Here is a 44,363-nt window from a genome sequence, read left to right on the forward strand (position 1 = left end):
GGACCACCTTCCACAGGTGCTCGAGCGTGGCATTAAGGTCGCCGTCGACGTCGAGTTCACCGGTGACGTACGCCTGGGCGGCCCCCAACTCCCCCGGCGCCCACAGCAGGCGGCGTATGGCGTCGGGCGAGTTCAGCCGGACCACCGGCGCGCCGGACGGGCCGGTCTCGCTGCCGTCCCAAACGACGAGCCGGACGGGCAGTTCCCCGCCGACGACGGGCCGCAGGACCTCGGCGATGGTGTCAGCGAGCGCCGCCGTCATGCGGCCGCGCCCTTGGAGGAGGCATGATCCAGCACGATCTGCTGCACGTCGAGGTAGCCCGTCTCGAAGCCGGCCCGGGAGTAGCACAGGTAGAACAGCCACATCCGCTGGAAGATGGCGTCGAAGCCCATGGCCCCGACCTCCTCGGCCCGGCCCATGAACCGCTCCTCCCAGAGCCGCAGGGTCTGGGCATAGTGCTCGCCCATGGCGAGGCGTTCGCGGACGCGCAGTCCGGTCTGCTTCTCGGTGATGTCCTCGATGGCCCGGACGGAGGGAATGACGCCGCCGGGGAAGATGTACTTGTGCACCCAGGTGTAGCTGGTGCGGGTGGCCATGAGGCGGTCGTGGGCGATCGTGATGGCCTGGATGGCCACCTTGCCGCCGGGGGCCAGGACGCGCTCGATCGTCTGGAAGTACGTGGCCCAGTATTCGAAGCCGACGGCCTCAATCATTTCGACCGAGACGACGGCGTCGTACTCGCCCTCCACGGCACGGTAGTCCTTAAGCTCGATCGTGACGGCATCAGCGTAGCCGGCGTCGGCGACGCGCTGGCGGGCCAGTTCCTGCTGCTCGCTGGAGAGCGTGACCGAGTAGACGGTGGCGCCGCGGGCGGCGGCCCGCAGGGCGAGTTCGCCCCAGCCGGTGCCGATTTCCAGGACTCGGGTGCCTTCCTTCACGCCCGCCTTGTCCAGCAGCCGGTCGATCTTGGCCTGCTGGGCGGCGGCGAGGCCGTCCCAGGCCACGGTCCGCAGGGCGTCGCCGCTTTCCGGGAACAGCGCGCTGGAGTACGTCATGGTGCGGTCCAGGAAGGAGGCGAAGAGCTCGTTGGAGAGATCGTAATGCCGCGAGATGTTGGAGCGGGTGTTCTTTTCGGTGTTGCGTTCCTTGCGCGGCTGCCGCGGCAGGTAGAGGCCGCGGAGCTTCTGCAGCGGTTCGGGAACCAGTGTGCCGACGCGGGCGGCGAAGACCTCCATGACGGCGGTGAGGTCGTCGGCGTCCCAGTCACCGGCCATGTAGGACTCGCCCAGGCCGATCAGGCCGCCGTCGCCCAGCCGGGCGGCGAACGCCTCGGGCCGGTTGATGGTCATCACGGGGTAAGCGGTGCCGCCGGGCGCCTGGCCGAGGGAGGCTTTGCCCAGCACGGTGCCGTCCGGGTAGCGGACGGCCAGCGGCAGCGAGCGCACGGCGGCCTTGAAGATGGCGTCCGCGGCGCGTCCGGCCACGCGGGCCTTGAGGCTTGTGGGCACGGTGGCGATGCTGGGCCAGATTGCCGCGTCGATGGTGACGGGCGCCTGGGGAACCGTGTACGGCACGGTGCCCGTCACCGCACTGGTCACCGCTCCCGCGGTGTTGGCGCTGGTGCGCGTGGTGCCCTCTGTCCGTCCCGTACCGGATCCGGTCGCTTCGGTCATTGTCACTGAACTGCCTCCTGTGAAGGGTGGTGTGGTCTTTTGATGATGGGCAGGCGGCGCGCCCACAGTTTGATGCCCTGCCAGCGGATCTGAGCGGTGACGCGCAGCGGGGCCACGGGTACAGCGAGCGCCGCGGACAGGATGTTCCGCAGGGTCGCTTCGTGGCGGACGCCGTCCATGGTGGCGATGAAGGGCTGGTGGCCTTCCCGCTCCAGGACGATCGAGACGGCGAGGCGGTCGCCGGGTTCGGGGAGCTTCATGCGGTACTGGCCGTCGACGTCGTTGAACGGCGAGACGTAAAAGGCTTTCGGCACGCTCGCCCGGCCGGTGCCGTCCGTTTCGAGGAGGTAGCAGTGCCGTTCGCCGTAGGTGTTGTGGACCTCGACGACGACGCAGCGCAGCGCCCCGGCCGCGTCATGGCACCAGAACACGCTCAGCGGGTTGAACACGTGCCCGAAGACCCGGGCGCTGGCGAGCATCGTGATGCGTCCGCCGTCGAGCCCGATACCCTGGGTGGCAAGGTAGCGTTCCACGTTGCCGCGCAGGGTGCCGTCCGGGTCGCCCAGGTGGTCCTCCACCCGGAAGCCGGCCAGCGGCCGGAGCGGCCGGGGCAGCTGCGGGAGGTGGTCGACGTCCACGTACCAGCTGTAGCTGCGGTAGGTGAAGGCGTTCTTTAGCGGCGAGCGCCGCACGTGTGAGATGGAGGTGCGGTAGATCGCTGCCCGTTCGCTCATGGCGCCTCCACTGTGGCCGGCTGAACAGCGGCGGGCCGGAGGTCCGGGTCCACGGCCGCCGTACCGGTATTGACAGCGCCGATGTTGACCGGGAGCTCGTCCCAGTCGCGGCCCAGCCGGGCGGCGGCCTTGAGGCCGGACAGGGCGCCGTCCTCGTGGAATCCCCACCCGTGGTAGGCGCCGGCGAAGGCCAGGCGTTCGTCGCCGAGCCCGAGGATCCGTTCCTGGGCCCTCAGCGAGTCCGGCGTGTACTGCGGGTGCTCGTAGACCATGCGGTCCAGGACCGTGGTGTGGTCGATCAGCTCCGATTCGCCGAGGCTGACGATGTACCGGCCGCCGTCCACGGGCTCCAGCCGCTGCAGCCGGGTCATGTCGTAACTGACCAGGACCTTGTCCGGGCGGGCGTCGCAGGACGGCAGGCGGTAGTTCCAGGAGGCCTGGGCGTTGGGGCTGGCCGGCAGCACGGCGGCGTCGCGGTGGAAGATTGTCTGGTTCACCGAGTACGGCATGCCGCCCAGGGCGTCCTTCTCGGCGGCCGAGGCATCGGACAGCATGCGCAGGGCCTGCGCCGGGTGGGTGGCGATCACGACGGCGTCAAAGGTTTCGGTGATGGTGTCGCCGCCGGTGCTGTCCGCGCTCTGTGCGTATGTGACGCCGACGCCGCCGGCGTGCCGCTGCACGGATGTGACGGGGCTGGAGAGCCGGATGTCCGGCAGGGTGCCGGCGACCTTGTCGACGTAGCTGCGCGAGCCGCCGGTGACGGTCCGCCACTGCGGCGAGCCTTTGACGCCGAGCAGGCCGTGGTGGCCGAGGAAGGTGAACAGGTAGCGGGCCGGGTAGGCCAGGGCGGTGGTGGGGTCGCAGGACCAGACGGCGCTGACCACGGGGGTCATGAAGTGCGAGATGAAGTAGCTGCTGAACTTCTCCCGGGCCAGGAACTCCCCCAGGGTCAGCTCGTGCCCCGTCCCGGCCGCACCCGGGCCGGCGGGGGTTGCCGGTTCCGCCAGCAGGGCGCGGGCCCGGCGGTGGCACCGGGTGACTTCCAGCAGCATGCGCAGGTAGCGGCCGCGCAGCAGCGTGGACGGCCGGGGAATGATGCCGCTCGCGTTGGGACGGGCGCCGGCGTATTCCAGGCCGCAGCCGTCGCAGCGGACGGACATGCTCATTTCCGAATCCTGGGTTTCGACGCCGAGCTCGGCGAACAGGCGCAGGAGAGTGGGATAGGTCCGCTCGTTGTGGACAATGAAGCCGGTGTCCACGCCCAGGGTGGGCCCGCCCTGCTGCGGAACATCATGGGTATGGGCGTGCCCGCCAAGCCGGGAGTCCGCCTCGAAGAGAGTCACCCGGTCCTGCCCGTTCAGCACATACGCGGCGGTCAGCCCCGCCACGCCGCTGCCGATGACGGCAACCCGCCGGCCTGCCGGAATCCCTGCTGCTTGTGCCACTGGTCTGCTCCTGTTGTCTCGCCAAAAAGGTCTTACGGGCAATTCGTCGCCGCCGGGGCGCCGGATGAGTATGAGTTCGGCATTTTTTTCGGCTCCTGTGACGGCGTCCTCCCGGGGCCCGCTAGCTGTGCCGTTGGTATCTGAAAACTTGGCCTGACCCCACGGATTCTCCTGCATCGGCACCCCCGGGCCGCGCAGACATTCCGGACGGGCCCCGCCGGGAAGCCGCGGACCGTGCGGGAGGGAACCGGCGCCCCCGGCAGGGCCCGGTGTGCCACAATGAAGCGGGATTTCCGGTCCCGCCATTCCGTTCCCGTTGCAGTGGACCCGCTACCAGGCGAAGGGCAGCCCTTGATCAACCCCGTTCATCTGCGGACCCTTGTGGAAGTGATCCGGTTGGGATCGTTTGCCGCCGCCGCGGCGCGTCTCGGCTACACCGCCTCGGCCGTCTCGCAGCAAATGTCGGCGCTGGAACGTGACACCGGCGTCACGCTCTTCCATCGCTCGGCCCGCAGCATCCAGCCGACGGAAGCCGCCGTCGTCATGACGCGGCACGCGGCCAAAGTGCTGACGGACATCGAGACGCTCATGGCCGCCGCGTCACGGGCACAGGACAGCACCAGCCAGGAGCTGCGGCTGGGCATCTTCCCCAGCCTGGCCACCTATGTGCTGCCGCCGATCCTGCGGAACCCGGCCTGGAAGAAGCTCGGCATCGACCTCCGGGTCTCGGTCGCGGAACCGGCCCAGACCATCCAAGGCCTGCGGACCGGGGGTGAACTCGACGTCGCCCTGGTGTACCAGGTGGGGCAGTCGGGCCTCGCCTGGCCGCACACGGTGGACCGGCAGTGGATCGGCGACGACGACTTCCGGGTGGTGCTGCCTGCGGCCTGGGGCATCGGCACGGATTCCAAGGTGGCCGCCCCGCACCTCTCGGACATGCCGTGGATCATGCACCACCCGGGCACCTCCGACGCCACGGTGATCGAACGCCTCTTCGCCAGCTGCAATCTGCACCCCCGGGTGGTGGCGTACAGCGATGACTTCCACGCGAGCCTGGAGATGGCGGCCGCGGGCCTCGGCGCCGCACTGGTCCCCGAGCTCGCCCTGCTGCACCGGCCGGCCGGCGTCGTGGTCCTCGACGTTCCGGAGATCCGGCTCGCCCGGAATGTCTTCGCACTGCTGCTCAACGAGAAGCGGACCGCCCAGGTCCAGCTGTTCGTGGAACTGCTGGGCGAGACGATGCACAAGCTGGAGACCGCGCGCAAGGACTGAGCGCGCCGCGGGGGTTCCCCTGCGGCCCCCGATCGATGAGGATGGGGTCCATGAGCCAAACCTATTCAGCCTCCCGTCCCGTTGCCTCCGACAACCCCGAGGAAGTCGCCGCGGCTGTCCGCGCGGCCACCGAGGAGCTCCGCGAAACCCTCCGCGGGCACGGGATCGAGGCCAGCTTTGACGACATTGCCCTGCTGGGGCACACCGAGTCCTGGGACGATGAAGGCCAGCGCTGGGTCAACGTCGACTGGGAGGGCGAGCCGGCCGGATAGCCCGGCGCCGCGACTCAGCGCTTAGGGGCCGGCTTTCGGACTTTCTTTCGGACCGGCGCCACCAGCGCGTTGATGATCCCCTGCTTGGCCCGGGTGTACGGCGGGTAGATAAGTTCCAGGGTGTCGGGCCTCAACGGCTTGTCCAGCGTGGGACGCTCATGCGAGAACGTCCGGACCGAATGTTCCCCGTGGTAGGCGCCCATGCCGCTGCCGCCGACGCCGCCGAACGGCAGCCCGGGGACGGACAGGTGGGCCGCCGGGACGTCGAAGCACAGAGCCCCGGACGAGGTCCGCTCGGCGAAGGCGCGGCGCGTCAGCGGGTCCTTGCTGAACACATAGAGCGCCAGCGGCTTGGCGCGTCCGTTGACCAGCCCGATGGCCTCGTCCACCCCGTGCACGCGAATCAGCGGCAGGAGCGGACCGAAGATTTCCTCCGCCATGACGGCGTCCCCCGGCGCCGGCCGGAGCAGGGTGGGCGCAAAGTAGCGGCTGGCGGCGTCGCGTTCTCCGCCGTGCACGACGGTGCTGCCGTCGGCCAGGGCAGCGAGGCGGGCGAAGTGACGGTCATCGACAATCCGGCCGTAGGACGGGCTCGCTGCCGGGTCAGTGCCGAAGAGCGCTGTGACGGCCTTGATCAGCTCGGCCTGCAGCGGCTCCAGGACCTCCTCCGCGGCCAGGACATAGTCCGGGGCCACACACGTCTGGCCGGCGTTCATGAACCGGCCCCAGGCGATCCGCTTCGCCGCCGTCGCCAGGTCCGTGGACGCATCCACGTAGGCCGGGGACTTGCCGCCGAGCTCCAGCGTCACTGGAGTCAGGTGTTCGGCCGCCGCGCGCATCACGACCTTGGCCGCGGTCTCTCCGCCGGTGAAGAAGATGTGGTCGAAGCGTTCGGCCAGCAGTGCCGTGGTTTCCGGGATACCGCCCTCGACCACCTCGGCGGCGCCGGCCAGGTACTCCGGAATCCACTGGGCGAGCACGGCCGAGGTGGCCGGGGCGTGTTCGCTCGGCTTGAGCACCGCGGTGTTGCCGGCGGCCAGGGCCCCGGCCAGCGGGGCGAGCAGCAACTGCAGGGGGTAGTTCCACGGCCCGATCACCAGCACCACGCCCAGCGGGGTGAGTTCGGTCCAGGCCCGGGCCGGCTGCACGGTGAGCGGCACCGGCACGGGGCGGGGCCGGAGCCAGTCTTCCAGGTGCCTCGCCAGGTGGGCGGCCTCTGCGGCAACGAAGCCGATCTCCGTCAGTTGCGCCTCGGTGTTGTGCTTGCCCAAATCCTTGGCGAGGGCAGCGGCGATGTCCGCGTGGCGGTCCGCGAGCATGCGCCGCAGGCTGCTTAGCTGCTCCAGCCGCCAGGCCAGCGGACGGGTGGTGCCGGCGTCGAACTGGGCCCGGGCGCGGGCAACGGAAGTGGCTACGGTCTGCATCCGATCAATGTACAGTCCCCAGGCCGCTCCACCGGTCCGGTAGCGGATAAAAGCCTGCCAATGCTGGAATGGTCCGGTTTTCAGGACTATGTTGAAGATATGAACAAGGTAGCGAGCAAGCACTTCGGCGAGGTCGAGCTCAACCACGGAAGGGACCATAATCTCACCGCCACGCATGAGCTGGCGGGCCAGACCGTGGAGCTTGACCTGAATGTCAACGCGCATGACCACTTCGATGAAGCCGCCATGCACAAAGTTGACTACCGCTTGCGCTTCCTGCCCGAACTCGTGGACCAGGTCCGCGAAATGATCGCCGAGGAACTATCGCAGGAGGGCACCAGCCCGCAGGAATACCGCCACTTCCACTGCAACGCGATCAAGGACGAGCACCTTAAGAAAGTCTTCGGCGTCGAGGACAAGAGCCAGCTCACCGACGAGGTCTTCCTCAAGGCACTCAAACTCGGCCACGTGGGCATCTACCCCGGCCAGCCGGAACGCTACTTCGTCCTTGACTTCACCCTGGGACAGCACTTCACCGACGAGGTCCTGGTGGCCTCCGCGGATGAGGACGGCGTAGTCGACGACGAAATCCTCTGGGAATCCTGAATCGTTCGGGAAATTCCGAATCGACTGCTCCGTAACGACCCTTTTGGGGGCTCAAAGCGGCGGTTGCTCAGCAGTCGATGAGCTGAAACGTACGACGCCGGCCGGTCACTTGCGAGGTGACCGGCCGGCGTCGTTAATTCAGCTGGTGTTCAGTTCAGCCGGCTGCTACTTGGCTGGTTCCAGCAGTTCGGCGCGGACCGTCTTGGTGGCCGTGACCAGGTTGCGCAGGGACTCTTCGGTCTCCGCGTAGCCGCGGGTCTTCAGGCCGCAGTCCGGGTTGACCCAGAGCTGGCGGGACGGGACGTGCTTGACGGCGGTGCTGAGCAGCTCGGTGACTTCCTGCTCGCCCGGGACGCGGGGCGAGTGGATGTCATAGACGCCCGGGCCCACGCCGCGGCCGAAGCCGTGGGATTCGAGGTCGTGCACAACCTCCATGCGGGAGCGGGCGGCCTCGATCGAGGTGACGTCGGCGTCGAGGCCATCGATCGCGTCGATGATGGCACCGAATTCGGAGTAGCACAGGTGCGTGTGGACCTGGGTGGCGTCCGCGGCACCGGCGGTGGAGAGGCGGAAGGACTTCACGGACCAGTCCAGGTACGAGGCCTGGTCTGCCTTGCGCAGCGGCAGGAGTTCGCGCAGGGCGGGCTCGTCCACCTGGATGACCTTGATGCCGGCGGCTTCGAGGTCGGCGATCTCGTCGCGGAGGGCCAGGGCCACCTGGTTGGCGGTCTCGCCGAGCGGCTGGTCGTCGCGGATGAAGGACCAGGCCAGGATGGTGACAGGACCGGTGAGCATGCCCTTCATCGGCTTGTTGGTCAGGGACTGCGCGTATTCGGCCCACTTCACCGTGATGGGGGCGCTGCGGGTGACGTCGCCCCACAGGATCGAGGGACGGGTGCAGCGCGAGCCGTAGGACTGGACCCAGCCGTGCACGGTGACGTCGAAGCCTTCAAGGTTCTCGGCGAAGTACTGGACCATGTCGTTGCGCTCGGGCTCGCCGTGGACCAGGACGTCAAAGCCGAGCTCCTCCTGCAGCTCCACGACGCGCTTGATCTCATCCTTCATGAGCTGCTCATACTGCTCCGTGGTGAGGTCACCGCGGTTGGCGCGGGCCCGGGCGGTGCGGATCTCGGCGGTCTGCGGGAAGGAGCCGATGGTGGTGGTGGGCAGCGGCGGCAGGTGTAGAGCCTTCTCCTGGGCGGCTTCGCGGACCGCGTAAGCGGAACGGTTGAAGTCTGCGTCGGTCAGGGCGGCGGTGCGGGCCCGGACGTCGGTGCGGCGGACGCCCTCTGCCTCGGCGCGGGAGGCGATGACGCGGGTGGCCTCTTCGATGGCCGGCTGGACGGCCGCGGGGTCGGTCAGCAGTCCGGCGAGGGTGACCACCTCGGCCGTCTTCTGGTCGGCGAAGGCGAGCCAGCTGCGCAGCTGCGCGGAGAGCTGGACCTCCTCTTCGACGTCGTGCGGGACGTGCTGGGTGGAGGTGGAGGTGCTGACGGCCAGCTTGGCGACGGACTGCTTCAGCTCGGCGATCTTCTTCGCGGAGGCCGCGAGGTCGTTGCGCCAGATGTTGTGGCCGTCCACGACGCCGGCGACGAGAGTCTTGGTGCCCAGCGCGGCGAGGGCCGCGGCGGAGGGAACCTCGCCCTTGAAGACGTCCAGGTGCAGGGCGTCGATGCCGGTGGCGGCGAGGGTGCCGAGCTGGCCGTTGAGCGCGCCGTACGGGGTGGAGACGAACAGCTGCGGGCGCTTGGCGGCGGAGGAGAGGACCTCGTAGGAGCGGGCGACGGCGGCGTGGATTGCCTCGGCCGGGGTGTCCTGGTCCACCACGAGGGCGGGCTCGTCGAGCTGGACCCAGCTGGCGCCGGCGGCGGCAAGCTTCTCCAGCAGCGCGGTGTAGACGGGGAGGACGTCCTCGAGGCGGGACAGCGGGCTGAAGCCGGCGGGGGCGTCGTCGGATGCCTTGCTCAGCAGCAGGAACGTGACCGGGCCGACGATGTACGGGCGGGTTTCCACACCGTTGGCGAGGGCGTACTCGAATTCTTCGACGATCCGGCTGGAGGTCAGCGCGAAGCTGGTCTCCGGGCCGATTTCCGGCACGAGGTAGTGGTAGTTGGTGTCGAACCACTTGGTCATTTCCAGCGGCTGCTGGTCCTTGTTGCCGCGGGCCAGGGTGAAGTAGCCGTCGATGTCCAGCTGGCCCTCGGCGTTGAGGAGGTTGCCGAAGCGGGCCGGCACGGCGCCGAGGTGGGCGGCGGCGTCGAGCACCTGGTCGTAGTAGGAGAAGGTGCCGGGGACGGCGGCGGCTTCGGTCAGGCCGAGGCCCTGGAGACGCTTGGCAGTGCCGAGCTGGATCTCCTTGGCGGCAGCGTCCAGGGCGGCGGCGTCGATCTTGCCGGCCCAGTAGGCCTCGATGGCCTTCTTGAGTTCGCGGCGGCGGCCGATGCGGGGGTAGCCGAGGATCGAGGCGGACGGGAAGGGGGTGGCGAGCTGTTCAGTCATGGAAAGTCCTTGAAGTGGTCGTTGAGATGACGAAGTAGGGGTGGTCAGCTGGCGAGCTGGCGGGCGGCGGCACGCCGGGACGCGTTGATGCGTCCGCCGCTGTGCCGGTTTCCCCCCTGGCGGTTGCCGCTTCGCGGCCGGGGCAATGCGAGTTTGTCCAGCACGTCCAGGGCGGCGGCGTGCTCGTTGAACGTGTAGAGGTGGATGCCGGGTGCTCCGGCGTCCAGGGCGGCATTGGCGAGGTCCACCGTGGCGCTGACGCCGATCCGGGTGCGTTCGGCGTCGGTATCGGCAGCGGCGAGGCGTTCGATGAGTTCCGGCGCCGGTTCCACTCCGGTCAGTTCGCCGAGGCGGGCGAGCCGGCGAAGGCTGATCAGCGGCATGACACCGGGAATGATCGGGATCGTCACCCCGGCCCGGCGTGCCCGGGTCAGGAGGTCCGCGTACTGCTCGGCGTGGAAGAAGACCTGGGTGATGGCGAAGTCGGCGCCGGAGCGCTGCTTGGCCAGTAGGACCTCGACGTCGTGCGCCTCACTCGGGGATTCCGGGTGCCGGGTCGGGTAGGCGGCGACGCCGACCGCGACTTTTCCGGCGCACAGCAGCGCCGACCGGCGCTGCTCCACGCGGCGGATGAGTTCGATCAGGTCCTGGGCGTACCGGAGCGATCCCGGCGGCGGGGTTGCCCCGTCCTTCGGCTGGTCGCCGCGCAGGGCAAGAATGCCGCGGACCCCGACGTCGAGCAGTTCGCCGATAATCTCCGCCAGTTCCTCCGGGGAGTTCCCCACGCAGGTCAGGTGGGCCAGGGGCCGCAGCGTGGTTTCCTGCACGAGCCGGTTGATGAGCTCGACGGCGGTGCTGCGGTTGGAGCCGCTGGCGCCGTACGTTACCGACACGTAGTCCGGGTCCGTGGCTTCGAGTTCCCCGATGGTGGTCCAGAGCGATTCGGCGGCCGCGGCCGACCGCGGCGGGAAGAGCTCATAGGACAGCGCGACGGGAGCCGGGCCGGCCAGATTCGGATGGGGGTCAATAAGGCTAGGTGGTGACATTTGCGTCCTTGGCTGTGAACACTGCCGGAAGTGCCCGGAAAAGGGTCCTGCCGCCAATGAATGAGTTTGGGGAACACGGAGGAAACTTCTGCAGGGCGCAGTCGCGACTGGTACGCCTGATACGAAGCTGTCCGTGAGCAAATGTCAGGCCCACATGGGGGCACCCACACCCTCCTGGGCTGCCCGTGAAATTTTTCCAAGGGCCGGCCTTCAGCGGAGGATCGCTGACACGTTACTGAGGTAACTTGTATAGAACTCTAAGGGCCCGGCACGGCCCGCTTCAAGTCGGCGTCCGAATTAAGACGCACCTTTACGGCTAATTTCCGGGCTGGGCAGAATAAAGTTCGCCGGAGAGGCTGATTCCGTTGCTGCGCGGCCCTGTCATGCGGCCCTCCCCATCGACCCTGCTCAGGACTATCCTTTTGCCATGATTCAGCTACCAGCCAGCTACCAGGAGTATCTCGCCGGCAAGAGCGAGAGCTTCATCAACACCGTCCGCCCCGTCCTCATGCAGTCGGCCGCGGAAAAGACGCACGGGGTGCGGGTGTCCTACAACCGCGGCCCGACCGGCCACCAGGCGCATCTGGACGAGACCATCCCGTTCGGGACAGTTATCGAGGATATCGACTGAATCCTGGCCGGCACGCCGGCGGTCAGCCCCCGAGGGCGTCAGCCCTCCAGGAGGAGCCGTTGCGAGCGGGGTGCCAGGGTGTGCTCCAGCACAAGGCAGGCTGCCCCGACGGCGCCGACGTCGTCCCCGACGCCCGTGCCCACGACCTCAATGCCGTGGATCTTCCGGGTGGCGCTGTTAGCCTCGACGAGTCCGGGAATCTGTTCCAGATAGGCCGCCGACAGGCACGCCCAGAACGGACCGCCGAACACCACGCGGTCCACGTCCAGGGCATTGGTGACGACCGAGACTGCCCGGGCCACGAGCACAGCGGAGCCGGCGATGATGTCCATGGCTTGTAGGTTTCCGCCGTAGGCGAGTTCGCACAACTGGGCGAACTGCTCCTGGACCGCCGGCGCACTCCGGTCCTCGCGCGAACCGTCCAGCACTCCGGCCGCCTCGGCCTGCGCCACGAGGACCTGCGGAATGGCGGAGACCTTCACGCAGCCACGCTGCCCGCAATCGCAGAGGGCGCCGTCCGAGTCCACGACGATGTGCCCGATTTCCCCGGCGTTGCCCGAGGTTCCGCGGACGACTTCGTCATTGAGGACGATCCCGCAGCCGATCCCGGTCCCCATGTACATGAAGATGAAGCTGCCCTCGCCGCTCGGGCCGCCGGCCCAGGTTTCTGCCACGGCTGCGCTGGTGACGTCCTTGTCCATCAGGGTGGACAGGCCGGTGGCTTCGGCGAGGGCGTCCCGGAGCCGGACGTTGTCCCAGCCGGGCAGCAGGGGCGGGTCCACCACCGCGCCGTCGTTGAGGTCGATGGGGCCCGGGGAGGCAATCCCCAGTCCGGCGATCCGGGCCGGGTCCACGCCGGATTCGGTGATGAGGCCGTTGATTTCGGCGGCGATGGTGTCAATGACCGCCCGGGGATCGCTGCCGGGCGGGGTGGCGATCCGGGAATGCCTGACGACGGCGCCGAGCAGGTCCAGCAGGACGAAGGTGACCACGGCCGGGTCCAGGTGGACGCCCACGGCGTACATCCCGGCGGGATTCAACCGGAGCATGGTCCGCGGCTTGCCCGGGCCGGTGCCTTCTTTGCCGGCCTCGACGATCAGGTGCTGGTCCAGCAGCCGCCGGGAAATATTGGAGATGGTCTGCGGCGACAGTCCGACGATCTGGGCCAGCTCCACACGGCTCATGCCGCCCGGCGCGCGCCGGATGGCGTCCAGGATAACCGTGAGGTTGAAATCACCCATCTTGGGGAGGTTGGTCCCTCGCCTCGACGAAGGTTGCCGGATCTCGGTCACTGATACCTCAAAACGTCATTGGCCCAATACAACAGTTATCTACAGCAGTTGTCAGAATCGTACGTTAAGTGCAGGCGTGCGCCCACACATCCGCCTTTCGGACACAATGTTTCACCTTCACGGCCGGCGGGTGCTGGCCGTCACGGTGAACTTTGGATTCCTGCCGACCTCGCGTGTCGGACCGATCAGCCGTTCGAGTGCCGGCCGGTAGTGCAGGTGGCTGTTGAACACGGTCCAGAGCTCCCCGCCGGGGGCGAGCACCGTGCCGGCCGCTTCGATCAGCTTGATCCCGGCGCCGGAGTGGACGGCCGCCTCCAGATGGAAGGGCGGGTTGAGCAGGATCATGTCCGCGCTGCCCGCCGGCAGGGAGCTCATCGCGTCGTCCTGGAGCACATCGATCCGGTCCTCCAGGCCGTTGGCGCGGGCCGTGGCGAGGGCGGAGTCGACGGCGGCCGCGGACCGGTCCGTGGCGGTGACGCGGGCGCCGGGGTTGGCGCGGGCGTACATCGCGGCGAGGATTCCGGTGCCGCAGCCCAGGTCCACCGCATGAGCGGCGTGCGGCATCCGGGGCAGGAAGTCCAGCAGGAACCGGGTTCCGATATCCAGCCCCGTGCCGGCGAAGACGGCGCCCCGGGCACAGACCGTCAGCCCGAGTTCCTCGTTCACCTCGGTGACCGGGAACGGCGGGGCGTCCGCGACCGGCTTGGGGCGCCGGGCCAGCAGGAGCCGTGACTTCTGCCGGGCCAGCTGGGGCTGGACGTCCTCGAAGTAGCGCGCCAGCACCGCGTTCATGCCCAGGCTCATGTGCTTGACGCGCCCGCCGGCCAGCAGCACGACGTCGGGCGCCGCGTAGCGGGCGACGGCGTCGGCGATTTCCTCCAGTTCCGCGAGGGACCGGGGCAACTGCAGCACGACGAGAGAGGCGCCCTCCAGGAGCCGTTCGCCCAGCGGGAGCTGTTCAAAACCGGTATCGAGGTCCAGCGCCCCGGCGTTGGCCCGCAGCGCCCGCTCACCGGTGATGAGGTCCTGATGGACGCGGACGGCTGGCGCCACCGTCCCCACGGAGTCCAGCGTCAGGGCACCCAGGGTCAGGGCACCGTACCGGTCCCCCACAACCGCAAGCCGTCCCCCGGGCTGCAGCAAACCGGCCGCCTGCATCTCACGGACAGTGTCCAGCAGGAGCCTGTCCGTGGCGTCCCAGGCCTGCAGGTTGGCGGCCTCGACATCCGGGAATCGTCTCAGCCGGGCAAAGAGGGAGTCGAAGTTGGTGTCCGCCACGCGCGTTGTGCCGCCGTTTCTTCTCGGTCTTGGGTCATGAGCTTCCACGTTATCCCGAACCGGCCAGCAGGGTGACGATCCCGGCGACGGCGGCCCGGCCGGCACGGTTGGCGCCGATGGTGGATGAGGACGGACCGTAGCCGACGAGATGGACCCGGGGCTCGGCCGCGACCCGGGTGCCGTCCATCGCGATGCCGCCGCCTGGTCCGCGCAGGTGCAGCGGGGCGAGGTGTTCAAGTTCGGCCCGGAATCCGGTGGCCCACAGGATGACGTCGGCGGCCAGGAAGCTGCCGTCGGCCATCCGGACGCCGTCGGGCTCGATTGCGGTGAACATGGGGTGCCGGTCTAGGACGCCGCGCGCCGCGGCCGCGCGCAGGGCCGGCGTCCAGATCAGGCCCGTCACGGAGACCACGCTCTGCGGCGGCAGGCCTTGGCGCACCCGCTCGTCCACGAGGGCGACGGCGTCGTGCCCGGCCTGCCGGTCGAACGCCGCCTCGCGCCACACCGGTTTCCGGCGGGTGAACCAGGTGGTGCCGGTGACCCGGGAGATTTCGTCGAGGAGACCGACGGCCGAAATCCCGCCGCCGACCACAATGACATGCCGGCCACGGAATTCGTCGGCGGAGACGTAGTCCGCGACGTGCAGTTGGCGGCCGCGGAAGCTGGCCTGGCCCGGGTAGATGGGCCAGAACGGCCGGGTCCAGGTGCCGGTGGCGTTGATGACGGCGCGGGCGGACCACGTGCCCCGGGAGGTGGTGATGGTCAGCCGCCCGGCGGGATCCGTGTCCTCCCGGCTCACCGACTGCACTTTCACGGGCCGCTCGATCGCGAGGCCGAGGTCGTGTTCGTACCCGCCGAAATAGCGGGTGAGGAAACTGGAACTGGCCTCGGCAGGATCGACGTCGGGCTGCGGGAGGCCTGGAAGGTCGCTGATGCCGTTGACCGTGGCCATGAGAAGGCTCTTCCAGCGGTGGCGCCAGGCCCCTCCCGGGCCGTCCTCGGCGTCGAGCACGATGTACGTCCCGGCGGGCCGGGCATCCGCCGCAGGCACGCCGGCTCCGCCGCGGGCAGAGCCCGGGCTGGAGGCAGCCGCGACAAAGCCGCGACGCTGCAGGTGGTACGCCGCCGACAGCCCGGCCTGGCCGGCGCCGATCACGACGACGTCGGCCGGGCGCACCGTCCCAGGGGTAATGGTCCCGCCCCCGGTCAGATCTTTTTGACGACGCTGGACTTGAGTTGCATGGGGCCCACACCGTCCACCTTGCAGTCGATGTCGTGGTCGCCGACGCCGTTCACGAGGCGGATGCCGCGGACCTTGGTGCCGACCTTGATGACCGTGGAGCTGCCCTTGATCTTGAGGTCCTTTACCACCGTGACGGTGTCGCCGTCGGCGAGGACGTTGCCGACGGCGTCCTTGATGACGGCCTCGGCCGGGGTTTCGGCGTCCGAGTCAGTCTCCGCGGACGCGGACCATTCGTGCGCGCACTCCGGGCAAACCAGGAGCGCCCCCATCTCGTAGGTGTATTCGCTGGAGCATTCGGGGCACGGGGGCAAGGAGTCGTTCACGTCCCTAAGTTTAGTCGGCTCTTTCGGTCCGCTCTTTCAGCCGGCTCTTCTTGTCCGCTCTTTGGTCTCCCCCGGGAGCGCTGCCTTAGAACGGGTTCAGCAGCCGGTCCACGAACTGCCGCGTGCGTTCCTCCCGCGGGTTGCGCAGCACGGTGTCCGGGTGGCCGCGTTCAACCACGACCCCGCCGTCCATGAAGATGACCTCGTCGGCCACCTGACGGGCGAACGCGAGCTCGTGGGTGACCACCACCATGGTCCAGCCTTCTTCCGCCAGTTCTTTGATGACGGCCAGGACTTCGCCGACCAGCTCCGGGTCCAGGGCCGACGTCGGCTCGTCGAAGAGCAACAGCTGCGGGCGCAGGGCGAGCGCACGCACAATGCCCACGCGCTGCTGCTGGCCGCCGGAGAGCTCAAACGGATAGCTGTTCTCCTTGCCGGCCAGTCCGACGCGGGCCAGGAGGTCGCGGGCTTCCTGAACCGCCTCGGCCTTGGGCCGCTTCTGCACCTGGACCGGGCCTTCGATCACGTTCTCGAGAACGGTCTTGTGCGGGAAGAGGTTGTAGTGCTGGAAGACCATGGCGCTGCGGTCCCTGAGCCCGTAGACCTGCTTTTTCGCCATCGGCGTGGAGAAGTCGACGGTCAGTTGTCCGGCGAACTCCGCGACACCGGCGTCGGGCACTTCAAGGCCGTTGAGGCAGCGCAGGACAGTCGTCTTGCCCGACCCGGACGGTCCGATCAACGTGACCACTTCGCCGCGGCGGACGTCCAGATCGATGGACTTCAGCACTTCGTGGTCGCCAAACGACTTCCGTAAACCTCTGACGGTCAGCAGGGCGGCGTCGGGGACGGCCTCGACCGGGAGCGGGGATTCAGTGGGCGACATAGCGGTCCAATCTCTTCTCCAGTGCGGATTGTCCGCTGGCGAGGACGAGGCAGATGATCCAGTAGATCACGGCCGCCTCCAGATAAAGCAGCATGAACTCCTGGCTGAAGGCCGCCACCTGCTGTGCGACGCGGAACAGTTCGGTGACGAGGATCAGCGACGCCAGCGAGGTGTCTTTGACCAGGCTGATGAAGGTGTTGGACAGCGGCGGGACCGAGACCCGCGCGGCCTGCGGCAGGATAATCCGCACGAGGGTCTGGCGGCGCGACATTCCGATGGTGTGGCCGGCCTCCCACTGTCCCTTGGGAACGGACAGGATGGCCGCCCGGATGACTTCCGCGGCATACCCGCCCACGTTCAGGGAGAACGCGATGATCGCACTCGGCCAGGGACTGATGGTAATTCCGACGGACGGGAGCCCGTAGAAAATGACAAACAGCTGGACCAGGAGCGGGGTTCCGCGGATGACGGAGATGTAGATCCTGGCGACCGCGGAGACTACGCGATTGCGGCTCAGCCGCATGAGGGCTACCAGCAGGGCCAACAGGAGGCCCAGGCTGAACGACGCCAGCGCCAGCGGAATGGTGCCGGCGATCGCACCCGTCAGGAGGGGGCCCAGCGATGACCACACGAGGTCCCAATTGATATTCATGCCGGGACGCGGCCTTCCTCAACGGCTGCCATTGCGTTACTTCGAGACGTCGGCGTCGAAGTACTTCTGGGAAATCTTCGCCAGCGTGCCATCGGCCGCGAGCTCGCCGAGGGCCTTGTTGATGGCGTCGGTCAGGCTGGTTGATCCCTTGCGCAGGGCGAAGGCGCTCAGCGACTTGTCCGTGGTTTCAGCGGCAATCTTGATGGTGTCGTCGTGGGACGTCTTCTGGGAGTCGAGGTACGTCAGTTTGTCATTGATGGTGGCATCGACACGGCCCTGCTTGAGCAGCGTGATCGCCTGCGCCCACCCCTCCACGGCCTCGACGTTCGCGCCGCTCTGCTGCGCCAGCTTGTACCAGTTGCTCGTCAGGGACTGCGCCGTCGTCTTGCCCTGCAGGCTGTCGAAGGACGTAATGCTGTTGTTGTCGGCCTTGGTGACAATGACGCCCGTGCTCACCGTGTAGGGAGTGGAGAAGTCGTACTTCGCCTTGCGTTCGTCCGTGATGGAAATCTGGTTCGCGACGACGTCGAACCGTTTGGCGTCGAGGCCGGCGAAGATGGCGTCGAACTGCGTTTCCTGGAAGGCCGGCTTGACGCCCAGCTTGTCGGCGACGGCGTTGATGATCTCCACGTCATAGCCGGTCAGTTCGCCGCTGCCGTTGGCGTGGAACGTGAACGGCTTGTAAGTGCCTTCCGTGCCGACCTTGAGCACGCCGGCGCTCTTGACGTCACTCAAGGAGGTGTCTGCGCCGGCCGCCGGCGCCGAGCTGGACGGGGCTGTGGACGCCGACCCGCACCCCGCCAGGGCGAGTCCTGCTGCGGCAATGAGGCCAATTACGGAAAGTCGTGTGCGCTTCATGATGGTCCTTCGTCGTGGAGCCGGAAAAGGCCTTCCAGCTAAGCTGCGGGGCGGCCGTCTCCTAGCGACGATAGCAAGGACCGGCCCGGGGTGGAGACCCTAAATGACGGTATGTGACGAGCGTTCATGAGACGGTCTTGACGGATACGGCCGCTACGGGCTTTGAAGCTATCGGGGGTAAAACGGGTACAAGAAAGGGAACCACCGTTTCCGGTGATTCCCTTAGTTGGTGGAGCTGAGGGGACTCGAACCCCTGACCCCCTGCATGCCATGCAGGTGCGCTACCAGCTGCGCCACAGCCCCTCATTTGCTTCGCAAGTTCCGTCCTCGCTGAAGCAACCTGAATAGACTAAACCACAATCGCCGTCCGCGCCAATTGGCGCGCTGAACCGTCATATTTCTGCCCGGAGGCATAAAAAAATCCGCCGGAATCTTTCGATTCCGGCGGATTCTCCGGTGGAGCTGAGGGGACTCGAACCCCTGACCCCCTGCATGCCATGCAGGTGCGCTACCAGCTGCGCCACAGCCCCGAATTTTCGCTGCTCCGACCACCTCTACCGAGGTGTAAAGTTCCGGTTTCTTTGTCCGGATCTCTCCGAAGCAACTCAAATATCTTAGAACAGCCCTTCCGAAAATTCCAAATCGGGCATATTCGGCTCTGTTGAGCTTCCGGCGGCCTGGCCGGTGCGCGGGGTTGCTACTCGGCGTCGGTGGCTGCGGTGGCCTTGGCGGACGCGTCGTCGCCGAGCTGGAGGTCGACGACGGGGCAGTCCTTCCAGAGGCGTTCGAGGGCGTAGAAGACGCGGTCTTCCTCGTGCTGGACGTGGATGACGACGTTCGAGTAGTCCAGCAGCACCCAGCGCCCGCCGGAGCGGCCTTCGCGGCGGACGGGCTTCTGGTCAAACTTGGCGAGCTCGTCCTCAATGCCGTCCACGATCGCGTTGACCTGGCGTTCGCTGGGTGCCGAGGCGATGAGGAAAACGTCGGCCAGGGCGAGCCGTTCGCTGACGTCCAGGGCCACGATGTCCTCGGCAAGCTTCTCCGAGGCAGCGCGGGCTGCGTGGCGGGCGGTGGTGATGGATGAATCGGTTGCAGTCACGGGACTCCTTGTAGTGATGAAAATTCTTGTGATGAAACTTTGTAGTCAAAAGCTGAACTGAAAAATCCGGGCCGAGGAAGCGCCGGTGGTGGAGGCTGCATTCGAACGCTGCCGCGGACAACGGGCCTCGTGGCTGGAACGCTCCCCTGCGCTGACGGCCTCGCGCGAACGGCACCGGCTCCTAGTGGGCCAGCCCGGTGACAATCAGCGTGATGCCGGCGATGAGCGCGACGATCCCCAGGGCCAGGACGCCAAGCTGGATCATGCGGAGGCGCCGGGCCCGGCCCAGTCCCGCGGTCGCCGCATCCAGGGGATCCAGGCCATAGGCGGCGTTCGCGGCCACGGGCTCCCCGCCCACCAGGCTCTCGTCGGTCTCCCCCGCAGCATTCGCAGCCGCGGCTGATGGCTTGACGGTTCCTGCCTTGGCGGCTGCTTCCGCCCGGGCCAGCACGCCTGCCCGGCCGGCGGCAGGACTGGCGGCCCGCTGGCGGGACAGTCCGGGGCGCCGGAGGCCGGGTTTCCGTGGTGCGTCCACCCGGGGACCCGGGTTGGTGACCACCGGAACATACGACGTGGCAGGGCGCTTCATGACGGGCCGCTCCACGCCGGGAACCTTCTCGAATTCCAAAGGTGTGACCATGGCCAGATTGTTGGCCGTGGTGGGATCGTTGCGAGGCGCCGCGGGCTGGCTGTTTTGTTCTGCGAGCTTCTGCTTGGCGGCGGCACGGCGGTTAAGGATCGCGACGCGTTCGGCCAAGGCGATCTGCTCGGCCAGAACGGCCGGATCGACGGCGTCGGGATCCGTGGCCGTGATGTGCTCCATCTTCGCCATCTGGTTCAGGGCCTGCGCCGCGAGGAGCTCGCGCGCGGCCAGCGCCTGCTCCACAGTCATGCCGTCGGGCGTCTTGCCGCCGGCGCCCTTAGGGGCGGCGTCTTTAGGGGCAGCGTCCTTCTGCTGGGCGGCGTCCTTCTGAGCAGCATCCTTGCCGGACGGGGAAACCACCGGGGTGGCCCGGGTCCGCGGTGAGGCCGGGACAATGGTGTTGGCCTGGGTGGCCGGGGCGGTTTCGGCGGCCAGCTGCAGGAGCCGCAGCTGGCGTCGCGTGGGCGGTCCGCCCCCGGCGAGGTGGCCTTCCTTTTCAGCGAGTTCCTTGATGGTGCGCAGCGCGGCACGGTCCCGGGCGCGGACCTGGGAGGACCGCTCCTCGCCGGCGCCCACAGAGTCCACGGGAGCGTCGGCTACCCGGCGGATGCGGCCGGTGGTTTCGGCCTCTGTCGGCTCGTCCGGTGCCGCGGTGTCCAGGCGTTCATCTCTGGCCTGCCGAAGTTCGCGGCGGCTGCGGATGGGAGGCTGTTCCTGACTCATGGCAAACTCATTCAGTGCTGGCTGGTTGGGTTATCTCGAGGGCTGAATCATGCTGTGCCGGGTCAAGCCCTGCCGCGTCGTTTCCGGCATTGTTAGTCCCGATGTTGTTGGTTCCGGCGTTGCTGGTCCCGGCGTGTCGGCTGTCGAGGCGGACCGCCTCGCGGGGAGCGTCATACAGGCCATACTTTGCGATGTATTGGACCACCCCGTCCGGCACGAGATACCAGACGGGATTTCCTTCGGCCACCCGGGTGCGGCAATCCGTGGAGGAAATGGCCATGGCCGGAACCTCGAGGAGGCTGACGTCCTTGCGGCCCATGCCGTCCAGGACGTGCCCGGGACGGGTTACGCCCACGAAATGCGCGAGGGACCAGAGTTCATCGATGTCTTTCCACGACAAAATCTGGGCCAGCGCGTCCGCACCGGTGATGAAGAAGAGATCGGCATCGGGGCGCAGCGTGCGGAGGTCGCGCAGGGTGTCGATCGTGTAGGTCGGGCCCGGCCGGTCCACGTCCACGCGGCTCACGGTGAAACGGGGGTTCGAGGCCGTGGCGATGACAGTCATGAGGTACCGGTGCTCGGCTTCGCTGACTTTCTTGGCCATCTTCTGCCAGGGCTGGCCGGTGGGAACAAACACGACTTCGTCGAGCTCGAACTTCGCCGCGACCTCGCTGGCCGCGACAAGGTGTCCGTGATGGATGGGATCGAACGTGCCGCCCATCACACCCAGACGCAGGCGGCGCTGGGCGCCGCGCTGCCTCATGGTGGCGGAAATATTAGTGACCCTGGCCGTGGTCGTGCTTGTTCGGGTGCTGGCGGTGCGGATCCGAGTGCTCTTCGACGGCCTCGTGGCGACGGCCCAGGTTGGAGTAGGACAGCGTGATCAGCAGCAGGACCACCAGGACGGCGAACATGGAGCCGCCAATGACGAACGGCGGTGCGATGAGCGGCGCGAGCTCCTCGTTGGCTGATGCGCCGGCTGCGGCGACGAAAGTGGCGATCTGCTGCGACAGCATGTTCTCCCCTAGTGAGTTCAAAATGTGACGACGGCGGAGGTGTCCGCCGTCCCGGTCTTCCGTTCCATGTTACAGCGTCGCTAGCCCCGGATCTGGCCCTCGCCCTGCACGATCCACTTCGTGGTGGTCAGCTCGGTCAGTCCCATGGGGCCGCGGGCATGCAGTTTCTGGGTGGAAATCCCCACCTCGGCGCCGAGGCCGAGCTCTCCGCCGTCAGTGAAGCGGGTGGAGGCGTTCACGATCACGGCCGCCGAGTCGACGTCGGCGATGAAGCGTTCGGCGTTGGCGAGGTCGTTGGTCAGGATCGCTTCCGTGTGGCCCGTGGACCATGTGCGGATGTGCCGGACGGCTTCGTCCAGGCTGTCCACCATGGCCACGGCCAGGTCCAGGTCCATGTACTCGGTGGCCCAGTCTTCGTCCGTGGCCGGGACGGTTTCGATCGACGCCGGCAACGCGGCGCGGACGCGCTGGTCCACGTGGAGGGTGACCCCGGCGGCCCGCAGGGCGGCGGCGACGGCGGGCAGGACGGTGGACTTGGAGTGCACCAGAAGCGTTTCCACGGTGTTGCAGACGCTGGGCCGCTGGGTCTTGGCGTTGAGGAGGATGTCCACGGACATTTCCTCGCCGGCGGACGCATCCAGGAAAATGTGGACGTTGCCCTCACCGGTTTCGATGACCGGCACGGAGGAGTTCGTCACCACGGCTTGGATGAGCTCGCGCCCGCCGCGGGGAATGAGGACGTCCACCCGGCCGCGCGCCCGCATGAGCGCGTTGGCGCCGTCGCGGCCGTATTGGTCCACGGTCTGGACGGCGTCGGCGGGCAGGCCCACCGATTCCAGGGCATCGCGGAGGATCGTGACGAGAGCCGCGTTGGTCGCAGCCGCAGCGGAACCGCCGCGCAGGATCACAGCGTTGCCGCTCTTGAGGGCGAGACCGGCGATATCGACCGTGACGTTGGGGCGGGCCTCGTAGATCGCGGCCACCACACCCATGGGCACGTTGATCTGGCGGAGGCGGAGCCCGTTGGGCAGCGTCTGGCCGCGCACCACGTTCCCTACGGGGTCCGGCAGGGTGGCGAGGTTCTCCAGTGCCGCGGCCAGGGCCGTGATGCGTGCATCGCTCAGGGTCAGGCGGTCCAGGAGGGCGGCTCCGGTGCCGTTGGCCCGGCCGGCCGCGACATCCTTGGCGTTGGCGGCCAGGATCTGGTTCTTGTGCTCCAGCAGCGCCTTGCCGATGGCGCGCAGGCCGCGGTCCTTCCAGGCCCGGTTCGCGTGCGCCATCTTGCGGGCAGCTTTACGTGAACGGTCGGCGATCGCATGGACGGCAGCTTCGACGTCCGCTGCCGTGGCCGGGGCTCCTGCGGGTGCCGGATCCGGCACCGCGGCGGGGACGTTGCCTGCGGGCAGGTCGTCAGAAGGCAGGGCGGCGGAAGTCAGGGCCTCAGTCATACGTCCAGTTTAGGCGAGCGGTGAACCTAGACCAGCACCAGATCGTCAACATGAACAACTTCGCGGTCATATCCGCGGCCCAGCGCCTTACCCAGCTCGCGCGTGGAGCGGCCCAGCATTTGGGGCAGTTCGGCGGCGGAATAGTTCACGAGCCCGCGCGCAATCACGGTGTTGTCGGTCGAGACCATCTCCACGGCATCGCCGGCCTCGAAATGGCCCCGCACGGCGGCGATCCCGGCCGGCAACAGTGAGGTGTGGCGGTCGCGGACGGCCTTGACCGCGCCGTCGTCGAGCACCAGCGTGCCCTGCACGGACGCCAGGTGGGCCAGCCACAGGAGCCGGATGGGTTTGCGGGAGCCGTTGACGGAGAACCATGTTCCCACGTCCTCCCCTGCCAGCGCGGCGGCCGCATTCCGTGTGGAGGTGACGAGGGCGTGGATGCCCGAACCTGCGGCGATGCTGGCGGCCTCGACCTTGGTGACCATGCCCCCCGTGCCCACGCCGGCTTTGCCGGTGCTGCCGATCGAGATGCCGTCGAGGTCGTGCGGGCCGGAAACGTGCGGAATCCGCTTGGCGCCGTGCGACGGCGGGCCGTCGTAGAGGGAGTCGACGTCGGAGAGCAGCACCAGCGCGTCGGCGCGGACCAGGTGCGCCACCAGGGCGGCGAGGCGGTCGTTGTCGCCGAAGCGGATCTCATGGGTGGCCACGGTGTCGTTTTCGTTGACCACCGGGACGACGCCAAGGTTCAGCAGCCGGTCCAGCGCGCGGAACGCGTTGGTGTGCTGGCTGCGCCGCATGAAGTCATCAGCGGTCAGAAGCACCTGGCTGACGGTGACCCCGTGCGCCCCGAACGCGTGCGTGTAGCGGGCCATCAGCAGGCCCTGGCCCACGCTGGCGGCGGCCTGCTGGGTGGCGAGGTCGCGCGGGCGCTTCTCAAGTCCCAGCGGCGCGAGCCCGGCCGCGATCGCACCGGAGGAGACCAGGATGATCTCCGCGCCCGCGTTGCGCTTGTGCGCCAGGGCGTCGGCGAGGCCGGTAAGGGCCTCCTCCGAGATCCCGCCCTTGATGGACGTCAGCGAGGACGAGCCCACTTTGACGACGATCCGGCGGGCCCCGGACAGCGCGGTACGGTCGGGGGCCTTGAGGGTCTGCGCTTTGAGGTTGTGAGGCGTGAGGTGCCCGACGACGGTCTTACTCGTCATCGGCTTCGCCCAGCCCACTCTCCTTGAGCGGCCGCGCCCGGCGGCCGCTGACGGATTCGGTCCAGATACCGGCCTTACGCTCGGCTTCGAGCTCGGCGCGGGCGGCAGCCTTGGCGTCGCGGCGCTCCTGCTGCTCGTCGCGCTTCTGGCCGCGCGTCGGGCGGTCGCCGATGTCTGCGAAGCGCACGTCGGTGCCGCGCGGCGAGGCGAGCAGTTCGGCGCCGGCCATCATGGTCGGCTCCCAGTCGAAGACGACGCCGTCGTCCTCGCCGATCACCACGGTGTCGCCCGGCGTGGCGCCCTGCTTGAAGAGTTCGTTTTCGACGCCGAGCTTGGCGAGGCGGTCGGCGAGGTAGCCGATCGCTTCCTCGTTCGTGAAGTCGGTCTGCTTGACCCAGCGCACGGGCTTGTCGCCGAGGACGCGGAAGAGCGGCTCGAGGTTCTTTTCTTCGCGGCGGATCGTGAACCCGGATTCGTTGACGGCGCGGGGGCGCAGCACGGGGGCCTGCACCTTCGGCGGGGTCGCGGCGACGGCGTCGCGGGCGGCCTTGACGATTTCGGCCATGGCGAAGCCCAGCTGGCGGAGGCCCTCGTGGCTCGTTGCCGAGATCTCGAAGACCTTGTAACCGCGGGATTCCAGTTCCGGGCGGACGAACTCGGCCATGTCCTTGCCGTCAGGCAGGTCGACCTTGTTCAGCGCCACCAGGCGGGGGCGGTGGTTCAGCGGGACCACTTCGCCGTCGGTGCCGGCGTAGCTCATGTCCACGGCGTACTTCTCGAGCTCGGCTTCGATGATGGCGAGGTCGGATAGCGGGTCGCGGTCGGCCTCGAGGGTTCCGCAGTCCAGCACGTGCACCAAGGCGGCGCAGCGCTCCACGTGGCGAAGGAAGTTGTGGCCCAGGCCCTTGCCTTCGCTGGCGCCCTCGATCAGGCCGGGGACGTCGGCGATCGTGAAGCGCACCTCGCCGGCCTGGACGACGCCCAGGTTGGGGATCAGGGTGGTGAAGGGGTAGTCAGCGATCTTGGGCCGCGCGGCGGACATCGCGGCGATGAGGCTGGACTTGCCGGCGGACGGAAAGCCAACCAGGGCGATGTCGGCGATGGACTTCAGTTCCAGGACGATGTCGCTGGATTCGCCTTCGATGCCGAGCAGCGCAAAGCCCGGGGCGCGGCGCTTCTGCGAGGACAGCGCGGCGTTGCCGAGTCCTCCGATGCCGCCGGCCGCCGCGATGTACTCGGCGCCTTCGCCCACGAGGTCGGCGAGGACTTCGCCGGTCTTGGACTTCACGACGGTTCCCTCGGGAACCGGAAGAATGAGGGTCTCGCCGTTCTTGCCGCCGCGCCAGTCGCCCATGCCGGGACCGCCGTTGGTGGCGTGCCGGTGGGGGGCATGGTGGTAGTCCAGGAGCGTGGTGGTCTGCGGGTCGACGCGCAGGATGACGTCTCCGCCATTGCCGCCGTTGCCGCCGTCGGGACCGCCGAGGGGCTTGAACTTCTCACGGTGAACGGAGACACAGCCGTGGCCGCCGGTACCGCCGGATACGTGCAGTACTACCCGGTCTACAAAGCTAGCCACGTGGATCTCCTCAGTGCTGTTCCCCGGACCTCAAAAAGGCCCAAGTTGATTGTAATGCGGTTAAAACACCGGTGGAGCGGACCTAATGGCCCGCCCCACCGATTTAGAACTTGTTGTTACTCTGCAGCTGCAGCAGCCACGATGTTCACAACGCGACGACCACGGCGGGTGCCGAACTCGACAGCACCGGGGGTCAGGGCGAACAGGGTGTCGTCCCCGCCGCGGCCGACGCCGGCGCCCGGGTGGAAGTGGGTTCCACGCTGGCGAACGATGATTTCGCCTGCGGAAACTACCTGGCCACCGAAGCGCTTCACGCCGAGGTACTGGGCGTTGGAGTCACGACCGTTGCGAGTGGAACTCGCGCCTTTTTTATGTGCCATTTGAAATGCCTGCCTTCAAAAATTCTGGGGAATCTGCTGGAACCTGAACAGTAACGAAGAGTTACTTGATACCGGTGATCTTGACCTTGGTCAATTCCTGACGGTGGCCCTGGCGCTTCTTGTAACCGGTCTTGTTCTTGAACTTCTGGATGACGATCTTCGGACCACGAAGGTCTTCGAGGATCTCAGCCGTAACCGTTACCTTGGCCAGGTCCGCAGCAGCAGACGTGACCTTGTCACCGTCCACCAGGAGCAGTGCGGGCAACTCAAAGGTGCTGCCGGCTCCACCGGGGACGCGGTTCAGGGTAACGAAGTCTCCAACGGAAACCTTCTCTTGGCGGCCGCCTGCGCGGACAATCGCGTACACCACTGGGGAACTCACTTCTCTCGACGTTTATTACTAGATTTGCGTGCGGAACCTGGGGCCAAATTGTTTGGACCGGCTCACGCTGTGCCTCAACGCCGGTGGATTCCCCGGGGGAACCCATGAGCTACCCCCGGAACAAATCCACGAGGAATTCCAAGTGGATAGTTCTCAGGGTCATAACCCAAGTGTTGGCGTAAGCACCGAAGATCTAGAATACGCTAATTTTGCCTTCGGCCGCAAATGAGGCTGGTTCCGGCGGGTAGTCCGTGATAGGCGCCACTACGTTTTTACGCAGTGTTGCCGCAACGACTTCCGGAACCGTGCCCCACCATCCTAGCGGGTGTGCGGGGCGGGTTGGGTCAGGCGTGCAGTCTCGGCGCGTCGAAGAAGTGCACTTCGTAGCGTGAGGACTGCCGGAAGGCCAAGGCCATGGCCTCCCGCTCGCCGGCGGAGGCCTGCCGGGCCGCCGCGTCGGTGTACGCAATCGCCTGCCGGGTCGCGGCGGCAAAGTCCTCATCGGCGTACGTCCGCAGCCAGTCGGCGTAAGGGTGCGCCGCGGGGGCGCCGCCGGCCAGGAATTCCCGGTGCAGGGTGGCCCCGACTTCGGCGTAGAGCCAGAAGCACGGCAGGGCTGCCGCCACGAGCACGCCGTAGCTGCCCGAGACGGAGGCGGCCAGCAGGTGGTCCACGTAGGACTTCGTGACCGGGCCCAGGCCGGCCGCCGCGGGGCGGGTGCTGAGCCAGGAGCGGTGGAGCTCGGACTCGACCTCAAGGCAGGTCTGCGCCGAGCGGGCCCAGAACAGTTGTTCGGCCTCGGTGGGGGCGACGGCGGCGGCGCGGGCCAGGACCCGGGAGTAGCCGTTGAGGTAAATGGCGTCCTGGGCCAGGTAGTAGGCGAACTCGTGCTCGGGCAGGGTGCCGTCGGCGAGTCCGCGGATGAAGTCCAGGGCATAGATGGCGTCGAGATCGGCCGCGGCGCCATCGCGCAGAGCCGCGGCGAACTCGCCCTCCGCGGGGGTCTCCGCCGGCCCCTGGCTGTGCTGGCTGTGCTGAGAGCTCGTGCGGTCCTGCACGTGATGGAAGTGATGGACCGGGCCGTTGCCGGTGCCGACGTCCAGGGCCGAGGCTTCGCGGAGCGCACCCAGCAGCCACGGCTTGACCTCCCGCAGTGCGGCTTCCCAGTTCCCCACCCGCGCCTGCACCGTGGCCATGGCCGAGGACAGGGAGCAGCCGGTGCCGTGGCTGTTGCGGGTGACGATCCGCTCCCCCGGCACCACCACGGTCTCCTGCCCCAGCAGCCCTACGGTGTTGACCAGCGCATCCGGGCAGCCGTCCCCGGCACCATCCCCGCCGGGGAGGTGTCCGCCCTTGACCAGGACGGTGGTGCCGCTCAGGGCGGCCAGGCGCTTGCCCTGCTCCAGGGCTTCCACCCAGTCTGCCGCGACGGGTTCCTTAAGCAGGATGGCCAGCTCGGCAAGATTCGGCGTGATGAGGTCCGCCAGCGGCAGGAGGGCTTGCAGTGCGGCCTCGGCGGATTCCTTCAGGAGCCGGTCGCCGCTGGTGGCCACCATTACCGGGTCCAGGACCACGACGGCGGGTCGCACCTTTTCCAGCCAGGTCCGGACGGCGTCGATTACCGCGGCGTCACCGAGCATGCCGATTTTCACGGCGTCGATGCCGATGTCGTCGCTGATGGCGTCCAGCTGCGCCGTGAGGAACTCTGCCGGAGGAACGTGGACGGCGCGCACGCCCTGGGTGTTTTGCGCCGTCAGGGCCGTGATGGCGGCCATGCCGTAGCCGCCGTTCGCCGCGATGCTCTTCAAGTCCGCCTGGATCCCTGCGCCGCCGGACGGGTCCGAACCGGCGATGGCCAGCACCCGGGGAATGCGCAGCGGCGCAGACGGCGCGGAGGGCAGAAAATTGGGAGGCAGAAAAGCGTCGGGCAGAAATTCAGACGGATTCACTGTTGCGGACAAGTCAGACATCCCTTCGCCGGTGCTAACCGGACAGGTTCAACGGGTCTGGATCTCAGCCGGCCCGATGCGCGGCACCCCGTGTCAGTGGTCAAGCCTAGCCGCTGTCCCGGCGCTGGCTTGTTAACGGAGAAGCGGGCCCGGGCCGGAGCGGACGTATTGTTACGCCCGCTCCGGCCCGAACCCGCAATCCACACAACAGCCCGACCGGTGGCGGAAGGGATCAGCCGTGGAGGACTACAGCTCCGATGCCGGCACGCCGACCCCGAGGATGATCGGCTCGTTGCCGGCCGGGATGGCCGGCCTGGCCGCGGCGGGAGCCTTGGCCTCGTGAACCGAGCCGGCCGCGGCCGGCCGTGTTGCCTCGCGGTGCTCCACGGAGGTCTCGTTGGCTGCACCCTGGGCGCGGCTGGCGCTCCGGTTGCGGCGCCCGCGGCGGCCGCGCGTCGTCGTGGTCTCCGCTGTCCGTGAAGCCGGCGCCTCGACGCGCGCCGGCTCGGATGCGGCCGTGGCCTGAGTCTCGTGCTGGGTCTGGGCGGCCGCCTGCTTGCCGGCCTGGGCCTCAGCTTCGCCCAGGTTGGCGAAGGCCTCGGTCAGCAGGTCCAGGGTCAGGGACGGCTCCGGTGTGCCCTCGGCGTGCTCGACGAACGGCAGGGCCACCTGCTCACCGCCGAACGTCAGCACAGCCGCGGGACGGCCGGCTGCCTCTTCCGTGGCGGCGAGCTTCGTGACGGCGTCGACGGCGGCCTGGCGGGCCCCGGCGTCGCTGGCTGCAGCCGCTTCCCCGTCGTGCAGGTGCGCGGCGTGGGCCGCGGCGGCGATGTTCGCCAGCGCGGCACGGGTGGCTTCAGCCTTGGCATGGCGCTCGGCCTCGGTGGGCTCGGCGTGGACGGCGGCCGGTGCGGACTCCGGGCCCTGGCCCCGGCCGCGGCGACGGCTCTTGCGTTCGGTGCGGGCGGCAGGCTGGGCCTCGGCGCGCGGGACGTAGTGCTCGGCAGCGACCGTGTTGGCCCGGCGGTGCTCGACTGGTTCGTCGTGGGTGACGATGCCGCGGCCCGCGCAGGCTTCACACTGTTCGCCGAAGACTTCCAGCAGCCCGGTGCCCATCCGCTTGCGCGTCATCTGCACGAGGCCCAGCGAGGTCACCTCCGCCACCTGGTGCTTGGTGCGGTCCCGGCCCAGGCACTCCACCATGCGGCGCAGCACGAGGTCTCGGTTGGATTCGAGCACCATGTCGATGAAGTCGATCACGATGATGCCGCCGATGTCGCGCAGCCGCAGCTGCCGGACGACTTCCTCGGCCGCTTCCAGGTTGTTCTTGGTGACGGTTTCTTCGAGGTTGCCGCCGGAGCCGGTGAACTTGCCGGTGTTGACGTCCACCACGGTCATGGCCTCGGTGCGGTCGATCACGAGGGACCCGCCGGAGGGCAGGAAGACCTTCCGGTCCAGGGCCTTGTGGATCTGCTCGTCGATGCGCCAGGCAGCGAAGATGTCCGTGTCCTTGGTCCACTTCTCGAGCCGGCCCACGAGGTCCGGCGCCACGTAGGTCACATAGGCCTCGATGGTGTCCCAAGCTTCCTCGCCGGAGACGATCAGCTTGGAGAAGTCCTCGTTGAAGACGTCGCGGACCACCTTGATGGTGAGGTCGGGTTCGCCGTAGAGCAGCTCGGGGGCGAGGATCTTCGTAGAGGTCGACTGGCTCTCGATGCCTTCCCATTGCGCGCGGAGCCGGTTGATGTCGTGCGTCAGCTCTTCCTCGGACGCCCCTTCGGCCGCAGTGCGGACAATGACGCCCGCGTCCTCGGGCAGGCGGTCCTTGAGGATCCGCTTGAGGCGGTTGCGTTCGACGTCGGGCAGCTTGCGGGAGATGCCGGTCATGGAACCGCCGGGCACGTACACGAGGTAGCGTCCGGGCAGCGAGATCTGGCTGGTGAGCCGGGCGCCCTTGTGGCCGACCGGGTCCTTGGTGACCTGGACCAGGACGGAGTCGCCGGACTTGAGCGCGTTTTCGATCCGGCGCTGCTTGCCTTCGAGGTTCACTGCATCCCAGTTCACTTCGCCGGCGTACAGGACGGCGTTGCGGCCGCGTCCGATGTCCACGAAGGCAGCTTCCATGGAGGGCAGCACGTTCTGGACCTTGCCCAGGTAGACGTTGCCGATCAGGGAGTCCTGCTGGGTCTTGGAGACGAAGTGCTCGGCCAGGACGCCGTCTTCCAGGACGGCGATCTGGATTCTGTCGTCGCGCTGGCGGACGATCATCTGCCGGTCCACGGATTCACGGCGGGCCAGGAACTCGGCTTCGGTGATCACGGTGCGGCGGCGGCCGGTGTCGCGGGATTCGCGGCGGCGCTGCTTCTTGGCCTCGAGGCGGGTGGAACCCTTGACCGAGGTGACGCGGTTGTTGACCGGGGCTTCGCTGATGGCCCGCGGCGCGCGCACGCGGGTCACGGTGTTGGGCGGATCGTCGTCTCCCCCGCCGGTCAGTTCCAGGTCCTGGTCACCGCGACGGCGGCGGCGCCGGCGGCGCGAGGTCACGCCGTCCTCGAGCGTCCCCTCCTGGCCCTCCTCGCCCTCTTCCTCGGTGCCTTCAACGTCGATCTCGGACTCGGCGGAGGTGCGGGTGCGTCCGCGGCGGCCGCGGCTACGGCGACGACGGCGGCTGCCGGCGTCCTCGTCCTCGTCGCCTTCTTCTTCCTCGGGCTCCGCTGCTGCGGCCGCCGGGGCCGGACGCACCACGGTGCTGAGGTCCGGGGCCTGGAAGATCACGGAGGTGAGGGCACCCGGTTCCAGGAAGAGCGATGCGGCAGGGCTTTCAGCCGGCTGCTCGTCTGCCATGACGGGCTGTGCAGCCTGTGCCTGTGTTTCGGCGGGTGCGGCGGCCGCTTCTTCGGTTTCTTCTTCCGCCGCAGCTACTGCGGGGACCTCGTCGACCTTCGGAGCGGCCTTGGCGCGGCTGGCGCGGCGCCGGACCGGCTTTTCCGCAACGGCGGACTCTGTTGATTGTGCTGTTTCGGCGGGAGCTTCCGCGGCGGCGGCGTTGGCTTCGGGTTCGTCGGCGAAGGCCGGCAGGGGCTCCGGTGCGGCAACCGGCTTGCGGGCACGGGTGCGCCGTGCGGGGGCTTTTGCCTTGGGTTCGGGGGCTGCGGCCCGTTCGGCGGCGGCGAGCGGCTCATCCGAGGCGGTTGCTGCGGCCAGGGCCGCGGCTTCGGCCACAGCTTCGGCGGCCGCCGCGGGGTCGACCTTCGCGACGGGTGCCTTGCGGCGGGTCCGGACGGCCCTCTTCGGCGCTACCGGAGCCTCTGCTTCCGCATTTACGGCTGTTTCTTGCTTTTCCTCGGCAACAACTAGTTCTTCGTTGCCGGCTACAACCTGATCATTATCCATATGTGGCGACACTCCTGCCCCTGATGCGCCGCCACATTCGGCGCCCGTTGGGGCAAATATGCGTCAACACCCGCAGGCATTGACAGAAGTCAATTGGATACCCTCAGGTTCGCACCGGCAGTGGGGTGCGGCAGCCCTGGAGGGCCGGCGAGATTGTTTTGGAACCCGTTGACCTACACGCCACAACCAGGTGCCGTCCAATGGCATTGCGGGACAGCTGGAATCAGAGGATCCGCAGCTCCCTGCTCATCATTGGCGGTCTTGAAACAAAATCGCCGGACCGGAATCCGGATGTGGATCGGGTTCCAGCCACGATCATTGTCTCACAAGAGCCGTCAAAGCTGGCGTAGGCAAGGCCGGAAGTGCCCCGGCTGCGGGCCGCGACGGGACAGACAGGGGCGTTTCCCGGCGCCGTCCAGCCCGCGGCGTTACAATCGGGGCCAGAAGCACCCGATCAAAAGGACTCATATTCCATGCCCAGCATCTCCAGCACTGCCGGTGACGCGACCGCGCACCAACCGGGCTCCGGACCGGCCCCCGCGGACCGGCCCCTTCCCACCATGACCCGCGACCGGCCGTTCGCCTGGCTCTTGCTGATCACCGGAGTGATTGGCTGGCTCGCATCCGGCGCCCTGGTGCTGGAGAAGCTCGAGGTCCTGAAGAACCCCAACCACGTCACGATCTGCGACGTGAACCCATGGATCTCCTGCGGCCAGGTCATGCAGACGCCGCAGAGTTCCGTGTTCGGCTTCCCGAACATGTTCATCGGAATCGTCGCGTTCGCGGTGATCATCACCACAGCCATGGGCATCCTGGCCGGCGCCAGGTTCGCCCGCTGGTACTGGCTGGGGCTTCAGACCGGCGTGAGCCTGGGCTTCGTGTTCGTGGTCTGGCTCTGGTCCCAGGCCCTGTACTCCATCCACATCCTCTGCCCGTTCTGCATGATCGTCTGGGCCATAATGATCCCGATGTTCGTCTGGGTGACCATCCGGAACATCTCCCACGGCGTGATCGCCCTGCCCGCCGGCCCCACCAGGGTCCTGGGCGAGGCCGGCTGGATCATCACGGCGCTGCTCTACGTCGCCGTCATCGCCACGATCTTCTTCGCCTTCATCCAGGTTTTCATCGGGACATCCGGGTATTAGGAACCGCGCCCCGGGAAAACGAGCTGACAGAAAAGGCCAATGTTCTTCGCGAACATTGGCCTTTTCTGTTACCCCGGTGCGGAGTAAACCCGGAAATGAGGGCTAGAACCAGATCTTGATCTCGCGCTCGGCGGACTCCACCGAATCCGAACCGTGGACCAGGTTCTGCTGCACGGCCAGGCCCCAGTCGCGGCCGAAGTCGCCGCGGATGGTGCCGGGCGCCGCCGTCGTCGGGTCCGTGGTGCCGGCGAGGGAACGGAAGCCCTCGATCACGCGGTGTCCCTCGAAGATCGCGGCGACAACGGGGCCGCTGAGCATGAACTCAACCAGCGGCTCGTAGAACGGTTTGCCGACGTGTTCCTCGTAGTGCTGCTCCAGCAGCTCCCGGCTCGCATCGACTTTCTTGAGCTCGGCCAGGGTGTAGCCCTTGGCTTCGATCCGGCTCAGGATGGCGCCGGACAGGTTGCGGGCGACGCCGTCGGGCTTGATCAGGACGAGGGTGCGCTCAATGCTCACAGCTGCTCCAATGTGTTGGGGTGGGGTTCGGGTCAAGTCTACGGGTTCGGGCTACGTGTTCCGGGCGTCGGCGCCGGGGGTCTGTTCCGGCCCGCTGCCCGCGGGATGGGCCGCTTCCCATTCAGCCTGTTCGCGTTCCCGCTGGGCCGCCTCCCGGTCAATCCGGATGCCGGTGCGGATGCCGTACCACCAGGACACGGCGAAGAGGGCGCCGACGAGGTACATGGCGGGCTCCACGAGGCCGCCCAGGATGAGCACCAGCTGCAGGATCCAGCCCAGGGCCACTCCCCACGGTTTCGAGAGGACCGCGCAGGTCAGGACGAACACGAGGCACAGCCCGATCCCCACCGAGAAGACCAGGGCCGGCGGGAACTCGTTCCGGTGGAGCCCAAAGACGGCCAGCGTCCCGAACAGCACCACAAACGCTTCCAGCAGCAGGACCGTGGAGGCGAACATGACCTTGGTGGAACGCCGCTTTTTGGGCATGCCCGGGCGCCATTCGCGCTGGGCTTTGGTGAGTTTGGCCATCGCTTAAGCGTCCGCCTTTCCGAGCAGGATCCGGGCATCGGCAACCAGCGTGATGGACCCGGTGACCAGGACGCCGCCGGCGAGTTCGTCGTCGGCTTCGGCGCGTTCCACGGCCCATTCCAGGGCGTCGTCGAGCTTCGCGGCGACATGGATGTTGTCCTCGCCAAAGCCCAGATCCATCGCGATCTCGGCAAGGTCCTCGGCCGGGACGGCCCGGGGCGAGTTGGACTCGGTGAAGCAGTATTCGGTGGCGAGCCCGCCCAGGGATTCCTTGAGCTGGCGGAGGATCTCCTCGGCATCCTTTTCCCGCAGGACGCCGACCAGCACCACGAGCTTGGTGAAGTTGAAGGCCTCGTGGATGGCCTCGGCGGAGACCCGGATGCCTTCCGGGTTGTGGGCCGCGTCCACGATGATGGTCGGCGCGGTGCGGACCACCTCGAGCCGGCCCGGGGAGGTGACGGAGGCGAAGGCCTCCTGCAGGATCTCGGCGTCGATCGCCTTTTCCGCGCCGAAGAACGCTTCCAGCGCGGCGATCGCGACGGCGGCGTTCTCGGCCTGGTGTGCGCCGTGCAGCGGCACCAGCAGGTCCTCATAACGGCCGGCGATGCCCTGGATGGTGACCATCTGGCCGCCGACCGCGACAGTGCGGGATTCGACGCCGAACTCCACGCCTTCGAAGCGGAACGGCACGTTGACTTCCTTGGCCTTTTCCAGCAGGACCTGGGCCGCGTCGACCGGCTGCGCCGCGCTGATGAGGAAGCCGCCGGGCTTGATGATGCCGGCTTTCTCGTAGGCGATGTCCCCGGTGGTGTCGCCGAGCAGCTCCGTGTGGTCCAGGGAGATCGGGGTGACCACGGACACCTGGCCGTCGCCGACGTTCGTGGCGTCGGTGATGCCGCCCAGACCCACCTCGATCACGGCGACGTTGACCGGCTGGTCCGCGAAGACCGCGAAGCCCAGGATGGTCAGGCACTCGAAGTACGTCAGCCGGGGCTGGCCCTCGGCCTCGAGTTCGCTGTCCACGATCTGCAGGTAGGGGCGGATCTCGTCCCAGATCCGGACGAAGGTCTCATCCGGCACCGGGGCGCCGTCGATGCTGATCCGTTCGGTGACCTTGGACAGGTGCGGGCTCGTGTAGCGGCCGGTGCTCAGGCCGTGGGCCCGCAGGCCGGCTTCGATCATCCGGGCCGTGGAGGTCTTGCCGTTGGTGCCCGTGACGTGGATGATCGGGAAGGCCTTGTTCGGCTCCCCCAGGATCTCCATGGCACGGAACAGCGGGGCGAGCCGCGGCTCCATCTTGTTTTCGGGCGCCCGGCCCAGGAGCTCGGCGTACACGCTTTCTACGGAGAATTCGTCGGTCATGGCTTAGGCCCCTACTTCTGCAGCGGTCCTGGCAACACTGACCTGCGGTTCTTTGACGTCGGCCGGGACGGTGTCCAGCCGGACCGTCAGGGTTTCGGTGGTGACGAGCGCCGCGTTGGCCAGGAGGGCATCGATGATGTCTTGCTTGGCGGTGACTGTGGTGTGGATGCGGTCGCTGACGTTGAGTCCGGCGTCCTTGCGGGCCTGCTGGATGGCGCGGACCATGTCGCGGGCCGCACCTTCGGCTTCCAGCTCGGGGGTGACTTCGGTGTTGAGAACCACGAAACCTCCGCCGGGCAGCACGGCCGCTGCGCGGGATCCCTCGCCTTCGGCGGCCTCGGCCACGACGGTTTCCAGGGTGTATTCCTGCGGCTCGAGCTCGAGCCCGCCGGCGGTGACCACACCTTCGTCGCTGACCGACCAGTCGCCGGACTTGGAGCCCTTGATGGCCTGCTGGACGTTCTTGCCCAGGCGCGGGCCCGCGGCGCGGGCGTTCACCACGAGCTTCTGCTCGATGCCGAATTCCTCCGGGGAGGCGTTCTCGGCGTCGAGCAAGCGGACCGAGCGCAGGTTCAGTTCATCGGCGACGACGGCGGCGAAGCCTTCCAGCGCGTCCGCGCCGGGTGCCACGACGGTGAGTTCCTGCAGCGGCAGCCGCACGCGGAGGTTCGCGGCCTTGCGCAGCGAGGAGCCGGTGGAGCAGATCTGCTGAACCCGGTCCATCGCCTCGACGAGGTCGGCGTCGGCCGGGAACAGGTCGGCGTCCGGCCAGTCGGCCAGGTGCACGGAGCGGCCGCCGGTGAGGCCGCGCCAGATTTCCTCGGTGACCAGCGGCAGGAGCGAGGCCGCGACCCGGCAGACCGTTTCCAGCGCCGTGTAGAGCGCGTCGAAGGCGTCGACGTTCTCGTCGAAGAAGCGCTGGCGGCTGCGGCGGACGTACCAGTTGGTGAGCATGTCCAGGTAGCCGCGCAGTTCGTCGCAGGCGCCGGAGATGTCGTAGTTGTCCAGCTGGGCGGTCATGTTCCGGACGAGGTCCCCGGTGTTGGCCATCAGGTACTGGTCCAGGGTGTCGGCGTAGCCGTCGTAGCGGAGTTTGGCGTCGTAGCCTGAGCCGCCGGCAGAGGCGTTCGTGTACAGCGTGAAGAAGCTGTACACGTTCCACAGCGGCAGGATGACCTGGCGGACGCCGTCGCGGATGCCCTGCTCGGTGACCACAAGGTTGCCGCCGCGCAGGATCGGGCTGGACATCAGGAACCAGCGCATGGCGTCGGAGCCGTCGCGGTCCAGGACCTCGGAGACGTCCGGGTAGTTGCGCAGGCTCTTGGACATCTTCTGCCCGTCGGAACCCAGGACGATGCCGTGGCTGATGACGTTGCGGAAGGCCGGCCGGTCGAACAGCGCGGTCGAGAGGATGTGGAGCATGTAAAACCAGCCGCGGGTCTGGCCGATGTACTCGACGATGAAGTCCGCCGGGTTGTGGGTGTCGAACCATTCCTCGTTCTGGAACGGGTAGTGGACCTGGCCGTAGGGCATGGAGCCGGAGTCGAACCAGACGTCCAGGACGTCCTCGACACGGCGCATGACGGACTGGCCTTCCTCCGGGGTGCGGGGGTCGTCCGGGTTCGGGCGCGTGAGGTCGTCGATGAACGGCCGGTGCAGGTCCACCTGGCCGTCATTGTTCAGCGGCAGGCGGCCGAAGTCGGCCTCGATCTCTGCGAGCGAGCCGTAGACGTCGGTGCGCGGGTAGTCCGGGTCGGTGGACTGCCACACCGGGATGGGGCTGCCCCAGTAGCGGTTGCGGCTGATGGACCAGTCGCGGGCGTTGGCGAGCCACTTGCCGAACTGGCCGTCCTTGACGTTGCCCGGGATCCAGTTGATCTCCTGGTTGAGCTCGGACATGCGGTCCTTGAACTTGGTGACCTCGACGTACCAGGAGGACACGGCGCGGTAGATTAGCGGGTTGCGGCAGCGCCAGCAGTGCGGGTAGCTGTGCTCGTAGCTGGCCTGGCGGACCAGGCGGCCCTGGGCGCGGAGCACCTGGGTGATGGGCTTGTTGGCCTCGAACACCTGCAGCCCGGCGATTTCGGCGAGGTCGCCGTGGCCGAAGAGCGGCAGGAACCTGGCGCCCTCGTCGACCGACAGGACGACGGGGATGCCGGCCTCTTCACAGACCTTCTGGTCGTCTTCACCATAGGCGGGAGCCTGGTGGACGATGCCGGTGCCGTCGGTGGTGGTGACGTAGTCGGCCACGAGGAAGCGCCAGGCGTTCTCGGTGCCGTACTTCTCGGCATCGTGGAAGTAGTCCCAGAGCGGCGCGTACGTCAGCCCTTCGAGCTCGGCGCCGGTGTGGCGGGAGGTGACGGCGGCCTCGGCGGCAGCCACGCCCTCGGCGCCGTCGCCGTAGCCGAGGTCCTTGGCGTAGGCGCCCAGCAGGTCCCCGGCGAGCAGGAAGCTGCCCGTCACGGGGGCTTCGGCCGCGGCGGCCTTGATCCCGTGCGGGCCGGCCGGCAGCACCACATAACTGATGGCCGGCCCGACGGCGAGCGCCAGGTTGGTGGGCAGCGTCCAGGGGGTGGTGGTCCAGGCGAGCGCCTGCACCCCGGCGAGCTGCCTGGACAGCTCCGACTCCCCTGCCGTGATGGGGAAGGTGACGGTGACGGTCTGGTCCTGACGGTTCTTGTAGACGTCGTCGTCCATGCGCAGTTCATGGTTGGACAGGGGCGTCTCGTCTTTCCAGCAGTACGGCAGGACGCGGTAGCCGTTGTAGGTCAGGCCCTTCTCATGCAGCTGCTTGAAGGCCCAGAGCACGGACTCCATGTATTCGACGTTGAGCGTCTTGTAGTCGTTCTCGAAGTCCACCCAGCGCGCCTGGCGGGTGACGTAGCTCTTCCACTCGTCGGCGTACTTCATGACGGAGGCACGGCAGGCGTCGTTGAACTTGTCGATGCCCATGGCCTCGATCTGGGTCTTGTCCGTCATGCCCAGCTGCTTCATGGCTTCCAGCTCGGCGGGCAGGCCGTGCGTGTCCCAGCCGAAGCGGCGTTCCACGCGGCGGCCGCGCTGGGTCTGGTAGCGGCCTACGAGGTCCTTGGCGTAGCCGGTCAGCAGGTGGCCGTAGTGCGGCAGGCCGTTGGCGAAGGGCGGGCCGTCGTAGAAGACGAATTCGTTGCTGCCGTCTTGGCCGGCGTCGCGCTGGTCGATGCTGGCCTGGAAGGTGCCGTCCTGGTCCCAGTACTTGAGGATGCGCTCTTCGATCTCCGGGAACTTCACAGAGGCGGACACGCCTGAGGCGTTGGAAGCGGAGGTGGTGGAACCGGCGGGTGCGGCTGAGGCCTTGGGGTAATGGGTCATCTCGACATCCTGGGTTGAGCGGCGAACACATGTATTCATTCAGGATGCGAGGACGGCTCCTGCACTGTCTTTCGACAACACCGGCACCGCGGTACCACCTCACTTACCGCCACCGGGCCCGCACCCTTTCGGGAAAGGGGCTGCGCCGGCGTCGGCCGCTCATTACTGCTGTGACGGGCTTACCCGTCCGGTTCTACTGGCCCTGCACGCGCTGCCGCGACTACGTCGCCACCGCACGCGGGGGTGTTCTTCCGGAAGCTCACCGGTGATGGCCGGGTCAAAGCTGCTACGTCGATGTTACTGCAAATCACGGCCCCAAATGGAGCGACCGGCAGTGACCGGCAGTGACACCGCCCGGCAAACGTGCCCTCAGGGGCGACGCGAACGGCCGGACTGCTTAGACTCTTGCCATGACCGACCCCCGGCCGCCTCGGGCCGACCCATGATGAGCCGCCGCGCGAGCCGCCGCTGGCAGGTGTCCTCGGCCCTGTGCGCCGCGCCCGTGGCCGTGGTGTCCCTTTTTCGGGCGGTCCCGGCGCCGTGGCCGTCGCCGGTGGTGCAGCTCGTGGCCTTCACGCCCTGGTTCGCGCTTCCGGCCGGGGCCGCCTTCCTGCTGGCGCTGCCGGGACGCCGTCCGTGGACGGTCCTGCCCGCCGGTGCCCTGCTGGCCCTCCAGCTGCTCTGGCTGTTCCCGCCGGACCGGTTAGCGGACCGGCTCCTGGCTGCGCAGGCTGATCCACTGCAAGGCGGGCAGCAGGGCGCAGGGCAGGAAGCGGGCACGGGACAGCCGCCCGCCACCGAACTGAAGGTCATGACATTCAATGCGTGGAAGGGCCAGGCGGACGCCGCGGAGGTGGTGCGGCTGGTGCGCGAGAACGGCGTCGAGCTGCTTGCCGTCCAGGAACTCTCGCCCGCCCTGGAAAGACGGCTGGATGCCGAGGGGCTGGGCACGCTGCTTCCGCACCGGATCAGCCGGGCGGTCGAGGGCGCGGGAGGAGGCGGCGTGTACTCCTCCCGCCCGATCGCTCCGTTGGACTCCGTGGACGGTTCCGCTTTCCATATGCCCACCGTGCGGATGGACCTTGGCCCGGCTCCGGCCGGGGACCCCAACGGACGGCCGGTCTCCCTCGACGTGACCAATGTGCACACCAAGGCTCCGGTGTGGGGCCGGGCCGGGCAGTGGCGGAGCGAACTCGCGGCTCTGGGGCGCGTCGCGGTCCGTCCGGGCAACGTGCTGCTGCTCGGCGACTTCAATGCCACCCTGGACCACGCCGAGTTCCGCCGGATGCTGGCGGGCGGCGAAGGCGGGGCCGGCCCCGCCGGCCCCCTCGTCGACGCCGGGGCCGCGGCCCTGGCCCGTCTGGTTCCGACCTGGCCGCAGGCCGGACCGCCCCTGCCGGGCGTGGTGATCGACCACGTCGTGACCAGCCCGCAGGTGCGCAGTTACGGCTATTCCGTGCTGCCCGTGGTCGGCTCGGACCATGCAGCAGTACTGGCCACACTGAGAGTCCCCGCCGGCGGCTGACCGCAGCACCGCCGCTGCCCGGGCAGCGCAGGCGCCCCGCAGCCCGGTGTCCTTCTCAGGCCTTGCGGATCACCTTGAAGTTGGAGGCCTGGGCTACCGGGCGGATCACGATCTCGTCCAGGTTGACGTGGTGCGGGACGGAGACGGCGTAGCGGACCACGTCCGCAACGTCTTCGGCGGAGAGCGGCTTCTCGACCCCGGCGTAGACCTTGGCGGCCGCGTCCTGGTCGCCGAGGCGGTTCAGTGCGAACTCTTCGGTGTAGACCATGCCGGGGGCCACCTCGATCACGCGAACGTTGTGCTCGGCCTCTTCGAGCCGCAGGGCGCCGGTCAGTGCGTGCTGGGCGAACTTGGCCGCGTTGTAGCCGCCGCCGCCCTCGTATGCCGCGTATCCGGCGGTCGAGGTCAGGTTCAGCACGGTGCCTTCGCCGCAGGCCCGCAGCATGGGCAGGAACGCACGGATCAGCTTCATGCTGCCCAGCACGTTGACCTGGTACATCCATTCCCAGTCCCCGGTCTTGGCCTCGGCGACTTTGTCGGCGCCGCGGGCCCCGCCCGCGATGTTGACCAGGGTGTCGATGCCGCCGGCCCGGGTCACCTCGTCGAGGAGCCGGGCGACGTCGGCGTCGTCGGTCACGTCGGCCGGAAGCGCGACGGCGCCGGTCTCGGCAGCGAGCGCTTCGAGCCGGTCCGCGCGGCGGGCGACCGCGAACACGGTCCAGCCTTCCGTGCGGAGCGCCCGCACGGTGGCTTCGCCGATCCCGGTGCTGGCGCCGGTGACCACGGCTGCCTTGGCCGCTGCTGCCGGGGCTGCTTTTGCGTTGTTGTCGATTCCCTCAGTCATGGCACCACCCTAACGGCAATGCCGGGCTCAGTTCCCGCTGTGGCCGCCGTGCTGCAGGAACTCCTTGAGCACCCGGGCGTGGTTGGTCTCCGGGTCCCGCGCCCCGAACAGGAGTGTCACTTTCCCGTGTTCCGCCGCCAGGGCGTACAGCGTCTGCACGGCCGGGTTGGTTTCGAGCTCGGCCTCGTAGGCCGCCCGGAACGCCGCAAACCGTTCCTGCATATGCCCGAATTCCGTGCGCAGCGGCGGGGAGGGCGCCACGTCCTTGAGCCAGAGGTCCAACCGGGCCCGTTCCTTGCTGACGCCCCGCGGCCAGAGCCGGTCCACCAAAACCCGGCAGCCGTCGTCGTCCGCGGGGGCGTCATAGACGCGCTTGAGCACGAAGTTTCCGGCACCGCTTTCCGGAGAATTGTCCATTTGCGCATGCTACTGCAGGTCGGCGCTGCGGGCCGTGGAAGAATTGACCCATGGCTGAAGACAATCAGGGTACAGACACGCCCACCACCACCCCCATCAACGTTCCGGACAAGCCCGCCCTGGAGGGGCTGGAAGGCGCCCTGACCCGGCGCTGGCTTGACGAAGGGACCTACAAGTTCAACCCGGACACCACCCGGGAGCAGGTCTACTCGATCGACACTCCCCCGCCGACGGCGTCGGGTTCCCTCCACGTAGGACACATGTTCTCCTACACGCAGACCGACGTCCTGGCCCGCTACCAGCGCATGACCGGCAAGAATGTCTTCTACCCCATGGGCTGGGACGACAACGGCCTGCCCACCGAGCGCCGCGTGCAGAACTATTACGGCGTGCGCTGCGATCCGGCGATCTCCTACGACGCCGGCTACCGCCCCCCGGCCGAGCCCGCCAAGAACCAGCGCGACTTCGACGTCATCTCCCGCAGGAACTTCATCGAGCTGTGCGAGGAGCTCGCGGTCGAGGACGAGAAGGTCTTCGAGCACCTGTTCCAGACCCTGGGCCTGTCCGTGGACTGGAACTTGACCTACCGGACGATCGATGACAAGTCCCGCGCGATCTCCCAGCGGGCCTTCCTGGCCAACCTGAGTGCCGGCGACGCGTACATGGCCGAGGCGCCCACCCTGTGGGATGTCACCTTCCGCACCGCGGTGGCCCAGGCCGAGCTTGAGGACCGCGAAGTCGCGGGCGCCTACTACCGCTACCCGTTCTTCACCGCCGAGGGCGAGAAGATCTTCATCGAGACCACCCGCCCCGAGCTGCTGGCCGCGTGTGCCGCGCTGGTGGCGAATCCCGACGACGAGCGGTACCAGCCGCTGTTCGGCAAGAAGGTCACCTCTCCCCTGTTCGGCGTCGAGGTGGAGGTCAAGGCCCACCCGCTCGCTAAGGCGGACAAGGGCTCGGGCATCGCCATGGTCTGCACCTTCGGCGACCTCACCGACGTCACGTGGTGGCGCGAACTGCAGCTGCCCACCCGCGCGATCGTGGGCCGCGACGGCCGTATCATCGGCGAGACCCCGGAGTGGATCACCACCGAGGAAGGCCGCGCCAACTTCGCGGCAATCGCCGGCAAGACCGTCTTCAGCGCCAAGGAGGGCGTGGTGGAACTCCTGGCCGCCGCGGAACTGCTCGACGGCGAGCCCAAGAAGATCATGCACCCGGTGAACTTCTTCGAGAAGGGCGACAAGCCCCTTGAGGTCGTGACGTCCCGCCAGTGGTACATCCGCAACGGCGGCCGTGATGAGGACCGGCGCGAACGGCTGATCGGCCGGGGCAACGAAATCGAGTTCCACCCGTCCTTCATGCGCTCCCGCTACGAGAACTGGATTTCGGGGCTCAACGGCGACTGGCTCGTGTCCCGCCAGCGCTTCTTCGGTGTCCCGGTACCGGTCTGGTACCCGCTGGACGCCGACGGCAACCCCGACTACGACGCCCCGATCCTGCCCGCGGACGCGCAGCTGCCGGTGGATCCGGCCGCCGACGCCGCGCCCGGTTACGAGGAAGCCCAGCGCGACGTGCCGGGCGGCTTCACGGGCGACGCGGACGTCCTGGACACCTGGGCCACGTCCTCGCTGACCCCCCAGATTGTGGGCGGCTGGAGCACTGACGAGGCACTCTTCGCCAAGGTCTACCCGTTCGATGTGCGCCCGCAGGGTCACGACATCATCCGGACCTGGCTGTTCTCCTCCGCCGTGCGCGCCGACGCGCTGCAGAACACGGCGCCGTGGAAGCACGCAGCCATCTCCGGCTGGATCCTGGACCCGGACCGCAAGAAGATGTCCAAGTCCAAGGGCAACGTGATTGTTCCCACGGACGTGCTGGATGAATACGGCTCCGACGCTGTGCGCTATTGGGCCGCGTCCGCCCGGCTCGGTGCGGACACGGCGTACGAGATCGCCCAGATGAAGATCGGCCGCCGCCTGGCCATTAAGCTCCTGAACGCCTCCAAATTCGTCCTGAATCTGGGCGCCACGGAGGACTCGGTGGTTTCCGGCGACCTGTCCGTGCTGAGCAACCCCCTGGACCGCGCCGTCCTGGCCCAGCTCGCCGACGTCGTCCAGCAGGCCACGAAGGCGTTCGAGGGCTACGACTACGCCCGGGCCCTGCAGATCACGGAGAGCTTCTTCTGGAACTTCACCGACGACTACGTCGAGCTCATCAAGGACCGTGCCTACGGTGCCGCCGGCGAGGAGCAGCAGGCGTCGGTGCTGGCCGCCCTCGCGACGAGCCTGGACACCCTCCTGCGGCTCTTCGCCCCGTTCCTGCCGTTCGCCACGGAGGAAGTCTGGAGCTGGTGGCGCACCGGTTCCGTGCACCGCGCCCAGTGGCCGTCCGCAGTCGAGATCGACGGCGACACGAACCTCCTGGGGACGGTCGGCACCGCGCTCAGCGGCATCCGCAAGGCCAAGTCCGAGGCCAAGGTCAAACAGCGCACCGAGGTGCTCTCTGCCGCCATCACGGCACCGGAGTCGATCATCACCCAGCTGAAGGCAGGCCTGGCCGACCTCAAGGCCGCGGCAAATGCGCGTGACATCTCGCTCGTGGCCGGCGACGGCGAGTTGGCCGTCAGCGGAGTCGTGCTGGCAGCTCCCGAGGAGCCCGCCCAGGCGTAGCGGCAGCGGCGTAGTCCAGCCAACCAGGACGAGGGCCCTCCGCCCGGCTCAGGCCGGGCGGAG

At 68.0% G+C, this 44,363-nt stretch carries 37 protein-coding genes, 2 tRNA genes, 1 pseudogene and 1 riboswitch; of the genes and pseudogenes, 7 read left to right on the plus strand and 33 right to left on the minus strand.

From position 1 onward, the window contains the following. The 4 genes and pseudogenes from ABD243_RS12525 to ABD243_RS12540 form a co-directional block, all read right to left on the minus strand. Positions 1-262 (minus strand): annotated as a pseudogene (locus tag ABD243_RS12525) (SAM-dependent methyltransferase); the annotation flags it as partial. Beyond that, on the minus strand, positions 259-1,680 hold the full coding sequence (locus ABD243_RS12530) for a class I SAM-dependent methyltransferase (protein WP_425547195.1): 1,422 nt from the start codon (positions 1,678-1,680) through the stop codon (positions 259-261). The pseudogene ABD243_RS12525 and the gene ABD243_RS12530, both read right to left, overlap by 4 nt. Next, positions 1,677-2,408, minus strand: coding sequence for a DUF1365 domain-containing protein (locus ABD243_RS12535; protein ID WP_344366145.1), 732 nt, complete (start codon positions 2,406-2,408; stop codon positions 1,677-1,679). The genes ABD243_RS12530 and ABD243_RS12535 overlap by 4 nt, the downstream gene beginning before the upstream one ends. Next, positions 2,405-3,853: an NAD(P)/FAD-dependent oxidoreductase gene (locus ABD243_RS12540; RefSeq protein ID WP_344366148.1), complete on the minus strand. Its 1,449-nt coding sequence runs from the start codon at positions 3,851-3,853 to the stop codon at positions 2,405-2,407. Before ABD243_RS12540 ends, ABD243_RS12535 begins: the two co-directional genes overlap by 4 nt. A gap of 351 nt (positions 3,854-4,204) precedes the next feature. On the opposite strand from ABD243_RS12540, the gene ABD243_RS12545 reads away from it, so the two are divergent. After that, a complete protein-coding gene (locus tag ABD243_RS12545; protein ID WP_344366151.1) occupies positions 4,205-5,125 on the plus strand; it encodes a LysR family transcriptional regulator in 921 nt (306 codons plus the stop codon). Between the two features lie 50 nt (positions 5,126-5,175). After that, positions 5,176-5,397: a hypothetical protein gene (locus tag ABD243_RS12550; RefSeq protein WP_344366155.1), complete on the plus strand. Its 222-nt coding sequence runs from the start codon at positions 5,176-5,178 to the stop codon at positions 5,395-5,397. A 14-nt stretch (positions 5,398-5,411) separates the two neighbouring features. Here the strand turns inward: ABD243_RS12550 and ABD243_RS12555 are convergent, their stop codons facing one another. After that, complete coding sequence (locus ABD243_RS12555) at positions 5,412-6,821, minus strand: aldehyde dehydrogenase family protein (RefSeq protein WP_344366158.1); 1,410 nt, start codon at positions 6,819-6,821, stop codon at positions 5,412-5,414. A gap of 99 nt (positions 6,822-6,920) precedes the next feature. Between ABD243_RS12555 and ABD243_RS12560 the strand changes: the two genes are divergently transcribed. After that, a complete protein-coding gene (locus ABD243_RS12560) occupies positions 6,921-7,427 on the plus strand; it encodes a DUF2004 domain-containing protein (RefSeq protein WP_344366161.1) in 507 nt (168 codons plus the stop codon). 165 nt (positions 7,428-7,592) lie between these two features. On the opposite strand, the gene metE is transcribed toward ABD243_RS12560, so the two are convergent. Then, positions 7,593-9,926 carry a 5-methyltetrahydropteroyltriglutamate--homocysteine S-methyltransferase gene (gene metE, locus ABD243_RS12565; protein WP_344366163.1) on the minus strand — a complete coding sequence of 778 codons (2,334 nt, stop codon included), beginning with the start codon at positions 9,924-9,926 and terminating at the stop codon, positions 7,593-7,595. A gap of 44 nt (positions 9,927-9,970) precedes the next feature. After that, positions 9,971-10,972 carry a methylenetetrahydrofolate reductase gene (locus ABD243_RS12570; RefSeq protein ID WP_344366166.1) on the minus strand — a complete coding sequence of 334 codons (1,002 nt, stop codon included), beginning with the start codon at positions 10,970-10,972 and terminating at the stop codon, positions 9,971-9,973. 427 nt (positions 10,973-11,399) lie between these two features. On the opposite strand from ABD243_RS12570, the gene ABD243_RS12575 reads away from it, so the two are divergent. After that, entirely contained in the window at positions 11,400-11,603 is a 204-nt protein-coding gene (locus ABD243_RS12575; RefSeq protein WP_091253639.1) for a hypothetical protein, read from the plus strand. A 38-nt stretch (positions 11,604-11,641) separates the two neighbouring features. On the opposite strand, the gene ABD243_RS12580 is transcribed toward ABD243_RS12575, so the two are convergent. The 20 genes from ABD243_RS12580 to ABD243_RS12675 form a co-directional block, all read right to left on the minus strand. After that, positions 11,642-12,844 carry an ROK family transcriptional regulator gene (locus ABD243_RS12580; protein ID WP_344366170.1) on the minus strand — a complete coding sequence of 401 codons (1,203 nt, stop codon included), beginning with the start codon at positions 12,842-12,844 and terminating at the stop codon, positions 11,642-11,644. 168 nt (positions 12,845-13,012) lie between these two features. Next, entirely contained in the window at positions 13,013-14,173 is a 1,161-nt protein-coding gene (locus tag ABD243_RS12585; protein ID WP_344366173.1) for a class I SAM-dependent methyltransferase, read from the minus strand. A 49-nt stretch (positions 14,174-14,222) separates the two neighbouring features. Beyond that, positions 14,223-15,350 (minus strand): NAD(P)-binding domain-containing protein, encoded by a 1,128-nt coding sequence (locus tag ABD243_RS12590; protein ID WP_344366175.1) that lies wholly within the window; start codon positions 15,348-15,350, stop codon positions 14,223-14,225. Between the two features lie 29 nt (positions 15,351-15,379). After that, complete coding sequence (locus ABD243_RS12595) at positions 15,380-15,739, minus strand: zinc ribbon domain-containing protein YjdM (protein WP_344366179.1); 360 nt, start codon at positions 15,737-15,739, stop codon at positions 15,380-15,382. Positions 15,740-15,824: 85 nt separating this feature from the next. Beyond that, positions 15,825-16,622: an amino acid ABC transporter ATP-binding protein gene (locus ABD243_RS12600; protein ID WP_344366185.1), complete on the minus strand. Its 798-nt coding sequence runs from the start codon at positions 16,620-16,622 to the stop codon at positions 15,825-15,827. Then, the gene (locus ABD243_RS12605; protein ID WP_344366187.1) at positions 16,609-17,274 is read right to left on the minus strand and encodes an amino acid ABC transporter permease; all 666 of its coding nucleotides are present in this window, start codon (positions 17,272-17,274) and stop codon (positions 16,609-16,611) included. Before ABD243_RS12605 ends, ABD243_RS12600 begins: the two co-directional genes overlap by 14 nt. Before the next feature lie 36 nt (positions 17,275-17,310). Beyond that, on the minus strand, positions 17,311-18,132 hold the full coding sequence (locus tag ABD243_RS12610) for an amino acid ABC transporter substrate-binding protein (RefSeq protein ID WP_344366189.1): 822 nt from the start codon (positions 18,130-18,132) through the stop codon (positions 17,311-17,313). Between the two features lie 227 nt (positions 18,133-18,359). Continuing rightward, positions 18,360-18,435 (minus strand) — tRNA-Ala (locus ABD243_RS12615). A gap of 154 nt (positions 18,436-18,589) precedes the next feature. Continuing rightward, positions 18,590-18,662 (minus strand) — tRNA-Ala (locus tag ABD243_RS12620). Between the two features lie 167 nt (positions 18,663-18,829). Continuing rightward, positions 18,830-19,231: a ribosome silencing factor gene (rsfS, locus tag ABD243_RS12625; protein ID WP_091253659.1), complete on the minus strand. Its 402-nt coding sequence runs from the start codon at positions 19,229-19,231 to the stop codon at positions 18,830-18,832. Between the two features lie 181 nt (positions 19,232-19,412). Then, on the minus strand, positions 19,413-20,597 hold the full coding sequence (locus ABD243_RS12630; protein ID WP_344366194.1) for a hypothetical protein: 1,185 nt from the start codon (positions 20,595-20,597) through the stop codon (positions 19,413-19,415). A gap of 7 nt (positions 20,598-20,604) precedes the next feature. Beyond that, positions 20,605-21,360, minus strand: a complete 756-nt coding sequence (nadD, locus tag ABD243_RS12635) for a nicotinate-nucleotide adenylyltransferase (protein ID WP_344366197.1) — start codon at positions 21,358-21,360, stop codon at positions 20,605-20,607. 13 nt (positions 21,361-21,373) lie between these two features. Then, a complete protein-coding gene (locus tag ABD243_RS12640) occupies positions 21,374-21,613 on the minus strand; it encodes a hypothetical protein (protein WP_091253668.1) in 240 nt (79 codons plus the stop codon). 80 nt (positions 21,614-21,693) lie between these two features. After that, positions 21,694-23,061 (minus strand): glutamate-5-semialdehyde dehydrogenase, encoded by a 1,368-nt coding sequence (locus tag ABD243_RS12645; RefSeq protein ID WP_344366201.1) that lies wholly within the window; start codon positions 23,059-23,061, stop codon positions 21,694-21,696. Positions 23,062-23,087: 26 nt separating this feature from the next. Next, on the minus strand, positions 23,088-24,263 hold the full coding sequence (gene proB, locus ABD243_RS12650) for a glutamate 5-kinase (RefSeq protein WP_237563565.1): 1,176 nt from the start codon (positions 24,261-24,263) through the stop codon (positions 23,088-23,090). After that, on the minus strand, positions 24,253-25,839 hold the full coding sequence (obgE, locus tag ABD243_RS12655; RefSeq protein ID WP_116768428.1) for a GTPase ObgE: 1,587 nt from the start codon (positions 25,837-25,839) through the stop codon (positions 24,253-24,255). The genes proB and obgE overlap by 11 nt, the downstream gene beginning before the upstream one ends. Positions 25,840-25,955: 116 nt before the next feature. After that, the gene (gene rpmA, locus ABD243_RS12660) at positions 25,956-26,219 is read right to left on the minus strand and encodes a 50S ribosomal protein L27 (RefSeq protein WP_009372867.1); all 264 of its coding nucleotides are present in this window, start codon (positions 26,217-26,219) and stop codon (positions 25,956-25,958) included. 61 nt (positions 26,220-26,280) lie between these two features. Then, positions 26,281-26,589 (minus strand): 50S ribosomal protein L21, encoded by a 309-nt coding sequence (gene rplU / locus ABD243_RS12665; protein WP_018773353.1) that lies wholly within the window; start codon positions 26,587-26,589, stop codon positions 26,281-26,283. A gap of 356 nt (positions 26,590-26,945) precedes the next feature. Next, positions 26,946-28,532, minus strand: a complete 1,587-nt coding sequence (locus tag ABD243_RS12670; RefSeq protein WP_425547199.1) for a bifunctional hydroxymethylpyrimidine kinase/phosphomethylpyrimidine kinase — start codon at positions 28,530-28,532, stop codon at positions 26,946-26,948. Positions 28,533-28,553: 21 nt separating this feature from the next. Next, positions 28,554-28,651, minus strand: a riboswitch (TPP riboswitch). Between the two features lie 145 nt (positions 28,652-28,796). After that, complete coding sequence (locus tag ABD243_RS12675; RefSeq protein ID WP_344366212.1) at positions 28,797-31,943, minus strand: Rne/Rng family ribonuclease; 3,147 nt, start codon at positions 31,941-31,943, stop codon at positions 28,797-28,799. 473 nt (positions 31,944-32,416) lie between these two features. Here ABD243_RS12675 and ABD243_RS12680 point away from each other — a divergent pair, with 473 nt between their 5' ends. Then, on the plus strand, positions 32,417-33,088 hold the full coding sequence (locus ABD243_RS12680) for a vitamin K epoxide reductase family protein (protein WP_116768431.1): 672 nt from the start codon (positions 32,417-32,419) through the stop codon (positions 33,086-33,088). A gap of 102 nt (positions 33,089-33,190) precedes the next feature. On the opposite strand, the gene ndk is transcribed toward ABD243_RS12680, so the two are convergent. From ndk to ileS, 4 genes are read right to left on the minus strand one after another with little or no spacing between them, the layout of a single operon-like run. Further along, complete coding sequence (gene ndk / locus ABD243_RS12685) at positions 33,191-33,604, minus strand: nucleoside-diphosphate kinase (RefSeq protein ID WP_091253679.1); 414 nt, start codon at positions 33,602-33,604, stop codon at positions 33,191-33,193. 51 nt (positions 33,605-33,655) lie between these two features. Then, positions 33,656-34,132 carry a DUF4233 domain-containing protein gene (locus ABD243_RS12690; RefSeq protein WP_344366217.1) on the minus strand — a complete coding sequence of 159 codons (477 nt, stop codon included), beginning with the start codon at positions 34,130-34,132 and terminating at the stop codon, positions 33,656-33,658. A gap of 3 nt (positions 34,133-34,135) precedes the next feature. After that, a complete protein-coding gene (locus tag ABD243_RS12695; RefSeq protein WP_344366220.1) occupies positions 34,136-35,494 on the minus strand; it encodes a bifunctional folylpolyglutamate synthase/dihydrofolate synthase in 1,359 nt (452 codons plus the stop codon). A gap of 3 nt (positions 35,495-35,497) precedes the next feature. Then, positions 35,498-38,845: an isoleucine--tRNA ligase gene (gene ileS, locus ABD243_RS12700; RefSeq protein ID WP_344366226.1), complete on the minus strand. Its 3,348-nt coding sequence runs from the start codon at positions 38,843-38,845 to the stop codon at positions 35,498-35,500. Positions 38,846-39,287: 442 nt separating this feature from the next. Between ileS and ABD243_RS12705 the strand changes: the two genes are divergently transcribed. Continuing rightward, a complete protein-coding gene (locus ABD243_RS12705) occupies positions 39,288-40,370 on the plus strand; it encodes an endonuclease/exonuclease/phosphatase family protein (protein ID WP_344366230.1) in 1,083 nt (360 codons plus the stop codon). Positions 40,371-40,425: 55 nt separating this feature from the next. On the opposite strand, the gene ABD243_RS12710 is transcribed toward ABD243_RS12705, so the two are convergent. After that, positions 40,426-41,214, minus strand: a complete 789-nt coding sequence (locus ABD243_RS12710) for an SDR family oxidoreductase (protein ID WP_344366232.1) — start codon at positions 41,212-41,214, stop codon at positions 40,426-40,428. Between the two features lie 27 nt (positions 41,215-41,241). Beyond that, a complete protein-coding gene (locus ABD243_RS12715) occupies positions 41,242-41,631 on the minus strand; it encodes a DUF488 domain-containing protein (protein WP_344366235.1) in 390 nt (129 codons plus the stop codon). Between the two features lie 50 nt (positions 41,632-41,681). Here ABD243_RS12715 and valS point away from each other — a divergent pair, with 50 nt between their 5' ends. Beyond that, positions 41,682-44,300 (plus strand): valine--tRNA ligase, encoded by a 2,619-nt coding sequence (gene valS, locus ABD243_RS12720; protein ID WP_344366237.1) that lies wholly within the window; start codon positions 41,682-41,684, stop codon positions 44,298-44,300. The last annotated feature ends 63 nt before the right edge of the window (positions 44,301-44,363 follow it).

It is taken from the genome of Arthrobacter humicola, from assembly GCF_039531445.1.
Classification (GTDB): domain Bacteria; phylum Actinomycetota; class Actinomycetes; order Actinomycetales; family Micrococcaceae; genus Arthrobacter; species Arthrobacter humicola.

What these genes read in the sequence shown, in the direction of transcription:
- ABD243_RS12535 (WP_344366145.1), bottom strand. Translation starts at nt 2,408, where the DNA reads ATGAGCGAACGGGCAGCGATCTACCGCACCTCCATCTCACACGTGCGG.
- ABD243_RS12550 (WP_344366155.1), top strand. Translation starts at nt 5,176, where the DNA reads ATGAGCCAAACCTATTCAGCCTCCCGTCCCGTTGCCTCCGACAACCCC.
- ABD243_RS12555 (WP_344366158.1), bottom strand. Translation starts at nt 6,821, where the DNA reads ATGCAGACCGTAGCCACTTCCGTTGCCCGCGCCCGGGCCCAGTTCGAC.
- ABD243_RS12560 (WP_344366161.1), top strand. Translation starts at nt 6,921, where the DNA reads ATGAACAAGGTAGCGAGCAAGCACTTCGGCGAGGTCGAGCTCAACCAC.
- metE (WP_344366163.1), bottom strand. Translation starts at nt 9,926, where the DNA reads ATGACTGAACAGCTCGCCACCCCCTTCCCGTCCGCCTCGATCCTCGGC.
- ABD243_RS12570 (WP_344366166.1), bottom strand. Translation starts at nt 10,972, where the DNA reads ATGTCACCACCTAGCCTTATTGACCCCCATCCGAATCTGGCCGGCCCG.
- ABD243_RS12575 (WP_091253639.1), top strand. Translation starts at nt 11,400, where the DNA reads ATGATTCAGCTACCAGCCAGCTACCAGGAGTATCTCGCCGGCAAGAGC.
- ABD243_RS12580 (WP_344366170.1), bottom strand. Translation starts at nt 12,844, where the DNA reads ATGGGTGATTTCAACCTCACGGTTATCCTGGACGCCATCCGGCGCGCG.
- ABD243_RS12600 (WP_344366185.1), bottom strand. Translation starts at nt 16,622, where the DNA reads ATGTCGCCCACTGAATCCCCGCTCCCGGTCGAGGCCGTCCCCGACGCC.
- ABD243_RS12605 (WP_344366187.1), bottom strand. Translation starts at nt 17,274, where the DNA reads ATGAATATCAATTGGGACCTCGTGTGGTCATCGCTGGGCCCCCTCCTG.
- ABD243_RS12610 (WP_344366189.1), bottom strand. Translation starts at nt 18,132, where the DNA reads ATGAAGCGCACACGACTTTCCGTAATTGGCCTCATTGCCGCAGCAGGA.
- ABD243_RS12630 (WP_344366194.1), bottom strand. Translation starts at nt 20,597, where the DNA reads ATGAGTCAGGAACAGCCTCCCATCCGCAGCCGCCGCGAACTTCGGCAG.
- nadD (WP_344366197.1), bottom strand. Translation starts at nt 21,360, where the DNA reads ATGAGGCAGCGCGGCGCCCAGCGCCGCCTGCGTCTGGGTGTGATGGGC.
- ABD243_RS12640 (WP_091253668.1), bottom strand. Translation starts at nt 21,613, where the DNA reads ATGCTGTCGCAGCAGATCGCCACTTTCGTCGCCGCAGCCGGCGCATCA.
- ABD243_RS12645 (WP_344366201.1), bottom strand. Translation starts at nt 23,061, where the DNA reads ATGACTGAGGCCCTGACTTCCGCCGCCCTGCCTTCTGACGACCTGCCC.
- proB (WP_237563565.1), bottom strand. Translation starts at nt 24,263, where the DNA reads ATGACGAGTAAGACCGTCGTCGGGCACCTCACGCCTCACAACCTCAAA.
- rpmA (WP_009372867.1), bottom strand. Translation starts at nt 26,219, where the DNA reads ATGGCACATAAAAAAGGCGCGAGTTCCACTCGCAACGGTCGTGACTCC.
- ABD243_RS12675 (WP_344366212.1), bottom strand. Translation starts at nt 31,943, where the DNA reads ATGGATAATGATCAGGTTGTAGCCGGCAACGAAGAACTAGTTGTTGCC.
- ABD243_RS12680 (WP_116768431.1), top strand. Translation starts at nt 32,417, where the DNA reads ATGCCCAGCATCTCCAGCACTGCCGGTGACGCGACCGCGCACCAACCG.
- ABD243_RS12690 (WP_344366217.1), bottom strand. Translation starts at nt 34,132, where the DNA reads ATGGCCAAACTCACCAAAGCCCAGCGCGAATGGCGCCCGGGCATGCCC.
- ABD243_RS12695 (WP_344366220.1), bottom strand. Translation starts at nt 35,494, where the DNA reads ATGACCGACGAATTCTCCGTAGAAAGCGTGTACGCCGAGCTCCTGGGC.
- ileS (WP_344366226.1), bottom strand. Translation starts at nt 38,845, where the DNA reads ATGACCCATTACCCCAAGGCCTCAGCCGCACCCGCCGGTTCCACCACC.
- ABD243_RS12705 (WP_344366230.1), top strand. Translation starts at nt 39,288, where the DNA reads ATGATGAGCCGCCGCGCGAGCCGCCGCTGGCAGGTGTCCTCGGCCCTG.
- ABD243_RS12710 (WP_344366232.1), bottom strand. Translation starts at nt 41,214, where the DNA reads ATGACTGAGGGAATCGACAACAACGCAAAAGCAGCCCCGGCAGCAGCG.
- ABD243_RS12715 (WP_344366235.1), bottom strand. Translation starts at nt 41,631, where the DNA reads ATGGACAATTCTCCGGAAAGCGGTGCCGGAAACTTCGTGCTCAAGCGC.
- valS (WP_344366237.1), top strand. Translation starts at nt 41,682, where the DNA reads ATGGCTGAAGACAATCAGGGTACAGACACGCCCACCACCACCCCCATC.